General features: G+C 56.0%; 50 protein-coding genes and 1 riboswitch (2 of these 51 only partly in view). Of the genes, 20 read left to right on the top strand and 30 right to left on the bottom strand.

Translation table 11 applies throughout. The features are described from left to right. Positions 1-220, top strand: the end of a protein-coding gene (locus PU624_RS19230) for a LysR family transcriptional regulator (RefSeq protein WP_283546238.1). Its footprint begins 680 nt before the window's first position; 220 of the gene's 900 nt are visible here — the last part of the coding sequence; its start codon lies beyond the left edge, outside the window; its stop codon occupies positions 218-220. Positions 221-425: 205 nt separating this feature from the next. Here PU624_RS19230 and lpdA read toward each other — a convergent pair whose 3' ends face one another. From lpdA to pdhR, 4 genes are all read right to left on the bottom strand, one after another. After that, positions 426-1,850: a dihydrolipoyl dehydrogenase gene (gene lpdA, locus PU624_RS19235; RefSeq protein WP_010253950.1), complete on the bottom strand. Its 1,425-nt coding sequence runs from the start codon at positions 1,848-1,850 to the stop codon at positions 426-428. A gap of 160 nt (positions 1,851-2,010) precedes the next feature. Continuing rightward, positions 2,011-3,912, bottom strand: a complete 1,902-nt coding sequence (gene aceF / locus PU624_RS19240; protein WP_283546239.1) for a pyruvate dehydrogenase complex dihydrolipoyllysine-residue acetyltransferase — start codon at positions 3,910-3,912, stop codon at positions 2,011-2,013. 14 nt (positions 3,913-3,926) lie between these two features. Then, positions 3,927-6,593 (bottom strand): pyruvate dehydrogenase (acetyl-transferring), homodimeric type, encoded by a 2,667-nt coding sequence (gene aceE / locus PU624_RS19245; RefSeq protein WP_283546240.1) that lies wholly within the window; start codon positions 6,591-6,593, stop codon positions 3,927-3,929. A gap of 102 nt (positions 6,594-6,695) precedes the next feature. Next, entirely contained in the window at positions 6,696-7,460 is a 765-nt protein-coding gene (gene pdhR / locus PU624_RS19250; RefSeq protein WP_090964305.1) for a pyruvate dehydrogenase complex transcriptional repressor PdhR, read from the bottom strand. Positions 7,461-7,975: 515 nt separating this feature from the next. Between pdhR and aroP the strand changes: the two genes are divergently transcribed. From aroP to PU624_RS19270, 4 genes are all read left to right on the top strand, one after another. Further along, positions 7,976-9,331 carry an aromatic amino acid transporter AroP gene (gene aroP / locus PU624_RS19255; protein ID WP_090964303.1) on the top strand — a complete coding sequence of 452 codons (1,356 nt, stop codon included), beginning with the start codon at positions 7,976-7,978 and terminating at the stop codon, positions 9,329-9,331. A 113-nt stretch (positions 9,332-9,444) separates the two neighbouring features. Further along, positions 9,445-9,690: a hypothetical protein gene (locus tag PU624_RS19260; protein WP_283546241.1), complete on the top strand. Its 246-nt coding sequence runs from the start codon at positions 9,445-9,447 to the stop codon at positions 9,688-9,690. 172 nt (positions 9,691-9,862) lie between these two features. Beyond that, a complete protein-coding gene (locus PU624_RS19265; protein ID WP_283546242.1) occupies positions 9,863-11,275 on the top strand; it encodes a glycoside-pentoside-hexuronide (GPH):cation symporter in 1,413 nt (470 codons plus the stop codon). Then, a complete protein-coding gene (locus tag PU624_RS19270; protein WP_283546243.1) occupies positions 11,272-12,231 on the top strand; it encodes a glycoside hydrolase family 43 protein in 960 nt (319 codons plus the stop codon). The genes PU624_RS19265 and PU624_RS19270 overlap by 4 nt, the downstream gene beginning before the upstream one ends. Here PU624_RS19270 and ampE read toward each other — a convergent pair. Further along, positions 12,213-13,067: a beta-lactamase regulator AmpE gene (ampE, locus tag PU624_RS19275; RefSeq protein WP_283546244.1), complete on the bottom strand. Its 855-nt coding sequence runs from the start codon at positions 13,065-13,067 to the stop codon at positions 12,213-12,215. The genes PU624_RS19270 and ampE overlap by 19 nt on opposite strands. Positions 13,068-13,083: 16 nt before the next feature. Next, the gene (gene ampD / locus PU624_RS19280) at positions 13,084-13,635 is read right to left on the bottom strand and encodes a 1,6-anhydro-N-acetylmuramyl-L-alanine amidase AmpD (protein WP_283546245.1); all 552 of its coding nucleotides are present in this window, start codon (positions 13,633-13,635) and stop codon (positions 13,084-13,086) included. A gap of 197 nt (positions 13,636-13,832) precedes the next feature. Between ampD and nadC the strand changes: the two genes are divergently transcribed. The 4 genes from nadC (at position 13,833) to hofC (ending at position 17,924) form a co-directional block, all read left to right on the top strand. Then, entirely contained in the window at positions 13,833-14,729 is an 897-nt protein-coding gene (gene nadC / locus PU624_RS19285) for a carboxylating nicotinate-nucleotide diphosphorylase (RefSeq protein ID WP_283546246.1), read from the top strand. Between the two features lie 175 nt (positions 14,730-14,904). After that, positions 14,905-15,360 carry a prepilin peptidase-dependent pilin gene (gene ppdD, locus PU624_RS19290; RefSeq protein WP_283546247.1) on the top strand — a complete coding sequence of 152 codons (456 nt, stop codon included), beginning with the start codon at positions 14,905-14,907 and terminating at the stop codon, positions 15,358-15,360. Continuing rightward, a complete protein-coding gene (gene gspE, locus PU624_RS19295; protein ID WP_283546248.1) occupies positions 15,347-16,732 on the top strand; it encodes a type II secretion system protein GspE in 1,386 nt (461 codons plus the stop codon). Before ppdD ends, gspE begins: the two co-directional genes overlap by 14 nt. Next, positions 16,725-17,924: a protein transport protein HofC gene (gene hofC, locus PU624_RS19300; RefSeq protein WP_283546249.1), complete on the top strand. Its 1,200-nt coding sequence runs from the start codon at positions 16,725-16,727 to the stop codon at positions 17,922-17,924. The genes gspE and hofC overlap by 8 nt, the downstream gene beginning before the upstream one ends. A gap of 25 nt (positions 17,925-17,949) precedes the next feature. Here hofC and PU624_RS19305 read toward each other — a convergent pair whose 3' ends face one another. Next, positions 17,950-18,990, bottom strand: coding sequence for a GMP reductase (locus PU624_RS19305; protein WP_283546250.1), 1,041 nt, complete (start codon positions 18,988-18,990; stop codon positions 17,950-17,952). A 233-nt stretch (positions 18,991-19,223) separates the two neighbouring features. Between PU624_RS19305 and coaE the strand changes: the two genes are divergently transcribed. Genes coaE through yacG form a run of 3 tightly spaced genes read left to right on the top strand, consistent with a single transcriptional unit; the run spans position 19,224 to position 20,786 of the window. Next, on the top strand, positions 19,224-19,832 hold the full coding sequence (gene coaE / locus PU624_RS19310) for a dephospho-CoA kinase (protein ID WP_283546251.1): 609 nt from the start codon (positions 19,224-19,226) through the stop codon (positions 19,830-19,832). 4 nt (positions 19,833-19,836) lie between these two features. Continuing rightward, positions 19,837-20,580 carry a cell division protein ZapD gene (gene zapD / locus PU624_RS19315; protein ID WP_283546252.1) on the top strand — a complete coding sequence of 248 codons (744 nt, stop codon included), beginning with the start codon at positions 19,837-19,839 and terminating at the stop codon, positions 20,578-20,580. Between the two features lie 8 nt (positions 20,581-20,588). Further along, a complete protein-coding gene (gene yacG / locus PU624_RS19320) occupies positions 20,589-20,786 on the top strand; it encodes a DNA gyrase inhibitor YacG (RefSeq protein ID WP_283546253.1) in 198 nt (65 codons plus the stop codon). A gap of 30 nt (positions 20,787-20,816) precedes the next feature. Here the strand turns inward: yacG and mutT are convergent, their stop codons facing one another. From mutT to ilvI, 22 genes are all read right to left on the bottom strand, one after another. Continuing rightward, positions 20,817-21,212, bottom strand: coding sequence for an 8-oxo-dGTP diphosphatase MutT (mutT, locus tag PU624_RS19325; protein ID WP_283546254.1), 396 nt, complete (start codon positions 21,210-21,212; stop codon positions 20,817-20,819). Positions 21,213-21,366: 154 nt separating this feature from the next. Then, a complete protein-coding gene (secA, locus tag PU624_RS19330; RefSeq protein ID WP_283546255.1) occupies positions 21,367-24,072 on the bottom strand; it encodes a preprotein translocase subunit SecA in 2,706 nt (901 codons plus the stop codon). A 74-nt stretch (positions 24,073-24,146) separates the two neighbouring features. After that, on the bottom strand, positions 24,147-24,653 hold the full coding sequence (secM, locus tag PU624_RS19335; RefSeq protein ID WP_283546256.1) for a secA translation cis-regulator SecM: 507 nt from the start codon (positions 24,651-24,653) through the stop codon (positions 24,147-24,149). A gap of 305 nt (positions 24,654-24,958) precedes the next feature. Then, positions 24,959-25,876, bottom strand: a complete 918-nt coding sequence (gene lpxC / locus PU624_RS19340; protein ID WP_013356769.1) for a UDP-3-O-acyl-N-acetylglucosamine deacetylase — start codon at positions 25,874-25,876, stop codon at positions 24,959-24,961. A 101-nt stretch (positions 25,877-25,977) separates the two neighbouring features. After that, on the bottom strand, positions 25,978-27,132 hold the full coding sequence (ftsZ, locus tag PU624_RS19345) for a cell division protein FtsZ (RefSeq protein WP_003854738.1): 1,155 nt from the start codon (positions 27,130-27,132) through the stop codon (positions 25,978-25,980). Positions 27,133-27,203: 71 nt separating this feature from the next. Further along, positions 27,204-28,460 carry a cell division protein FtsA gene (ftsA, locus tag PU624_RS19350; protein WP_003854739.1) on the bottom strand — a complete coding sequence of 419 codons (1,257 nt, stop codon included), beginning with the start codon at positions 28,458-28,460 and terminating at the stop codon, positions 27,204-27,206. Continuing rightward, positions 28,457-29,296 carry a cell division protein FtsQ gene (ftsQ, locus tag PU624_RS19355; protein WP_283546257.1) on the bottom strand — a complete coding sequence of 280 codons (840 nt, stop codon included), beginning with the start codon at positions 29,294-29,296 and terminating at the stop codon, positions 28,457-28,459. Before ftsQ ends, ftsA begins: the two co-directional genes overlap by 4 nt. 1 nt (position 29,297) lies before the next feature. Then, entirely contained in the window at positions 29,298-30,218 is a 921-nt protein-coding gene (locus PU624_RS19360) for a D-alanine--D-alanine ligase (RefSeq protein ID WP_283546258.1), read from the bottom strand. Further along, on the bottom strand, positions 30,208-31,686 hold the full coding sequence (gene murC, locus PU624_RS19365; protein ID WP_283546259.1) for a UDP-N-acetylmuramate--L-alanine ligase: 1,479 nt from the start codon (positions 31,684-31,686) through the stop codon (positions 30,208-30,210). The genes PU624_RS19360 and murC overlap by 11 nt, the downstream gene beginning before the upstream one ends. 70 nt (positions 31,687-31,756) lie before the next feature. Continuing rightward, on the bottom strand, positions 31,757-32,815 hold the full coding sequence (murG, locus tag PU624_RS19370) for an undecaprenyldiphospho-muramoylpentapeptide beta-N-acetylglucosaminyltransferase (protein WP_283546260.1): 1,059 nt from the start codon (positions 32,813-32,815) through the stop codon (positions 31,757-31,759). Then, entirely contained in the window at positions 32,812-34,026 is a 1,215-nt protein-coding gene (gene ftsW / locus PU624_RS19375; RefSeq protein WP_222924564.1) for a cell division protein FtsW, read from the bottom strand. The genes murG and ftsW overlap by 4 nt, the downstream gene beginning before the upstream one ends. Then, a complete protein-coding gene (murD, locus tag PU624_RS19380; RefSeq protein ID WP_283546261.1) occupies positions 34,026-35,342 on the bottom strand; it encodes a UDP-N-acetylmuramoyl-L-alanine--D-glutamate ligase in 1,317 nt (438 codons plus the stop codon). Before murD ends, ftsW begins: the two co-directional genes overlap by 1 nt. Positions 35,343-35,344: 2 nt before the next feature. Continuing rightward, a complete protein-coding gene (gene mraY / locus PU624_RS19385; protein WP_003854755.1) occupies positions 35,345-36,427 on the bottom strand; it encodes a phospho-N-acetylmuramoyl-pentapeptide-transferase in 1,083 nt (360 codons plus the stop codon). Further along, positions 36,421-37,779: a UDP-N-acetylmuramoyl-tripeptide--D-alanyl-D-alanine ligase gene (murF, locus tag PU624_RS19390; protein ID WP_283546262.1), complete on the bottom strand. Its 1,359-nt coding sequence runs from the start codon at positions 37,777-37,779 to the stop codon at positions 36,421-36,423. Before murF ends, mraY begins: the two co-directional genes overlap by 7 nt. Then, positions 37,776-39,263 carry a UDP-N-acetylmuramoyl-L-alanyl-D-glutamate--2,6-diaminopimelate ligase gene (murE, locus tag PU624_RS19395; RefSeq protein ID WP_283546263.1) on the bottom strand — a complete coding sequence of 496 codons (1,488 nt, stop codon included), beginning with the start codon at positions 39,261-39,263 and terminating at the stop codon, positions 37,776-37,778. The genes murF and murE overlap by 4 nt, the downstream gene beginning before the upstream one ends. After that, entirely contained in the window at positions 39,250-41,019 is a 1,770-nt protein-coding gene (gene ftsI, locus PU624_RS19400; protein WP_283546264.1) for a peptidoglycan DD-transpeptidase PBP3, read from the bottom strand. The genes murE and ftsI overlap by 14 nt, the downstream gene beginning before the upstream one ends. Before the next feature lie 16 nt (positions 41,020-41,035). Beyond that, on the bottom strand, positions 41,036-41,356 hold the full coding sequence (gene ftsL, locus PU624_RS19405; protein WP_003854764.1) for a cell division protein FtsL: 321 nt from the start codon (positions 41,354-41,356) through the stop codon (positions 41,036-41,038). Continuing rightward, complete coding sequence (rsmH, locus tag PU624_RS19410; protein WP_090964246.1) at positions 41,353-42,294, bottom strand: 16S rRNA (cytosine(1402)-N(4))-methyltransferase RsmH; 942 nt, start codon at positions 42,292-42,294, stop codon at positions 41,353-41,355. The genes ftsL and rsmH overlap by 4 nt, the downstream gene beginning before the upstream one ends. A gap of 2 nt (positions 42,295-42,296) precedes the next feature. Further along, on the bottom strand, positions 42,297-42,755 hold the full coding sequence (mraZ, locus tag PU624_RS19415) for a division/cell wall cluster transcriptional repressor MraZ (RefSeq protein WP_009092149.1): 459 nt from the start codon (positions 42,753-42,755) through the stop codon (positions 42,297-42,299). Between the two features lie 494 nt (positions 42,756-43,249). After that, complete coding sequence (cra, locus tag PU624_RS19420; RefSeq protein WP_283546265.1) at positions 43,250-44,260, bottom strand: catabolite repressor/activator; 1,011 nt, start codon at positions 44,258-44,260, stop codon at positions 43,250-43,252. Positions 44,261-44,456: 196 nt separating this feature from the next. Then, the gene (gene ilvN, locus PU624_RS19425; RefSeq protein ID WP_003854770.1) at positions 44,457-44,948 is read right to left on the bottom strand and encodes an acetolactate synthase small subunit; all 492 of its coding nucleotides are present in this window, start codon (positions 44,946-44,948) and stop codon (positions 44,457-44,459) included. Between the two features lie 2 nt (positions 44,949-44,950). Further along, a complete protein-coding gene (ilvI, locus tag PU624_RS19430) occupies positions 44,951-46,672 on the bottom strand; it encodes an acetolactate synthase 3 large subunit (RefSeq protein ID WP_283546266.1) in 1,722 nt (573 codons plus the stop codon). A gap of 730 nt (positions 46,673-47,402) precedes the next feature. Here ilvI and leuL point away from each other — a divergent pair. From leuL to leuD, 5 genes are all read left to right on the top strand, one after another. Next, positions 47,403-47,486, top strand: coding sequence for a leu operon leader peptide (gene leuL / locus PU624_RS22330; RefSeq protein WP_099257765.1), 84 nt, complete (start codon positions 47,403-47,405; stop codon positions 47,484-47,486). Between the two features lie 89 nt (positions 47,487-47,575). After that, on the top strand, positions 47,576-49,138 hold the full coding sequence (gene leuA, locus PU624_RS19435; protein ID WP_136196401.1) for a 2-isopropylmalate synthase: 1,563 nt from the start codon (positions 47,576-47,578) through the stop codon (positions 49,136-49,138). Between the two features lie 2 nt (positions 49,139-49,140). Then, the gene (gene leuB, locus PU624_RS19440) at positions 49,141-50,232 is read left to right on the top strand and encodes a 3-isopropylmalate dehydrogenase (protein ID WP_003854775.1); all 1,092 of its coding nucleotides are present in this window, start codon (positions 49,141-49,143) and stop codon (positions 50,230-50,232) included. 4 nt (positions 50,233-50,236) lie between these two features. Continuing rightward, on the top strand, positions 50,237-51,643 hold the full coding sequence (leuC, locus tag PU624_RS19445) for a 3-isopropylmalate dehydratase large subunit (protein WP_283546267.1): 1,407 nt from the start codon (positions 50,237-50,239) through the stop codon (positions 51,641-51,643). Positions 51,644-51,646: 3 nt separating this feature from the next. Beyond that, complete coding sequence (leuD, locus tag PU624_RS19450) at positions 51,647-52,252, top strand: 3-isopropylmalate dehydratase small subunit (RefSeq protein WP_283546268.1); 606 nt, start codon at positions 51,647-51,649, stop codon at positions 52,250-52,252. Between the two features lie 271 nt (positions 52,253-52,523). On the opposite strand, the gene PU624_RS19455 is transcribed toward leuD, so the two are convergent. Next, positions 52,524-53,702, bottom strand: coding sequence for an MFS transporter (locus tag PU624_RS19455; RefSeq protein ID WP_283546269.1), 1,179 nt, complete (start codon positions 53,700-53,702; stop codon positions 52,524-52,526). A 253-nt stretch (positions 53,703-53,955) separates the two neighbouring features. Between PU624_RS19455 and sgrR the strand changes: the two genes are divergently transcribed. From sgrR to thiP, 3 genes are all read left to right on the top strand, one after another. After that, positions 53,956-55,617 (top strand): HTH-type transcriptional regulator SgrR, encoded by a 1,662-nt coding sequence (gene sgrR / locus PU624_RS19460; RefSeq protein WP_283546270.1) that lies wholly within the window; start codon positions 53,956-53,958, stop codon positions 55,615-55,617. A 35-nt stretch (positions 55,618-55,652) separates the two neighbouring features. Then, a riboswitch (TPP riboswitch) is annotated at positions 55,653-55,755 on the top strand. A 46-nt stretch (positions 55,756-55,801) separates the two neighbouring features. Continuing rightward, positions 55,802-56,788, top strand: coding sequence for a thiamine ABC transporter substrate binding subunit (gene thiB / locus PU624_RS19465; RefSeq protein ID WP_283546271.1), 987 nt, complete (start codon positions 55,802-55,804; stop codon positions 56,786-56,788). Continuing rightward, on the top strand, positions 56,764-57,671 hold the 5' portion of the coding sequence (gene thiP, locus PU624_RS19470) for a thiamine/thiamine pyrophosphate ABC transporter permease ThiP (protein ID WP_283546272.1). The gene runs 700 nt beyond the window's last position; the window shows 908 of its 1,608 coding nt (coding positions 1-908); it begins with the start codon at positions 56,764-56,766; the stop codon falls past the right edge of the window. Before thiB ends, thiP begins: the two co-directional genes overlap by 25 nt.

Below are 57,671 nucleotides of genomic sequence, written 5' to 3' on the forward strand. Positions count from 1 at the left end.
GGTCCAGCATCAGTTAGGTTATGGCTGGCTGCCGGAACAGAATATCGCCGCGCTGTTAGAGAGCGGTGAACTCCGCCCTCTTCCGCTGCTGCAGGGCCGCCGACGCAGTAGCTCGCTGGTGATGCATATGAATGAAGAGAGACTGCCCGGCAACCACGCCATTGCAGCACTGGCGCAGATGTTTATTGAGCGGGTGGCATCCTGGGAGGCGCGCGGATAAGCAAGAAATCGGAGTGGTTTATCCCCGCTCGCACGGGAAACACTCTAAAACTATCCGGCTGATTACCCGGCACTTTCTCACACTGAAAAAATCCACAAGATTTAACACCCTCGTTTACCCCAGATGAACACGTAATAACCGGCCCAAACACCAGGCGAAAAAAAAGCCCCCATAACGGGAGCTTTATTTTTACAGCGGCAGAAACTTACTTCTTCTTCGCTTTCGCGTTAGGCAGATCGGTGATGCTACCTTCGAAGATTTCTGCAGCCAGACCGACTGACTCATGCAGGGTCGGGTGAGCATGGATGGTCAGCGCGATATCTTCCGCATCACAACCCATCTCAATGGCCAGACCGATTTCGCCTAACAGCTCGCCGCCGTTAGTACCGACAATCGCGCCACCAATAATACGGTGCGTCTCTTTGTCGAAAATCAGTTTGGTCATGCCGTCTGCACAATCAGAAGCGATAGCACGGCCTGAAGCAGCCCACGGGAAGGTGGACGTCTCATAGCTGATGCCTTTCTCTTTCGCTTCTTTCTCGGTCAGACCGACCCAGGCAACTTCTGGCTCAGTATAGGCAATTGAAGGGATCACTTTCGGATCGAAGTAGTGCTTCAGACCGGAAATCACTTCTGCCGCAACGTGGCCTTCATGCACGCCTTTATGCGCCAGCATTGGCTGACCGACGATGTCGCCGATAGCATAGATGTGTGGCACGTTGGTGCGCATCTGCTTGTCGACGCGGATGAAACCGCGATCGTCCACTTCCACGCCCGCTTTACCGGCATCCAGACCTTTACCGTTCGGCACACGACCGATCGCCACCAGCACCGCGTCATAACGCTGCGCTTCGCCTGGTGCTTTTTTACCTTCCATTGAAACGTAAATGCCATCGTCTTTTGCTTCAACGGCGGTCACTTTGGTTTCCAGCATCAGGTTAAATTTCTTGCTGATTTTTTTGGTAAAGACTTTCACCACGTCTTTATCTGCAGCCGGGATAACCTGGTCGAACATCTCAACCACATCGATCTCTGAACCCAGCGCATGATAAACCGTCGCCATTTCCAGACCGATGATACCGCCGCCCATAACCAGCAGACGCTTCGGCACTTCTTTCAGTTCCAGCGCATCGGTAGAGTCCCAGACGCGTGGATCTTCATGTGGAATGAATGGCAGTTCGATTGGGCGTGAACCCGCAGCGATGATGGCGTTATCGAAGTTGATGGTGGTCGCGCCGCCTTCTCCTTCAACCACCAGGGTGTTAGCACCGGTGAATTTGCCGAGGCCATTCACCACGGTGACTTTACGACCTTTTGCCATACCTGACAGGCCGCCAGTCAACTGGTTGATAACCTTCTCTTTCCAGCTGCGAATCTTGTTGATATCAGTAGATGGCTGGCCAAACACAATGCCGTGCTCTTCAAGGGCTTTCGCCTCTTCAATCACTTTAGCAACGTGCAGCAGCGCTTTAGATGGGATACAACCGACGTTCAGACAAACACCACCGAGGGTGCTGTAACGCTCAACCAGTACGGTTTCCAGACCTAAATCCGCACAACGGAAGGCTGCAGAGTAACCTGCAGGACCTGCCCCAAGTACCACGACCTGGGTTTTAATCTCTGTACTCATCATGACCTCTTAATTGATATCCGGCGGGTCAGACTTTCTTATAATGCCCTTATTCCACCGGGACTTTCACCGCAAGAGTTTACAGAATTGTTAACAAACTGCCAACAGCGGCGCGACGAATCGTTAAAGGAAGGCCGGCATCCGCCGGCCTTCTTTACATTTACATAACTAAACGACGAATGTCAGACAACATATTGCCGATGATAGTAATGAATCTCGCACCATCAGCACCGTCGATAACGCGGTGGTCGAAGGAGAGAGAAATCGGCATCATCAGACGCGGAGTGAACTCTTTACCATTCCACACCGGCTCCATCGCCGATTTAGAGACACCCAGGATAGCCACTTCCGGCGCGTTAACGATCGGCGCGAAGTGTGTGGTGCCCAGGCCGCCCAGGCTGGATATCGTGAAACATCCGCCCTGCATGTCGCCCGCTGTCAGCTTACCGTCACGCGCTTTCTTCGAAATCGCCATCAGTTCACGCGACAGCTCGGTGATGCCTTTCTTGTTCACGTCTTTGAAGACCGGAACAACCAGGCCATTTGGCGTATCAACCGCCACACCGATGTTAATGTATTTCTTCAGCGTCAGTTTCTGTGCATCTTCAGACAGCGAACTGTTGAAGCGTGGCATCTGCTCAAGCGCCGCGGCGACCGCTTTCATGATGAACACCACCGGGGTGTACTTCACGTCCAGCTTACGCTTCTCTGCTTCAGCATTCTGCTGCTTACGGAAAGCTTCCAGATCGGTGATATCGGTTTTGTCGAAATGCGTAACGTGCGGGATCATCACCCAGTTACGGCTCAGATTCGCGCCAGAAATTTTCTGGATACGACCCAGTTCGACTTCTTCGATTTCACCAAACTTACTGAAATCCACTTTCGGCCATGGCAGCATGCCAGGCAGACCGCCGCCGCTTGCAGCAGCAGGTGCGGCTTCAGCGCGTTTCACGGCGTCTTTCACGTAAGTCTGCACGTCTTCTTTCAGAATGCGACCTTTACGGCCGGTGCCTTTGACTTTCGCCAGGTTAACACCGAACTCGCGTGCCAGGCGACGGATCACCGGGGTTGCGTGAACGTAAGCGTCGTTCTCTGCGAATTCACCTTTACTGTCGGCTTTGGCTGCGGCGGGTGCCGCGGCTTTCGCTTCAGATTTAGCAGCAGGCGCTGGTGCGGCTTCCTGTTTCGCTGCCGCAGGGGCAGCCGGAGCAGCACCTTCGACTTCAAACACCATGATCAGTGAGCCGGTGCTGACTTTATCGCCCGTCGCGACTTTCAGCGCTTTGACGGTGCCTGCAAACGGCGCAGGGACTTCCATCGAGGCTTTGTCGCCTTCCACCACGAGCAGTGACTGCTCAGCTTCAACTTTGTCGCCAACTTTAACGAGGATCTCGGTGACTTCAACTTCATCGCCGCCGATATCCGGAACGTTAACGTCTTTTGCGCCTGCAGCCGCGGCGGGTGCCGATGCCGCTTCTTCTTTCACTTCTGGCTTCGCATCAGAGGCCGGTGCTGCGCCTTCTGCTTCAAAGACCATGATGGCTGAACCGGTGCTGACTTTGTCGCCGGTCGCGATGGTGATCTCTTTGACCACACCCGCGAACGGAGCCGGGACTTCCATGGAGGCTTTATCACCTTCCACCACAATCAGAGACTGCTCGGCTTCGACTTTGTCGCCAACCCTGACCAGAATCTCAGTGACTTCAACTTCGTCACCGCCGATATCCGGAACAGCCACTTCTTTGCTGGCAGTGGCCGCAGCAGCGGCTGGCGCTGGCGCCGCGTCCGCTTTTTTCTCTTCGGCGGCGGCAGGGGCTGCTTCCGCAGCGCCTTCAGCATCAAACACCATGATTAGCGAGCCGGTCTCAATTTTGTCACCGGTAGAGATTTTAATCTCTTTTACTACGCCAGCCTGTGGTGACGGCACTTCCATTGAGGCTTTGTCGCCTTCCACGGTGATCAGCGACTGCTCGGCTTCCACCTTGTCGCCAACTTTCACCAGAATCTCGGTGACTTCGACTTCGTCAGACCCGATATCCGGTACCTTAATTTCGATAGCCATTACTCTATTACCTCTTAAGCCAGACGCGGGTTAACTTTATCGGCATCGATATTGAATTTAGTGATCGCATCGGCCACCACTTTCTTCTCGATCTCGCCGCGTTTAGCCAGCTCACCCAGCGCGGCAACCACCACATAAGATGCATCAACTTCGAAGTGATGACGCAGATTCTCACGGCTGTCAGAGCGACCAAAGCCATCGGTACCCAGTACGCGATAATCGCTGGCTGGGACATAGCTACGAACCTGCTCAGCGAACAGTTTCATGTAGTCGGTTGAAGCCACAGCGGGTGCGTCGTTCATCACCTGAGCGATGTAAGGTACGCGCGCTTCTTCTGTCGGATGCAGCATGTTCCAGCGCTCACAATCCTGGCCATCACGCGCCAGTTCGGTGAACGAGGTCACGCTGTAGACATCAGAGCCGATACCGTAATCTTTCGCCAGGATCTGCGCAGCTTCACGAACGTGACGCAGGATAGAACCCGAGCCCAGCAGCTGCACTTTACCTTTGCTGCCTTCTACCGTTTCCAGTTTGTAGATACCCTTACGGATACCTTCTTCTGCACCAGCGGGCATTGCTGGCATATGGTAGTTTTCGTTCAGCGTGGTGATGTAGTAGTAAACGTTCTCCTGCGCTTCGCCATACATACGCACCAGACCGTCATGCATGATGACTGCCACTTCATACGCGTAAGAAGGATCGTAAGAGATACAGTTCGGGATAGTCAGAGACTGAATATGGCTGTGACCATCTTCATGCTGCAGACCTTCGCCGTTCAGGGTAGTACGACCTGAGGTACCGCCGACCAGGAAGCCGCGCGCCTGCTGGTCGCCTGCCAGCCACATCAGATCACCGATACGCTGGAAGCCGAACATCGAGTAATAGATGTAGAACGGGATCATCGGCAGGTTGTTGGTGCTGTAAGAGGTCGCCGCAGCCAGCCAGGATGAACCTGCGCCCAGCTCGTTGATCCCTTCCTGCAGAATCTGGCCTTTCTCGTCTTCTTTATAGTAAGCAACCTGCTCGCGGTCCTGCGGGGTGTACTGCTGACCGTTCGGGCTGTAGATACCAATCTGACGGAACAGACCTTCCATACCAAAGGTACGCGCTTCATCGGCGAGGATCGGAACCAGACGATCTTTGATCGACTTGTTCTTCAGCATCACGTTCAGGGCACGCACAAAGGCGATGGTGGTCGAGATCTCTTTGTTCTGCTCATCCAGCAGCGCACTGAACTCTTCGAGCGCTGGCATTTCCAGCTTCTCAGTGAACTTCGGCTGACGCGTTGGCAGGTAACCGCCTAACTTCTCACGCTGACCGTGCAGATAAGCATGCTCTTCTGAGCCTTTTTCGAAGGTCACGTACGGCAGTGATTCGATTTTGTCATCAGCAACCGGCACGTTGAAGCGATCACGGATATAGCGCACGCCATCCATGTTCATCTTCTTCACCTGGTGGGCAATGTTTTTGCCTTCCGCGGTGTCGCCCATACCATAACCTTTAATGGTATGCGCCAGGATCAGGACTGGCTTGCCTTTGGTGTCCTGCGCTTTTTTCAGCGCCGCGTAGATTTTCTTCGGATCGTGGCCGCCACGGTTCAATGCCCAGATTTCATCATCGGACATATCTTTAACCAGTGCTGCGGTTTCCGGATATTTACCAAAGAAGTGCTCACGCACATAGGCACCATCACGGGATTTGAAGGTCTGGTAGTCACCGTCAACGGTTTCGTTCATCAGCTGAATCAGCTTGCCGCTGGTATCTTTGCGCAGCAGCTCATCCCAGCGTCCGCCCCAGATGACCTTGATCACTTCCCAGCCAGCACCGGCAAAGATGCCTTCCAGCTCGTTGATGATCTTGCCATTACCGGTTACCGGACCATCCAGACGCTGCAGGTTGCAGTTGATGATGAAGACCAGGTTATCCAGTTTTTCACGGGTGGCGATGGTGATCGCACCTTTAGATTCTGGCTCATCCATCTCGCCGTCACCCAGGAAGGCGTACACGGTCTGAGCGGAGGTGTCTTTCAGGCCACGGTGTTCCAGATACTTCAGGAACTTCGCCTGATAGATCGCCGACAGCGGACCCAGACCCATTGATACGGTCGGGAACTGCCAGAATTCCGGCATTAATTTCGGATGCGGATAAGAAGAGAGGCCTTTGCCGTCAACTTCCTGACGGAAGTTGTTCATCTGATCTTCGGTCAGACGACCTTCAAGGAACGCACGGGCATAGATGCCTGGAGAGATGTGGCCCTGGAAATAGACCAGATCGCCGCCATCTTTTTCGCTACGCGCGCGGAAGAAGTGGTTGAAGCACACTTCATAAATGGTCGCAGAAGACTGGAAGGAGGACATGTGGCCACCGAGTTCCAGATCTTTCTTCGATGCGCGCAGCACCGACATGATGGCGTTCCAGCGAATTGCGGAACGGATACGACGTTCAAGAGAGGTGTTGCCCGGATAGTCGGGTTCATCTTCAACGGCAATAGAGTTGATATAGTTGCTGATTGCAGAAGATCCTGCAGCCACTTTTACGCCGCCTTTGCGGGCTGCACCCAGTACCTGATCAATCAGATACTGTGCACGTTCAACACCTTCTTCACGGATGACCGATTCGATCGCCTGTAGCCAGTCACGAGTTTCAATCGGATCCACGTCATTGTGTAAACGTTCTGACATGGGTGTGTTCCTTATCTGTGTCTAATACGTTGAATAATCGGGAGCCTGTTAAAGCAGATGCAGGCAGGCTCGTCTTGATGTCCGTACGATCTTTGTCGCACGTTATTCCTTACGTTGCTGTAAACGACGCAGGGAGCGTTCTCGACGGCTCTGCTCCCGACTTCTGTCCAGCAAGATTTCCTCTATGAACGCCAGGTGACGGTGTGAAGCCTCGCGCGCTTTTTCTGGCTCACGGGCCACAATCGCCTCAAAGATTCTGGCGCGGTGACCGCTCACTTTTGCCAGCATTTCCCGGCGCGAGTAGAGCAATTCGAAATTCTGACGAACGTTTTGTTCCAGCATAGGGCCCATAGAGCGTAGCAAATGTAAAAGCACCACATTATGGGCCGCTTCTGTGACAGCGATCTGATACTGCATCACTGCGTCCGCTTCGGCGTCTAAATCGCCGCTGTCCTGTGCCTGCTGGATATTCACATGGCAGTCACGAATGCGCAGCAGGTCTTCCTCTGTGCCACGCAGTGCCGCGTAATAGGCAGCGATGCCTTCTAAGGCATGACGCGTTTCCAGCAGATCAAACTGTGATTCCGGATGGCCGGCGAGAAGCTCAACGAGTGGATCGCTTAAGCTTTGCCAGAGATTCTCCTGCACGAACGTTCCGCCACCCTGTCGGCGCAGCAATAATCCTTTGGCTTCTAAGCGCTGGATTGCTTCGCGGAGAGACGGACGTGAGACATCGAATTGTTTGGCGAGTTCGCGCTCAGGCAGCAGCTTCTCTCCCGGACGCAGCGTCCCTTCCATAATCAGGGATTCGAGCTGTTGCTCGATAGCGTCGGAGAGCTTAGGTTGGCGAATCTTACTGTAAGCCATCATCCCTTCTTATTAAGCCTTTCGTCCGGAGTAAATTGGTAATACCAATTGCAAAGAGGTGCCGGTAAAGTAACAAAGTATTCACCTTGTGTCTATATGGTGTCTGCGACATTCCCCCTGCCCCCAGGCCTGTGCTGGCGCTAACTCGCGGTTAAAAAAATGGAAAAAGCTCGTAAGTGCAAATGTTAAATAATTGCACTTTTACCAAACCTTACACCCGCTTAGCGCGGGAGCCGTGCGTCAGCCATAAGGGAAAGCTATTCGTCATTACCTGAATTTCATGGCAGAAGTTTCTGTGGACAGACGTGACCAGGACGGCGTTTTTTCAGTCAACTCCCAGCACGAAAGGCGAAAGCAGGTGCAAAGCGAATCGCTTATCACTATTCTTGTCGCCAGGGTAGCAAATGGCCGCATTCAGTACGCCAGATACCGTAAAATAATCAATACGTTATTGTAACTCCTTCATTACAGCGGATTGCGCTGCGAACGAAGAATTAAAACATCACGAGGTTTGTATGGAACAACAGCAAGGCGAAGCGCTGAAACGTGGTCTCAAGAACCGCCATATTCAGCTCATCGCGCTGGGTGGTGCAGTGGGAACCGGTCTGTTTCTGGGCAGCGCATCGGTTATCGAATCCGCCGGACCGGCCGTTATTCTGGGCTATGCGATTGCCGGTTTTATTGCCTTTTTAATCATGCGCCAGCTGGGCGAGATGGTCGTGGAAGAGCCGGTTGCCGGCAGCTTCAGCCACTTTGCCTATAAATACTGGGGCAACTTTGCGGGCTTCGCGTCGGGCTGGAACTACTGGGTGCTCTATGTGCTGGTTGCCATGGCGGAACTCACCGCCGTCGGCAAATATGTTCAGTTCTGGTGGCCAGACTTCCCGACCTGGGCGTCGGCTGCCATCTTCTTCGTGATGATCAACGCCATCAACCTGACCAACGTGAAAGTGTTCGGTGAGATGGAGTTCTGGTTCGCCATCATTAAAGTGGTTGCAGTGATAGGCATGATCCTGTTCGGCGGCTGGCTGCTGTTCAGCGGCCACGCGGGTCCGCAGGCGACGGTGCGCAACCTGTGGGAACAGGGTGGATTCTTCCCGCATGGTATTGGCGGTCTGGTTACCGTCATGGCGATTATCATGTTCTCGTTTGGGGGTCTGGAGCTGGTGGGTATCACCGCGGCTGAAGCGGATAACCCGGAAGTGAGCATTCCAAAGGCAACCAACCAGGTGCTGTGGCGCATCCTGATTTTCTACATTGGTTCGCTGGCAGTCCTGCTGTCACTGATGCCGTGGACCCGCGTCACCTCAGAAGTCAGCCCGTTTGTCTTTATCTTCCACGAGCTGGGCGATGCCATGGTGGCCAATGCGCTGAACGTGGTGATCCTGACAGCGGCCCTGTCGGTCTATAACAGCTGCGTATACTGCAACAGCCGCATGCTGTTTGGTCTGGCACAGCAGGGCAATGCGCCAAAAGCGCTGCTGAAAGTCGATCGTCGCGGTGTGCCGGTGTTAACGATTCTGGTCTCGGCTGTCGCCACTGCGCTGTGCGTGCTGATCAACTACCTGATGCCGGGCGAAGCATTTGGCCTTCTGATGTCGCTGGTCGTCTCCGCGCTGGTCATCAACTGGGCAATGATCAGCCTGGCGCACCTCAAGTTCCGCCGTAAGAAAGATCAGCAGGGCGTCACCACCCGCTTTAAAGCGCTGCTCTATCCGGCGGGCAACTGGATCTGCCTGATCTTCCTGGCAGGGATTCTGGTGCTGATGGCGACCACGCCGGGCATGGCGATCTCCGTCTGGCTGATCCCGGTCTGGCTGGTGATTCTGGGTATCGGTTACTTTATTAAGAACCAGACGCAGAAGGCCTGATGCTGTCCGGTGCGTGCAGTCTGGCGCACCGGTCACTTTAGCTGGATTACTATTTTTATTGCTGGCCTGAGATGCTAATTTTTTCCTGCTTTTCACTCACAAGGAAAATAATTATGCGTGAACTCACAGCAACAGAAGTTATGGCAGTAAGCGGCAGTGGCGTTATTCAGGATATGACCACTAACGTGGGTAAGCAGGTCGGTTTTCTCATTGGTAATACCCTCGGTTCCCTTATCCCCATCCCCGTTATTTCCGGCATTATCGCCTCCTATGCCAGCACGCTGTTTAGTGATATCGGTGGCTGGATCGGCGGTCTGCTGGGCGGGTTGATTGAAGGCCAGAACATCAGCGCCACTTAACACTGTTCAACAATCCCTCTGATTAAACAGATGTGAACCGGCACACATGGACGTGCCAGTTCACATTTTTTTGCGCCCACCTGTTTTGTCCATCTCTGTGACCAATTGCTGCTGCGCGACAGGCGGCTTCAGCCCTAATAATTACTGGCTTCACGATTTGCAGGAGAAGCTAATGAAGCCCGCCGCACTCTCATTTAAAGAAAAGCTCGGTTATGGCATGGGCGATGCCGGATGCAACATGATTGGCGGTGCCATCATGCTGTTCCTGAACTACTTCTATACCGATGTTTTTGGCCTTGCCCCGGCGCTGGTCGGCACCCTGTTGCTCTCGGTCAGGGTGCTGGATGCGGTTACCGATCCAATTATGGGCGCTGTCGCCGATCGCACCCAGAGTCGCTGGGGCCGTTTTCGTCCCTGGCTGCTGTGGGTCTCGGTGCCCTACGTGGTCTTCAGCGTCCTGATGTTTACGACGCCGGACTGGACCTACCATAACAAGGTGATCTGGGCCTTCGTCACCTACTTCCTGATGTCGCTGACTTATACCGCCATCAACATCCCTTACTGTTCTCTGGGCGGCGTGATTACCAACGATCCCGGTGAGCGGGTCTCCTGCCAGTCTTATCGTTTTGTCATGGTCGGCATCGCCACGCTGATTCTCTCTCTGTCACTGCTGCCGATGGCGGAGTGGTTTGGGGGCGCAGATAAAGCGCGCGGCTACCAGATGGCGATGGCGGTGCTGGCCACGATTGGGCTGGCGATGTTTCTGTTCTGCTTTGCCACGGTACGGGAACGTATCCGCCCTGCCGTACCCAGCAATGATGACCTGAAAAAAGATCTGCGTGACGTCTGGAAGAATGACCAGTGGGTGCGCATTCTGCTGCTCACCTTCTGTAACGTCTGCCCCGGCTTCATCCGCATGGCGGCCACCATGTATTACGTGACCTGGGTTATGGGTCAGTCAACGCACTTCGCCACGCTGTTTATCAGCCTGGGGGTGATTGGCATGATGTTCGGCAGCACGCTGGCGAAACTGCTTACCGACCGCTGGTGCAAACTCAAAGTCTTTTTCTGGACCAATATCGCGCTGGCGCTCTTCTCCAGCAGCTTCTACTGGATCGATCCTCACGCCACCGTGATGGTGGTGGTCGCCTACTTTGTACTGAATATCCTGCATCAGATTCCCTCTCCGCTGCACTGGTCACTGATGGCAGATGTGGATGACTACGGCGAGTGGAAAACCGGCAAGCGCATCACCGGCATCAGCTTCTCCGGCAACCTGTTCTTCCTCAAGGTGGGACTGGCGGTTGCCGGTGCAATGGTCGGCTTTCTGCTGTCGATTTATGGCTACAACGCGGGCGCTAAGCAGCAGTCTCCTGAGGCGATTAACGGCATCATGCTGCTGTTCACTATTATTCCTGGCGTCGGTTATCTGATTACCGCCGGTGTGGTGCGACTGATGAAGGTTGACCGCAAAATGATGATTACCATTCAGCAGGATCTCGCGCTGCGCCGCGAAAACTTCCATGAGTTACACACTGTTCGCCTGCGCGACGGTGTTGTCACGCCAACCGGAGATGTTAAATGACCGCAATCTTGCCGAATCCATTTATTGAGCAGCGCGCCGACCCCTTTATCCTGCGCCATGAACAGCACTACTACTTTGTAGCATCAGTGCCGGAGTATGACCGGCTGGAGATCCGCCGCGCCACAACGCTCGATGGCCTGCGCAGCGCCGAGCCGGTCGTGGTCTGGCGCAAACCCGGGAGCGGCGCCTGCAGCGAGTTAATCTGGGCACCGGAACTGCACTACATTGACGGCCAGTGGGTCATCTATTTCGCGGCAGCACCGACGCGGGAGATCAAAGAGGGACTTTTTCAGCACCGGATGTATGCGCTGGTGTGTGAGGCGGCCGATCCGCTACAGGGCGAATGGCAGCCGTGTCGCCGGGTCTTCAGCCAGTTCGACACCTTCTCTCTGGATGCTACCCACTTCGTGCATCAGGGCAAAAACTGGTATCTCTGGGCGCAGAAAGATCCATTGATTCCCGGCAACTCTAATCTCTACCTGTCCGAGTTGCTGAATCCCTGGACGCTGAAAGGCACGCCGGTAATGCTGAGCCGGCCAGAATATGAGTGGGAGTGTGCTGGGTTTAGCGTTAATGAAGGACCGGCGGTCATCCGACACGGCGATCGGCTGTTTGTAACCTACTCCGCCAGCGCCACGGATGAGAATTACTGTCTGGGTATCCTGTCGATTGCCGCTGATGCCGATCCGCTTGATGTCGCCGCCTGGCAGAAATCGGCGCGGCCGGTCTTTGTGTCCAGCTGGGACAACCACCAGTATGGGCCAGGCCACAACAGCTTTACTCAGGATGAGGCGGGACGCGACGTGCTGGTTTACCACGCGCGTAACTACACTGAAATTGAGGGCGATCCGTTGTGGGATCCGAACCGCCATACCCGACTGAAATATTTCAGCTGGCGGGAAGATGGCACGCCCGATTTCGGCGTGCCACCGGCCGATTACACCAGCGTGCCGTAAATCGTCAGCAACGCGACGGCAACGACCAGCACCAGTGACGTCCGTTTCGCTAACGCCACGGCAACCCGTGGCGTTTCGACTTTATCGGTATGCGGATCGCGCGACAGGGAGAACTGCGCCAGCGTCGTCAGCACCTGATACTGCGACCGGTGACGATCGGTCAGCGAGGCAAACCACGCGGGCAGCGCTTTTTCGCCATGACCCAGCAGCGCGTAAGCTACACCCGCCAGCCGCACCGGGATCCAGTCGAGAAGATGCAGAATGGCATCCACACCAGACTGCGAACGCACCATCGGGGTACCGTGTTTTGCCAGCCAGCCTTGCCAGGCACGGAGAAACGCGTAACCCACCAGCAGTACCGGCCCCCATGGGCCCCCCACCACCAGCCAGAACATCGGCGCAAGATAGAAACGGAAGTTTATCCAGATCAGCGCATTCTGCAGTTCACGCAGAAATTCGCGCTCGCTGCACTCCACCGGCACGCCATGAATCAGCGTCAGTTCAGCCGCCATCGCCTGATGCGCCGCGTCGTCATCATGACTGGCCGCTTTCAGATAGCTATGGTAGTGCTTACGCACTGAACCGGCACCGATACAGAGCAGTCCGGCAACGATCCAGAACAGGAGTTGCAGCACGCCAAACAGCAGGCCTTTCAGGCTCCAGACCACCAGCGCGGTCAGCGCCATCGCCAGCGCGGTCATCAGCAGGGTACGCATCATGGAGAAATGTCGGCGATGGCGGAAGATCGGCTCCAGCCGGTGTTCAAGTTGCCAGTGCTCGCCCAGTTTAAACAGGCGCTCCCAGCCTAAAACCAACAACAAGGTAAACAACGTCATACTGACTCCGCAAAAATCAGGATTTTTGCTGCGTTAACAGCTGTTTGTAGTAGTCCCAGTCAAAAGCAGGTCCGGGATCGGTTTTACGTAACGGTGCGATGTCGCTGTGCCCCGTGATACGTGAAGGCGTTACCGGATAGTGTTGCAGCAGCAACCGGGTTACCTGCTGCAGGGCCCGATACTGCGCCTCGCTATACGGCTCGCTGTCTGTCCCTTCCAGCTCGATACCAATGGAGAAGTCGTTGCAGTTTTCACGTCCTTCAAACTGCGAAATGCCTGCATGCCAGGCACGTTTATCAAAGGGGACATACTGCACGATCTCCCCGTCACGACGAATCAGGCAGTGTGCAGCCACTTTGAGCGCGGCGATATCCGCAAAATAGGGATGAGCATCCGGCGGTAGTGTGCCGGTGAACAGTTTGTCGATCCACGGCCCGCCAAATTCACCGGGTGGCAGGCTGATATTGTGAATCACCAGCAGTGAGGGTGCCTCATTATCAGGCCGCTCATTGCAATGCGTTGACGGCACGTGACGCACTCCGGTCAGCCAGCCCTGTTTGATTTTCATACCGGTTATCCTTGTTTCACCAGGCTGAGAATAGCATGAATAATAAAGGATTCTTGCCTCTTAGTGTGCCGATCGGGTGACATTAAATCGCCGCTTGTTAAGGATACTAAACAAAATGCATTCTGTTGCTGGAACCTGATGCCGGTTCAGGCTATTGTGACCGCCTCTGTCATTTCCGTTTCTGGAGTAAAACACCTATGTCATCTCGTGGTTATGATCCCGACAGCCGCCGTCAGGCATTGATTAAACGCATTGAAAGTGACATCCCGGATACCGTTGCGCTGGCGTTGAAAGAGGATCTTGGGGGTGAGATTGACGCTGACCGCGATATTACCGCGCAGCTGTTGCCCGCCGATACCCTGGCCCATGCGCAGGTCATCACCCGTGAAGCCGGTGTTTTCTGTGGTAAACGCTGGGTCGAAGAGGTGTTTATTCAGCTGGGCGCACACGCGACGCTGAACTGGCATGTTGAAGATGGCGATCAGATCGAGGCTGACCAGCTGCTGTTTGAAATCAGTGGTCCCGCTCGCCTGCTGCTGACCGCCGAGCGTACGGCACTGAATTTTGTGCAGACGCTCTCGGGCGTTGCCACCGAAGTCAGCCGCTATGTCGCGCTGCTGGCGGGAAGCCAGACGCAACTGCTGGACACCCGTAAAACCCTGCCCGGACTGCGGACTGCGCTGAAATATGCCGTGCTGTGCGGCGGTGGCAGTAACCATCGGCTGGGCCTCTCTGACGCTTATCTGATCAAAGAGAACCATATTATTGCCAGCGGATCGATTGCACAGGCTGTGGAAAGAGCGCAATGGCTGCAGCCCGATGTGCCGGTCGAAGTTGAGGTGGAATCGCTTGAGGAGTTGCGTCAGGCGCTGGAGGCTGAAGCCGACATCGTGATGCTGGATAACTTCAGCCTGGATGCGATGCGTGAAGCTGTCGAACTCAATCAGGGAAGGACGCTGCTGGAGGTTTCCGGCAACGTGACCGAAACCACCCTGCCGCAGATCGCCCTGACCGGCGTGGACTATGTATCGGTTGGCGCGCTGACCAAGCATGTGCGGGCGCTGGACCTCTCGATGCGTTTCAGACAAAAATAATCTGCATCGCCGTTACCTGACACGGCGATTTTGCGATCCCGCTTCCGGCGCAGTTTCGACTGCGCTGCAATTCTGAAATTTCTCCACATCACGCTTTCCAGCATGTCGATCTCTGTCTGTCTTTCAGTGCCCCCTATTTTTAACCTGTCGCCTTCTTAAATCAGGAGACGATGAGATGAATTATCAACGTGGATTTACGCTGGTTGAACTGATGATTGTCGTGGGCATTGTGGCGATCCTGAGTGCCATTGGCCTGCCCGCTTATCAAAATTATCTGCAGCGCGCTGCCCTCACCGACATGCTGCAAACGATGGTGCCCTACAAAACCGCGATAGAGCTCTGTGCCATGGAGCGTGGCGGCCCGGCCCAGTGTCAGGCCGGAGAAGCGGGAATTCCGGCAGCCAGAGGGTCGCGCTATGTCTCGGCACTGAGCGTGGCCAGTGGGGTAATTACGCTGACCGGGCAGGAGAGCCTCAATGGGCTGAGCGTTGAAATGCTGCCGATCTGGGACAGCACGGAGGGCGGCATCAGCTGGCAACGCAGCTGCACCAGCAGCAACAACAGCCTGCGCGACAATTGCCTGGAGCAGTTCCGCTTTGCGGACAAAGGAGCCAGCGATGAACAAGCCTGATGAGGCGATCGCAGCATTGTGTCAGCGCTATCGCGCCCTGGTTCTGCATCACGATGCCAGTCAGCTGCGTGTTGCCGTCGCGGAAAACGTGCCACCCGGACTGGCTGAAGCGCTCCATTTTGCCAGCCAGTGCCAGATTGAGATTGAATGCTGGCCTCAGGCCCGGCTCGACCAGCTTCAGCACGCTGACGCACCGCTGGTGGCCCGCGAAGAGGCACCTGCAGAGTCAGCGATTGAGGCGACACAGCTGATTCTACGTCAGGCGCTGGAGCGGCGTGCTTCCGATGTGCATATTGAACCCAGCCGGGATGGCCTGCGGGTCCGGCTGCGAATCGACGGCGTACTGCATCTCCTCTCTTCACTGCCTTCCACGCAGCCTGCAGCGCTGCTGGCACGGCTGAAGATCCTCGGCGGACTGGATATTGCCGAACGCCGGTTACCGCAGGATGGTCAGTTCAGCATGGAGATCGCCGGTAAACCGGCCTCATTTCGCCTGGCGACTTTACCCATCTATGGCGGCGAAAAAGCGGTGGTCCGGCTGTTACAGAGTGAAGGCGCGGCCCTGTCACTGGATAAGCTTGGCTTACCCGCTGCGCAGTTGCGCCTGTTCTGCGCTGCACTGGCACAGCCGCAGGGACTGATTCTGGTTACCGGCCCCACAGGCAGTGGCAAGACGTTTACGCTTTATAGCGGACTCAGCGCGCTGAATAAGCCAGAGAAAAATCTGTGCAGCGTGGAAGATCCGATTGAGATCCCGCTGCCCGGCATTAACCAGACGCAGATCCACACCAAAAACGGTCTCGATTTTAACCGCGTGCTGCGGGCGCTGCTCAGGCAGGATCCGGATGTGATCATGGTGGGCGAAATCCGCGATGCCGAAACGGCGGAGATTGCAGTTAAAGCAGCGCAGACCGGGCACCTGGTGCTGTCGACGCTGCACACCAACTCCACCGCCGAAACCCTGACCCGCCTGCGGCAGATGGGGATTCCGGGTTATCTGCTGGGATCGGCACTGAAACTCATCGTTGCTCAGCGCCTGGTCAGACGCCTCTGTCCCCATTGCCGTCAGCCCGCCCAGGCGGTGGCGCACTTTCCTGCTGAACTCTGGCCCGGGACCCTGCAAACCTGGCGGGCGCCTGGCTGTGACCACTGCTTTTCCGGCTATTTTGGGCGGCTGGCGCTGTTTGAACTGCTGCCGATCAATGCCAGACTGCAAAATGCGATCGCGGCCGAGATGCCGCTGGAAAACCTGCTCAGTCTGGCGAAACAGCAGGGATTGCGCACCCTGCTGGTTTCCGGCCTGGAGGCGGTAAGCCGGGGCGATACCTCGCTGGAAGAGATGCAACGGGTGATTGGGCTGGACGATGGCTAATGCAGCTTTATTCAGCTGGCAGGCAGTCGATAGTCAGGGCCAGTTATGCCGTGGTCAGCTACTGGCTGTCGACAGTGACAACCTGCTATTGATGCTGGCGCAGCGCGATCTTCTGCCGGTGAGCTGGAAGCGGGAAAAAGTCTGGCGTCAGGGGGACTGGAAATGGCAGCACAAAACTGACCTGATTCGCCAGCTGGCCACTCTGCTCAAAGCGGGCCTGCCGCTGGCAGAGAGTCTGGCTTTGCTGGCAGAGGGTCATCCGCATGCAGGCTGGCGTGCCCTGATGATCGCTCTGCATCATCGGGTACTGAGCGGTACCCCTTTTTCTCAGGCGTTGCGTGAGTGGCCGCAGATTTTTCCTGCACTCTATCCGTCCCTGATGGAGGTAGGTGAACTGACCGGTCAGCTAGACATCTGTTGCAGCGAACTGGCTCAGCAGCAGATCCGCCAGCAGCAGTTATGGCATCAGGTGGCGAAGGCGCTGCGCTATCCCCTGTTTATTCTGCTGGTGGCGATGGCTGTCACCTGCGGCATGCTGCTGTTCGTGCTGCCGGAGTTCGTCGCGGTTTATGACTCCTTTGATGCGCCCCTGCCCGCCTTTACGGCAGCGGTAATGCAGTTGTCTGCCGCGCTTCAGGAATGGGGAGGTGTGCTGGCCTGTGGTGTTTCGCTGATGCTGGCTGGATGGCATCAGCTGCGACGACGCTCTGCGGGCTGGCAACGTCGTGAGCAGGCCTTTTTCCTGCGCATCCCGCTGCTTTCCGGGTTGTGGCGCGGTACGCAACTCACACAGATCTATACCATTCTGAATCTCACGCAGCGCGCCGGATTAACCCTGTTACAGGGCCTGGCCGCCGCTGAAGTCACGCTCTCCTCATTACTCTGGCGGGAAGCGATGGCCGGACTGCAGCAGCATATTGCTCAGGGGCGTCCTCTGCATCAGGCGCTGATTAATCATCCGCTGTTCACCCCCTTATGTGGTCAGTTGATTCGGGTCGGTGAAGAGGCGGGCGCACTGGATCTGATGCTGGCCCGGCTGGCGGAATGGCATGAGGCAGAAACCCGCGAGCGCGCGGATACTCTGGCGGCGTCGCTGGAACCCATGATGATGGTGGTGATTGGCGGCATTGTCGGCACGCTGGTGATTGCGATGTATCTGCCGGTGTTCGGGCTGGGTGATGCGATGCATTAAGGGGCGCACGCTGCGCCCCGCATGACTAGCGGTTGAAAACGCGGTTCTCCTGCTCGTTAACCCGGATAAAGGTCGTGCGCTTGGTCAGCTCTTTCAGCCGCTCTGCTCCGACGTAAGTACAGGCAGAACGCAGCCCACCCAGAATATCGCGCGCGGTGTCAGCGACCGGACCCCGCAATGGCAGTTTTACCGTTTTACCTTCTGCAGCACGGTATTGCGCGACACCACCAACGTGACGCTTCATCGCCGACTCGGAGCTCATGCCGTAAAAGAGCATAAAGCTTTCGCCATTCTCTTCGACGACCTGCCCTTCACACTCATCATGCGCCGCCAGCATACCACCCAGCATCACGAAGTCCGCACCACCACCAAAGGCTTTGGCGATATCGCCCGGCACCGAACAGCCGCCATCACTGACAATCTGTCCGCTTAAACCATGCGCCGCATCGGCACATTCAATGACAGCAGAAAGCTGCGGATAGCCCACACCGGTTTTCACCCGGGTTGTGCAGACCGATCCCGGACCAATACCGACTTTCACGATATCTGCACCGGAGAGGATTAATTCTTCCACCATTTCGCCTGTGACCACGTTACCGGCACAGATGGTTTTAGCCGGGAAGGTTTCGCGCGCGCGCTGCAGAAAATCGACAAAATGCTGTGAGTAACCGTTGGCCACATCGATGCAGATAAACTGCAGATCGTCTGACAGCGCCATAATCGCGACCAGTTTACTGAGATCGGCCTCTGAGGTGCCGGTTGAAACCATCACATGTTTCAGAACTGACGCAGGTACGCGCTGAATAAACGCGCGCCAGTCATCTGCGCTGTAATGCTTGTGGACGGCAGTGAGGATATTGAAGCTGGCCAGCGCCTCGGCCATCGAAAATGTGCCAACGGTATCCATGTTGGCGGCGATGATCGGAACGCCGCTCCAGCTGAGGCCCGAATGTCTGAAGGTAAAGCTGCGTTCCAGCTCAACCTGTGAGCGACTTTGCAGCGTGGAGCGTTTGGGGCGGATTAAGACATCTTTAAAGCCCAGTTTCAGATCTTCTTCAATACGCATAAACAGTGTCCTGGTAAATGGCAACGAATCGTAGTTCACGAAGTAAGCACAGCTCCAGTGGCGTTATGATACGCGCCTCACGCTGCGCGACAAGACTGCGAATTTCACTTTATTTACGCTACAATCCGTTAAATTTAGTTGTGATTTATCGGTGTGATCTGACGCCCATTTTTGCGTTTTTTAGTCAGATCATTACCCTGAACCCATGTCGGAAAAGAAGTCAGGTGAGAAACATGCCCTATATCGTCGCGCTTACAGGGGGGATCGGCAGTGGGAAAAGTACGATTGCCCAGGCATTCGCCGCGTCTGGCGTGGAAATTATTGATGCTGACCTGATTGCCCGTGAAGTTGTTGAACCCGGCACGCCCGCTTTGCAGGCCATTGAAGCGCGCTATGGCGCGTCAATAGTGACGGAACAGGGCATGCTTGATCGTAAACGACTTCGCGACATTATTTTTCAGCAGCCGGAAGAGAAAAGCTGGTTAAACGCGCTGCTTCATCCGCTGATCAACGCCCGGACGCGACAGCTGATCGCCCAGGCCACCTCACCTTATGTGCTCTGGGTGGTGCCATTACTGGTGGAAAATCAGTTACAGCACCAGGCTGATCGGGTACTGGTAGTGGATGTTGATGAGGCAACGCAGTTAGCGCGGACTCAGCAGCGTGACCATCTTTCCGTCGAGCAGGCGAAACGTATTCTTGCCGCACAGGCCACGCGCCAGCAGCGCCTGGCCTGTGCCGATGACATTATTGATAACAGTGGCGAGCCCGCCGACGCCTTGCCACAGGTTGCCGGACTCCATCAGCGCTATCTCAGGCTGGCGGCAACGAAACAGGATTAATACCATGAGCACACCCGTTCTGTTTGAACACCCACTGAATGAAAAAATGCGAACCTGGTTACGGGTTGAGTTTTTGATTAATCAGTTAGATGAAACTACACCGCTGGATAAAACCGTTAATGCACTGACCTTTTTTCGCCTGATTGGCGAGTTGCTCGACATTTTCGAGCGCGGCGATATGCGGACTGAACTGTTGAAAGAGCTGGAGCGTCAGCAGCAAAAATTACGTGCCTGGGCTGACGTGCCCGGTGTCGATATGACGCTGGTGGATGCCCTGCGCGATAAACTTAAAATTCAGTCAACGCAGTTGATGAATGCCCCGCGTATGGGCCAGCAGCTCCGCGAGGATCGTCTGATTGCCCTGGTACGCCAGCGACTGAGCATCCCTGGCGGATGCTGTAGCTTTGATTTACCGGGCCTGCACATCTGGCTCCACCTGCCGCAGGAAACACGCGATGCGCAGGTCGAAGCCTGGATGCAGACGCTGGAGCCCCTGCATCATGCGCTGGCGATGGTACTGGATCTGATCCGCCAGTCCGGTGCGTTCCATATGCAGACCAGTCTCAATGGTTTTTATCAGGATAATGCCGAGGGTGCCGATCTGCTGCGACTGCAGTTGTCGCTGGACGATGCGCTCTATCCACAGGTGTCCGGACATAAAAGCCGCTACGCCATACGTTTTATGCCACTTGATAGTGAACGCGGTGAAGTTCCGGCCCGCCTTAACTTCCAGCTGGCCTGTTGTTAGAGGTAAACATGCAGCAAGAAATCATGACCGTTTCCTGCCCACAGTGCGGCAAAGATGTAATCTGGGATGAGCTCAGCCCGTGGCGTCCCTTTTGCAGCAAGCGCTGTCAGCTCATCGATTTAGGTGAGTGGGCCGCAGAAGAGAAACGCATTCCCAGCAGCGACGATATGAACGACAGTGACAACTGGAGTGAAGAAGATCGCTGATAACAGGATGGGGCACGCTGCCCCATCCAATCAGATTTCGCCGGCGATCAGACGCGCAATCAGCTGATGATTCGCGGCCGGAAACTCTTCTGCCACCAGCGCATGCTGATCCACCCAGCGCTGCGGCTGACCCTCTTTGCCCCACGGCTCACCTTTCCACCCTTCAACCAGAAAGAAATGCAGCGTCACCCGCAGATCGTCGTAGCTGTGGTCTGCATGACCAATCGGGCGAGCCTCGGTGACTTCAATGCCGGTCTCTTCCTGGAGTTCCCTTATCAGTCCCTGTTCGGCGCTTTCGCCCGCTTCAATCTTACCGCCAGGAAACTCCCACTTGTTTGCCATGTAGGAGGTCGCCGCGCGCTGGGCAAGGAAAATTTGTTTACTGGCATTGCGAATGATGCCAACTGCAACCTGCAGGTGCTTCATGGAGACTATCCGGTAGTAATAGGTGAATGAAGGCTGATTTTAGAGCATGCCGTCGCGGAAGTTAACCGCTTTAGCACAGCGATGGTGCACTCACTGCGCAGACAGCGACCATAAAAAAAGGAGCCAGCGGCTCCTTTTTTCTCACCATTCAGTCTCAGGCGATGCGGCCATGACACTGCTTAAACTTTTTACCGGAACCACATGGGCAGGGATCGTTGCGGCCAACTTTGCGTTCACCACTCTGCTCCGCCACAGGTTCGGATGCCAGCAGATCTTCTTCTACATGGCTCAGCTGCTGTTGCTGTGCCAGACGTTCAGCTTCTTCACGACGCTGTTGCTCCATCGCTTCCACTTCTTCTGGCATACGCACCTGCACTTTGCTCAGCGTACTAATCACTTCATATTTCAGCGATTCCAGCATCGCGGCGAACATGGCGAAGGATTCACGCTTGTACTCCTGCTTCGGATCTTTCTGCGCATAGCCGCGCAGATGGATGCCCTGACGCAGATAGTCCATCGCAGCCAGATGCTCTTTCCACAACGAATCCAGCGTCTGCAGCATCACGCCTTTTTCAAAGTTGCGCATCATTTCCGCGCCCACGATCTCTTCTTTCTCTGCGTAGCTTTCCATAGCATGGGTCATGATGCGCTCACGCAGCACTTCTTCATGCAGGTCAGGCTCTTTATCCAGCCACTCTGCAATCGGCAGGTTCAGATCGAAGTCAGCACGCAGACGCTCTTCCAGGCCTGGCACATCCCACATTTCTTCCAGCGACTGTGGTGGAATGTAAGTATCGATGGTGGCTTTGTAGACATCGTGGCGAATGCTGTTGATGGTTTCGCTAACGTCAGACACATCCAGCAGCTCATTACGCTGACTGTAGATCGCGCGACGCTGGTCATTGGCCACATCATCATATTCCAGCAGTTGCTTACGAATATCGAAGTTACGGCTTTCAACTTTACGCTGAGCATTGGCAATCGCTTTAGTCACCCACGGATGCTCAATGGCTTCGCCTGGCTTCATGCCCAGTTTACGCATCATATTTGAAACACGGTCTGAGGCGAAAATACGCATCAGCGCATCTTCCATCGACAGATAGAAGCGTGATGAACCGGCATCACCCTGACGACCGGCACGACCGCGCAGCTGGTTGTCGATACGACGCGATTCGTGACGCTCAGTACCGACAATATGTAAACCACCTGAAGCCAGAACTGCATCATGACGAATCTGCCATGCTGCCTTGATCTCTTCGATTTGCGCTTCAGTCGGGTCTTCCAGTTCGGCCACTTCAGCGTGCCAGCTACCACCCAGCATAATGTCCGTACCACGACCGGCCATGTTGGTCGCGATAGTGACCGCACCCGGCTGACCGGCCTGCGCCACGATATCCGCTTCGCGGGCATGGAATTTGGCGTTCAGGACGTTATGTTTGATACCGGCGCGGGTCAGTTCGTTTGAGACCACTTCTGATTTTTCAATCGAGATGGTACCCACCAGTACCGGCTGTCCATTAGCTGTGCGCTCACGGATATCTTCGATAATCGCATCGATCTTCTCTTTCTCGGTCATGTAGACCAGGTCAGCCAGATCTTTACGCACCATCGGACGGTTAGTCGGCACGACAATGGTGTCGAGCTTGTAAATAGAGCTGAATTCGAATGCTTCGGTATCAGCAGTACCGGTCATGCCGGCCAGCTTCTCGTAAATACGGAAGTAGTTCTGGAAGGTGATAGAGGCCAGCGTCTGGTTCTCGTTCTGGATCTCTACGCCTTCTTTCGCTTCAATTGCCTGATGCAGACCATCAGACCAGCGACGACCCTGCATGGTACGGCCGGTGTGTTCATCAACAATCACCACTTCACCCTCTTTCACGATGTAATCAACATCGCGGGTGAAGAGTGCATGGGCACGCAGTGCCGCAGTGACGTGGTGCATCAGCATGATGTTGGTCGGAGAGTAAAGTGACTCGCCCGCTTCCATGATGCCCTGGCTGACCAGCAGCTCTTCCACTCTCACCAGACCGCGTTCAGACATGTGAGCCTGACGCGCTTTCTCATCGACCCAGAAGTCGCCTTCGCCCTGATGGGTTTCGGTATCTTCTTTATCCTGGCGCACCAGATGAGGGATGATCTTGTTCACTTTGGTGTAGAGATCAGAACTGTCTTCAGCAGGACCCGAGATGATCAGCGGCGTACGCGCTTCATCGATCAGGATGGAGTCGACCTCATCCACCAGCGCATAGTGCAGTTTACGCTGTACGCGCTCTTCCGGGCTGAAAGCCATGTTGTCGCGCAGGTAGTCGAAGCCATATTCGTTGTTGGTGCCGTAGGTAATGTCAGCCGCGTACGCTTCGCGCTTCGCTACAGCCGGCAGGCCCGACATGTTGATACCAATGCTTAAACCCAGGAACTCAAACAGTGGACGGTTGTTTTCCGCATCACGCTGTGCCAGATAGTCGTTGACGGTCACCACGTGAACGCCTTTGCCAGACAGCGCATTCAGGTAGGCTGGCAGCGTTGCGGTCAGGGTTTTACCTTCACCGGTACGCATCTCAGCGATACAGCGGTCGTTCAGCACCATGCCGCCGATCAGCTGTACGTCGAAGTGACGCATTCCGAACACACGCTTACTCGCTTCACGCACGGTCGCGAACGCTTCCGGGATCAGGCTTTCCAGCGTTTCACCTTTTTTCAGGCGCTCGCGGAACAGGTCGGTTTTGGCTTTCAGTTCATCGTCAGAGAGCTTCTCAAAATCGGGCTCCATCTTATTGATGACGTCTACCACTTTGCGCATACGACGCAGCGTACGATCGTTACTGCTGCCAAAAACTTTGGTCAATATTTTGCTAAACATAATAAATATATTCTCAATTCAGCCGGAGCATTCCGGACTGCGAAATCTAAACAGAGTGAGTAAAACCAATACTATTAGCAGAACAATCGGGCGGGTCCGGCGCGAATGCCATGCACGCTGGCATGCCATTCTACCCATGAGCGGGTAACGGCCATGAAGAGAGGCGGTGTTGTCATCTCCTGCGGTGCAGTGTGCAGCGCAGAATGTGATGTCAGTAAACTATGCAGTGAGTCGATCAGCGCCAGCTTTTGGGCCGCCAGCGGTAACTGTTGTTGCTCCGCCTGCGCCTGGGGCGCCAGCGTGAAAGAGAGGTGACGAATAACGGTGCGGATGGCGTGCTGATGCCAGTAATCCACGCTGAAGCTCGGGCGTCGGGATGCTTCCTGAAGCCGGATTAAGTGATCAAAACGTGTGGCATTGCCGAGAAAGAGACTGCTGGCCGGAGATTCAGACGACGCGTTGAGTTCGGAGCTTTGCGCACAGGCTGGCAGGCCAAAGCTGGCCGCTACCATCCCTAACAGGAGATGGGGCCAGAAATAGCGTCTACCTAATTGTCGCCAGCGCTGAAGAATCCCGATCACAACCTTTCCATCGCGCACGCTCTGTTGCGCTCTTGTTTTCGTGTACCCGCCGCGCGAGCCGCAACGGATTTCGGCCTGTAAAAGCGCCACAGATAGTAACATTAATGTGGGGCATCCACACCTGGGTTTAAAGTAGCGACGTGAGAAAACGCGTGTGATTGTTCAGCAATTCAGCAGAACAGACAACGCTTTGCGAGCGAGGTCGCAGTCATCAGGCGTGTGTCAGGGAAGGCAATAAAAAAACGGCTGGCGCCGCTGACCGGAGAGGGTGTCAGCATAACCAGCCGTTTCACGTTCTGGGGTAGTTAAGCCAGAACCAGATTCGGTGCTTTGAATGCCACTGGCAGTTCAGCTTCGTCTTCGAAGGTTGCCCATTCCCAGGCTTCCTGCTTAGCCAGAACCGCTTGCAGCAACTTGTTGTTCAGCGCGTGGCCTGATTTGAACGCAGTGAATGCGCCAATGATGTTGTGACCACACATAAACAAGTCGCCAATCGCGTCCAGCATTTTGTGACGGACAAACTCGTCTTCAAAACGCAGGCCTTCTTCATTCAGTACGCGGAAATCATCCAGACCTATCGCACAATCTAAGCTACCGCCCAGGCACAGGCCTTTAGACTGCAGATATTCGATTTCACGCATAAAGCCAAATGTACGCGCCCGGCTTATTTGACGAACAAAGGCGTCAGCAGAGAAGTTCATCGCATAGCGCTGTGAGCTGGAATCGATAGCCGGGTGTTTAAAGTCGATGGTGAAATCGAGCGAGAAACCGTTATACGGTTTGATCTCGGCCCATTTGTCACCCTCTTCCACACGCACGGTCTGCTTAACACGCACAAATTTCTTCGCACTGTTGAGCTGCTCGATACCCGCATCCATCAGCAGATAGATAAACGGTGCTGCGCTGCCATCCATGATCGGGATTTCTGGCGCATCGACCTCAACAATAATGTTGTCGATACCCAGACCCGCCAGAGCGGCATTGAGGTGTTCAACCGTTGAAATACGCACGCCTTCATCATTCACCAGGCAGGTACTCAGCATGGTGTCGCGCACGTATTTTGCATCAGCCGGAAAATCTACCGGTGGATTCAAGTCGGTGCGACGATAGATGACCCCGGTATTAGCCGACGCAGGGCGTAATGTCAGTGTGACTTTTTTGCCGGTATGTAAACCGACACCAGTCGCCTGAACAATACGTTTTAATGTCCTTTGTTTGATCATCGTATTATCTCGCAATATCACCTTTCCGACCGCCAGTATACTTTACCAGCGGACAGACACTTTAGCACAAAGAGCGGAGAATCCCAATTATAGGGTTAATCCTAGTCGGCCTGCTTACGTAAAAAGGCCGGAATATCAAGATAGTCAGGCTCTTTGTTCGACTGCGCAGCCTGGTCGTTAACGACTTTGGCAGCAGGTTTCTGCTCCTGCGGCAGCGGTGACATACCGTGCTGCTGATAGCGATGATCCATCACTGGCTGACTGGCTGGCTTGTTGGTGACCAGCGTAATTTCCGGACGCTTGTCCATGCCGATACCGGTTGCCACCACGGTGACGCGCAGTTCGTCATTCATTTCCGGATCAAGTGAAGTACCGATTACCACGGTCGCGTTGTCAGAGGCGAAGGCGCGGATAGTGTTACCCACGGTTTCGAACTCATCCAGACGCAGGTCGAAGCCCGCAGTAATGTTGACCAGCACGCCACGCGCACCTGACAGGTCGATATCTTCCAGCAGTGGGCTGGAGATCGCCATTTCAGCCGCTTCTTCCGCACGATCTTCACCGCACGCAACGCCTGAACCCATCATCGCATAACCCATTTCGGACATGACGGTACGCACGTCAGCAAAGTCGACGTTCATCAGGCCCGGACGGGTGATCAGCTCGGCGATACCCTGGACTGCGCCTTTCAGCACGTCGTTGGCCGCACCAAATGCATCCAGCAGGGAGATACCGCGACCCAGCACTTTCAGCAGCTTGTCGTTTGGAATGGTGATCAGTGAATCGACATGCTTAGAAAGTTCAGCGATCCCCTGCTCAGCAAACGCCATGCGCTTTTTGCCTTCGAAGTTGAACGGCTTGGTGACAACAGCCACCGTCAGGATACCCAGATCCTTAGCCACTTCAGCGACCACAGGTGCTGCACCGGTACCGGTACCGCCGCCCATGCCTGCTGCGATGAAGACCATGTCTGCCCCTTCCAGCGCAGCCCGCAGTGCTTCGCGATCTTCTTCTGCAGAGTTACGGCCCACTTCCGGGTTCGCACCCGCACCCAGACCTTTGGTAATGTTATTACCGATCTGAATGGTCTGGCCGACAGCTGTTTTACGCAGCGCTTGCGCGTCGGTATTCACAGCAAAGAATTCCACACCTTCGATACGCTCGCGTACCATGTGCTCTACGGCGTTACCGCCGCCGCCACCGACGCCGATGACTTTAATCACCGCGTCGTTGGTTAATTCCATAGGTTCAAACATGATTTCTCTCCGTTATGTGCCTGTCGCCTGGAGATCACTAAAGAAAACAGCATGATCCCCTTTCACAAAAATTAAAACTCTTTTTTTAACCAACTGTTAATACGCTTGAACCAGTTACCTACTGAGACCCGTTTTTCGGTCTCTGCATCACCGTTCATGTGCGACTCTTTGCCGTAATGCAACAGTCCCACGGCAGTGGAGTAGTACGATTCCTGCGCATAGTCAGTCAGGCCGGTAATATTCAGCGGCTGTCCGATACGCACCTGCGTATGGAATACGCGTTGCGCACAGGCCGCCAGTCCTTCGATTTGCGCTGCACCACCGGTCAGGACAATGCCTGCGGCTAAGTGATGCTTCACGCCCTGCTGACGCAGTTGTTCCTGTAACTGCAGAATCTCGTCATTGACCAGATTCAAAAGTTCGGTATAACGCGGCTCAATCACTTCCGCCAGCGTCTGACGTTGCAGGCTGCGCGGTGGACGTCCACCCACGCTTGGCACTTCAACGTTCTCATCTTTGCCGACAATCGAGCCCAGCGCGCAACCATGGCGCACTTTGATCGCCTCAGCATCCGTTGGCGGTGTACCAAACGCATAGGCGATATCGCTGGTGACTACGTTGCCTGCATACGGAATCACCTTAGTGTGCCGTAAAGCGCCGCCGGTATATACGGCTATGTCCATTGTACCGCCACCAATATCGACAACACACACGCCCAGCTCACGTTCGTCTTCAGTCAGAACGGCAAAACTGGAGGCGAGACCGGCAAAAATCAGCTGATCCACTTTCAGTCCGCAGCGCTCAACGGCTTTAACGATGTTCTTCGCCATGTCGTTGTGGCAGGTGATCAGGTGCACTTTCGCCTGCATACGCACGCCGGAAAGCCCGACCGGATTCTTAATCCCTTCCTGATAGTCGATGGCGTATTCCTGAGGAATGACATGCAGGATGCGATGCTCGTCACGTACTCTCACCGATTTGGCGGTGTGTACGACGTTCTCTACATCATCCTGAGTCACTTCCTCTTCCGAAATCGGAACCATCCCGATTTCGTTCTGACAACTGATATGTTTGCCCGATAAAGCAAGGTAGACGGAGGAGATCTGGCAGTCTGCCATCAGCTCAGCCTGATCGATGGCGCGCTGAACGCATTTCACCACCGACTCAAGGTCGTTTACGCCACCTTTATCCATACCACGGGAAGGACAGCTGCCCACCCCAATAATGTTGACCATACCATCGGGCAGAATTTCCCCAACCAGGGCGGCAACCTTCGCAGTGCCGATTTCGAGTCCAACTACCAGTTTTCTGTCCGTTGCCTTGATCATTGTTGTTTAGCCTGTGCCTGGTTCTGTTGCTGATTACTGTCCTGTGGCTCCATCACGACCGGTGTCCAGCCAACAGAAGCGCCAGAGTCGTATCGCAAATCCACGTAGCTGATACGTTTGCTCTCGTTCTGACCTTGCTGCTGCAGCACCGGGTAGAGCTCAATAAAGCGATTCAGTCGTTTCATGGTGTCGCTGCGTCCCAGTTCGATACGTACATCATCGCTGGTGACCAGCTGCCATGAACGACGCGCCGTCATCGACGCCACCTTCAGGGTAAACTTCCGGGCTTTCAGCACATCATCCATGCTGTGATAGCCCGCCAGGACCTCTTTCTCACTCCCTTCCGGCCCATACAACATCGGCAGTGTCTCTTTGCCGACATGGCTGGCGGGTACGCTGAAGGCGTTTCCATCAGCGTCCACCATATGCAAATCGTTCCAGCGCGCCACCGGCGTGTACTCCACCAGATGGATCTTCAGTTCGTCCGGCCACTGCTTACGCACGCTGACCTGTTTAATCCACGGCAGTCGCTCAATCTGCTGCTGCAGGATGTCCACGTTCTGAGACATAAAAGTCCCGGGCGGACCCAGCGACAAAATCGCCTGACGAATATCGTCGTGGGTGGTGTAGTGCGTCTGTCCTGTCACCACCAGCTTTGACAACGGCAGCCGTGATGCATCGTTCATCCACTTCAGCACCACCAGCCCGCCAGCAACCATAATCCCGATGACGATCAGCAGGAAAAAAATGCCGAACAGTCGGGCTCCGTTACTGCGCCCGGTGCGAATACGCTCCTGCGGTTCACGGTTTCGAACTCTCATCGCCGCCTGTGACATATCAGTCGGCCAGCTCCAGAATATGGGCAACCAGATGCGGGAAACGCATGCCCGCCTGTTTCGCTGCCATAGGAACCAGGCTGTGGCTGGTCATGCCCGGCGAGGTATTGGCTTCCAGTAACTGAAAGCGCCCTTCCCCGTCGGTCATCACATCAACCCGTCCCCAGCCGCGACATCCCAGCGCACGCCAGGCCGCCAGCACCAGCTGCTGCAATTCAGCTTCACGTTCAGCGCTTAAGTCGGCCGGACAGACGTACTGAGTATCGTCAGAAATGTATTTAGCTTCATAGTCATAGAACTCACTGGCGCTCTTTATTTCAATTGAGGGCAGAATGCGATCGCCCACAATGGCGACGGTGTACTCCGCGCCGCTAAGAAATGCCTCGACAAGCACGTCATTGTCGTACTTAAACGCCATCTCCAGTGCCGCTGGCAGCGCGCTCAGATCGTTAACCCGACTGATTCCCACGCTGGAGCCTTCACAGGCTGGCTTCACAAACAATGGCAGGCCAAGCGCTGCAATCGCCGCGTTGCTCTCCACATCCAGCCCGGCATCAAACTGCTGACGCGTCAGCCAGACAAACTTTCCTGACGGTAAACCGCGACCCTGCCACAGCAGTTTGGTACGCAGCTTATCCATGGTCACGGCCGATGCCATTACGCCGCTGCCGGTGTAAGGCAGTTGCAGGAACTCCAGCACCGCCTGCATTGTGCCATCTTCACCGCCCCGGCCATGCAGCGCGATAAAGGCTTTGGTGAATCCCTGCTCTTTCAGCGTCAGTACGGAGACATCACGGGTATCGATGCCATGCGCATCAATCCCCATTTCCCGCAATCCGGCAATCACTGCCTGACCCGAGTTGAGTGAAACCTCGCGCTCTGCCGAGGTGCCGCCCATTAAGACTGCAACTTTATCCGCCATGACGATCCTCCGCTTTGCGTTCCGGCTGGAGCTTAGTGTCCGCCAGCTTGCGGGCAACTTTGCCGACGTTACCGGCACCCTGCACCAGAATCAGGTCATTGCCTGACAGCAGCGGCGCCAGCATCTCCGGCAGCGCGTCATGTTCCGGCACCAGAATCGGATCAACCTTACCCCGGTTACGAATGGCACGGCACAGCGAACGGCTGTCAGCGCCTGGAATCGCCGTCTCGCCGGCGGAGTAAACATCCAGCATCAGCAACACATCGACATGCGACAGCACGTTAGCGAAATCATCAAACAGATCGCGCGTACGGCTGTAACGGTGCGGCTGAAACACCATCACCAGTTTTTTATCCGGCCAGCCCGCGCGCGCGGCTTTGATCGTCGCGTCAACTTCGGTTGGGTGATGACCGTAATCATCCACCAGCATCGCGGTGCCCGGCTGTCCGTTAACCGGCTCTGTCGGGAATTCACCCAGCAGATCAAAGCGACGGCCGGTGCCCTGGAAACTCTCCAGCGCAGCCAGGATGGCATTGTCTTCAATGCCCTCTTCCGTGGCGACGGCGACAGCGGCTGCCGCGTTCAGGGCGTTATGGCGACCCGGCGCGTTCAGCGTAATCTGCAGCGGCGCTTTGTCCTGACGGATCAGGGTGAAATGCCCCTGCGCGCCGCTCTGCTCGTAGTTTTCAATGCGCAGATCCGCATCGTCACTGAAACCGTATGTGGTGATATGACGACCCACGCGCGGGATCAGGTCACGGATAACCGCATCATCCACACACATCACCGCACGACCGTAAAACGGCAGGTTGTGCAGGAAATTAATAAACGTCTGCTTCAGGTTCTCAAAATCGCCCTGATAGGTGTCCATATGGTCAGCTTCGATGTTGGTCACAATCGCCACCATCGGCTGCAGATGCAGGAACGACGCATCGCTCTCATCCGCTTCAGCAATCAGATACCGGCTGTGACCCAGACGGGCATGGGTACCTGCTGCTTTAACCAGTCCACCGTTAACGAAGGTCGGATCGAGCCCCGCTTCCGCATAAATACTCGACACCATCGCCGTGGTCGTCGTTTTGCCATGCGTACCCGCGACGGCGATGCCGTGACGGAAACGCATCAGCTCAGCCAGCATCTCCGCGCGACGGATCACCGGGATACGCTGTTCGCGTGCCGCTAACAGTTCCGGGTTGTCCTGCGAAACGGCGCTGGAAACAACCACCACGCTTGCATCGGTCACGTTTTCGGGGCGATGGTTAAAATAAATGGTGGCACCCAGCGCAATCAGGTTCTGCGTCACCGGGTTAGGGGCCAGATCTGAACCGCTGATATGGTAGCCTTCATTTGCTAACACTTCGGCAATACCGCCCATGCCAGCACCGCCGATGCCGACAAAATGGATGTGCCGGACGCGACGCATCTCGGGCACGATAGAACGCAGTTTTGCCAATTGTTGTGTATTCATCGCTCTCTGTTACCTGCTATTTCAGTTTGTACCCAATCCGGGTACAGGTCAGACGCGCTGACCGGAATGATTACTTTGCGGCGCGAGCCACTTCCTGAGCGACCCGTTCAGTCGCATCGGGAATCGCCACCTGACGGGCCTGCTCAGCCATCGTCAGCAGTGTTGCGCGATCCCAGTGGCGTAGCAGATCCGCTACAGCCTCCGCAGTAAACTGCGGCTGCTCATAAATTCTGGCGGCGCCCGCTTTCTCCAGCGGCAGCGCGTTCCAGTACTGCTGGCGATCTTTATGCTGAAACGGCACGAAAATCGCCGGTAAACCGGCGGCAGCGACTTCGCTCACGGTTAACGCGCCGGAGCGGCACACCACTACATCAGCCCAGGCATAAGCAGCGGCCATATCATCAATAAACTCGGTCACCTTGTGTTGCGTCTGACCGACCTGCTGATACGCTTTCTCTGCTTCGGACAATGCCCCTTTACCGGTCTGATGCCACAGGGTGATCTCATCACCCACCAGCGCCGCAACCTGCGGCAGCGTCTGGTTCAGTATCCGAGCGCCCTGGCTTCCGCCAATCACCAGCACCCGAATCGGGCCATGACGATCCGCCAGACGTTGCGCGGGTAAAGGCAGAGCCAGAACATCAGTACGAACCGGATTCCCCACCACATCGGCGGCAGGAAACGCGCCCGGAAACGCCTGCAAAACTTTGGTGGCGATTTTCGCCAGCCATTTATTGGTCAGGCCGGCAATACCGTTCTGCTCATGCAGCACCACCGGAATACCGCAGCTCCAGGCCGCTAAGCCGCCGGGGCCGGAAACATAGCCGCCCATGCCCAGCACCACATCCGGCTGCCAGGCTTTCATGATGCGACGCGCCTGACGCCATGCGTTGAAGATGCGCAGCGGCGCCAGCAGCAATGCTTTCATGCCTTTCCCGCGAAGTCCGCTGATGCGGATGAAGTCGATGTCGATGCCATGCTTTGGCACCAGATCGGCTTCCATACGGTCGGCGGTGCCTAACCAGCGAACCTGCCAGCCCTGTTCCATCAGATGATGGGCGACAGCCAGACCGGGAAAAACATGTCCGCCGGTTCCGCCTGCCATCACCATCAATCGCTTACCGCTCATCGACCACCTCGGGTAAACGCCTGCGCTTTCGCCAGGCGCGTTTCATAATCTATGCGTAATAAAAAGACGATGGCGGTCGACATAATGATCAGACTCGACCCACCGTAACTGATCAGCGGTAAGGTCAGACCTTTGGTCGGTAACATACCGGCGGCAGCCCCGACGTTAACCAGCGCCTGGAAGCTGAACCAGACACCGATTGAACAGGCTAAAAAGCCGGAAAAACGCTGATCCAGTTCCAGAGCACGACGGCCAATCGACATCGCACGAAAAGCGACGAAGAATACCATTAAAAGTGCCATTACCACACCGACGTAGCCGAGTTCTTCCCCGATGATGGCGAAAATAAAGTCGGTATGCGCTTCCGGCAGATATTCCAGCTTTTGCACGGAGTTACCGAGTCCCTGCCCCCAGAATTCACCGCGGCCAAATGCCATCAGTGACTGGGTTAACTGGTAGCCGCTACCAAAGGGATCTTCCCACGGATTCCAGAACGACGTCACACGACGCATACGGTAAGGTTCTGCAATGATCAGCAGAATTACCGCAAAGATGCCGGAGCCGATGATGGCCATGAACTGCCACAGCTTGGCACCCGCCAGGAACAGCATCGCCAGCGTAGTCACAAACAGCACCACCACCGTACCGAGGTCCGGCTGCGCCAGCAGTAATACCGCCAGCACAACCATCACGCCCATCGGCTTACAGAAGCCCCAGAAGTTGTTACGCACCTCTTCCACTTTGCGCACCAGGTAGCTGGCGAGATAGCAGAACAGGGAGAGCTTCGACAGCTCAGCAGGCTGGATACGCAGTGGACCCAGTGCGATCCAGCGCGATGCACCGTTGACCGAGCTACCGACCACCAGAACAATCAGCAGCATCGCCACCGTGACCATCAGCATCACGTTGCTGTACCGCTGCCAGAAATCCATCGGCACCCGCAGTGTGACCAGCGCCATACCCAACGCCAGCACGATGTAGAAAGCATCACGCTTGGCGAAGTAAAAGAGATCGTCATTCAGACGCTGACCCACCGGCATTGATGCCGACGTCACCATCACAAATCCAATCACTGCCAGGCCCAGCGTCAGCCATAGCAGTGTGCGGTCATAGAGCACCAGCGAAGAGTCATCACTTTCGCGTGCGCCCATGACCCAGTCTTTCAGGCGTCCTGAGAAATAGCCCGCCAGTCCGGCGCCAGGAATACGCATCAGCTCAGCTCCTTCGCCAGTTGCGCGAACTGCTCACCGCGCTGTTCAAAGTTACGGAACTGGTCAAGGCTGGCGCAGGCTGGAGAAAGCAGAACCATATCGCCTGCTTTAACCTGCGGTGCGATCTGCTCCATCGCCTGTCGCAGGGTTTCAGTACGCACGGCAATCTCAGGACGCAGCGCGGCCAGCTCATCGCCGTCACGGCCAAAGCAATACAGACGCACATTGTCGCCCTGCAGCCACGGAATCAGCGGCGTAAAATCGGCTGACTTACCGTCACCGCCCATCAGCAGCCACAGCGTTCCCTTTACCTGCAGGCCATTCAGCGCCGCTTCGGTGCTGCCGACGTTGGTCGCTTTGGAGTCATTGATCCAGCGTACGCCCTGATGCTCATGAACCAGCTGAAAGCGATGCGCCAGGCCGTTAAAGTGCGTTAAGGCCGCCAGGCTTGACGCGCGTGGCAGACCGACCGCATCGGCCAGCGCCAGTGCCGCCAGTGCGTTGGTATAGTTGTGCTGTCCCACCATCTTCATCTCAGCGGTGTTCAGGACTTTCTCGCCTTTCACCCGCAGCCAGATACTGCCCTGCTGCTTGTTGAGGTGGTAGTCACCGAAGTCGACACCAAAGCTGACGCAGCGGGTATCCGCGCCGCGGACCGGCATTGTCAGCGCATCATCGGCGTTAACGATGCAGATCCGGGCGTTCTCATAGATGCGCAGCTTGGCGGCGCGATACTGCTGCATGCCCAGCGGATAGCGATCCATATGGTCTTCGCTGACGTTGAGTACCGTTGCCGCAGCCGCTTTCAGACTGTAAGTGGTCTCAAGCTGGAAGCTGGAGAGTTCCAGCACATAGAGTTGCGCCGGTGATTGCAGCAGACTCAGCGCGGGCAGACCAATATTGCCGCCGACGCCCACCTGCCAGCCTGCGGCTTTCGCCATTTCGCCCACCAGGGTGGTGACGGTGCTTTTACCGTTGGAGCCGGTGATGGCCACTATAGGTGCCGTTGCTTCGCGGCAGAACAGCTCAATGTCACCCACGATTTCGATTCCGGCTTCGACGGCTTCGCTCAGAATCGGATGCGCCAGCGCGACGCCAGGGCTGGCAACAATCAGATCGGCCGCCAGCAGCCAGTCACCGTTGATGCCGCCCAGGTGACGTTCAACCTGCCCGGGCAATTTTTCCAGCCCCGGCGGCGAGACACGGGTGTCCATCACGCGAGGCGTTACGCCCTGCGCTAAAAAGAAATCAACACAGGAGAGCCCGGTAAGGCCCAGCCCGATGATGACCACTTTTCTACCCCGATAGTCAGCCATGATTAACGCACCTTCAGCGTGGCCAGGCCAATCAGCACCAGCATTAGCGAAATAATCCAGAAGCGCACAATGACGCGCGGTTCCGGCCAGCCCTTAAGTTCATAGTGGTGATGGATCGGCGCCATGCGGAAAATACGCTGGCCGCGCAACTTAAACGATCCCACCTGCAGGATCACCGACAGCGTTTCAACTACAAACACGCCGCCCATGATCACCAGTAAAAATTCCTGACGCAGTAACACCGCGATGGTGCCCAGCGCGCCGCCTAACGCCAGCGAGCCGACATCGCCCATAAAGACCTGAGCCGGGTAGGTGTTGAACCACAGGAAGCCCAGCCCTGCCCCGACGATGGCGGTACAGACAATCACCAGTTCACCGGCGTGCCGCAGATAGGGAATGTGAAGATATTCAGCAAACTTCACGTTACCGGTTGCCCAGGCAACCAGCGCAAAGCCCGCGGCAACAAAGACGGTTGGCATAATCGCCAGGCCATCCAGACCATCGGTCAGATTGACCGCGTTACCGGTGCCGACAATCACAAAGTAGGCCAGCAGCACATAAAACAGCCCTAACTGCGGCATGATGTCTTTGAAAAATGGCACGACAAGTTGGGTTGCGGGGGTATCTTTGCCCGCCGCATAAAGCCCGAACGCAACGCCCAGTGAAATCACCGACATCCAGAAATATTTCCAGCGGGCGATCAGGCCTTTAGTGTCTTTGCGCACCACTTTGCGGTAGTCATCGACAAAGCCGATGATGCCAAAGCCAATTAACACGAACAGCACGCACCAGACATAGGGATTCGACGGATACGCCCACATCAGCACCGAAATGGTGATGGAGGTCAGAATCATGATGCCGCCCATCGTAGGCGTGCCGCGCTTACTGAAATGCGATTCCGGGCCATCGTTACGGACAACCTGGCCAATCTGTAATTTCTGCAGCCACGCAATCAGACGCGGCCCCATCCAGAGAGAGATAAATAGTGCAGTCAGCAGGCTGACAATGGCGCGAAACGTCAGATAGGAAAAGACGTTGAAGCCTGAATAAAAAGCGACCAGATGCTCGGCCAGCCAAACTAACATGTTCCTTTCTCCTTTAAGCTCTGTACTACCTGCTCCATGGCGGCACTACGTGAGCCTTTAATCAGGACGGTAATTTCTGAGTGTTCGGACAACAACTGACGTAAACGTTCAGTCAGCGCGGTCTTATCGCTGAAATGTTCACCAACTTCGCTGCTTTCACTGATGAAATGGCTGAATTTTCCGCAAGTCAACACGCGATTAATGCCTGCGTCGCGTGCCGCTTCACCGATTTCGCGGTGACATTTTTCGGTCTCGTCACCCAGTTCCGCCATATCACCTGCGACCAGCACCTGGTAGCCCGGCATCTCTGACAGAACCTGGACGGCAGCGGTCATCGATCCGACGTTAGCGTTATAGCTGTCATCCAGCAGCAGCTGATGCGCAGAAAGGCGCACCGGGAACAGGCGACCCGGCACCGACTGCAGGTTTTTCAGCCCCTGCTGAACGGCGCTCAACGGGGCATCCACGGACAGGGCCAGAGCCGCCGCAGCCAGTGCGTTGGCGATGTTATGACGACCCGGCAATGGCAGCACGATCTCAGCCTCGCCACGCGGTGTCTTCATTACAAAATGGGTGCCGTCCTGCGCAATGCGGATATCACGGGCGGAGAAATCACACTCTGCCGCCTGGGGCGAGAAGCGCCACACGGTTTTGTCCTGCAGCGTGGTCTGCCAGTTTGGCCAGTCGTTGCTCTCCTCGTTGAGAATCGCAATACCGTGAGCCGGTAAGCCCTGGAAGATCTCACCTTTAGCTTTAGCGACACCCGCCAGCGAACCAAAGCCTTCCAGATGGGCCGCTGCCAGGTTATTCACCAGCGCGCTTTCCGGTTTAACCAGGTTGGTGGTATAGGCGATTTCGCCCTGATGATTAGCGCCTAGCTCGATAACCGCATACTGATGTTCTGCGGTCAGACGTAGCAGCGTCATCGGCACGCCATAATCGTTGTTGAGATTGCCTGCGGTGTAGAGCGTTTCACCGCACTCACGCAGAATCGCCGCCGTCATCTCTTTAACCGAGGTTTTGCCGGAGGAGCCGGTCAGCGCCACGACGCGGGCGGTCGACTGCTGACGAACCCAGGCGCCCAGTTGGCCAAAGGCGATACGGGTATCTGCAACTACTACCTGAGGCACAGCGACAGGTAAGTGCTTACTGACCAGTAGCGCCTGTGCACCACTGGCAATCGCCTCTTCAGCGAAGTCATGGGCATCAAAACGTTCACCCACCAGCGCGACAAACAGGCTGCCCGCCGTCACTTTGCGGGTATCGGTGGTCACGTCACTCAGGGTTAAATCGCTGCCGTGCAACGTACCGCCGGTAATCTCCGCCAGAGTCTTTAATGAAACCGGAATCATGCTGCGCCTCCCAGCAGTGCCGCAACCGTGGCACGATCGGAATAGTCGAGACGGCGGTTGCCAATGATCTGATAATCTTCGTGGCCTTTACCGGCCACCAGCACGATATCGTCGGGCTGTGCCTGCATGATGGTGTTAGTGACCGCTTGCGCGCGACCCGACACCACGCGGGCGCGGCCTGGATCCAGTAAGCCGGTCAGAATATCTTTTACAATCGCCTGCGGATCTTCGCTGCGCGGATTGTCGTCGGTAATCACCACCACATCCGCATATTGCTCAGCGATCGCACCCATTAACGGGCGTTTGCCTTTGTCACGGTCGCCGCCGCAGCCAAACAGGCACCACAGTTTGCCTTTGCAGTGCAGGCGTGCCGCTTCCAGCGCTTTTTCCAGCGCATCCGGCGTGTGGGCATAATCCACCACAACCGTCGGTTTTCCTGCGGCGCTGAACACTTCCATACGTCCGTTAACCGGCTGCAACTGCGGTGCAACGCTGATGAGCGTCGCCAGCGGATAATCCAGTGACAGCAACGTTGCCAGCGCCAGCATCAGATTGCTGACGTTAAACGCGCCCATCAGCGGACTGTTGATCTCGCCGTTGCCCCAGCTGGAGCTGAAACGGATATGCGCGCCATTATCGTGGTACTCGACCGCATCGGCTTTCAGCCAGCGACCATGACAGCCCGGCTGGAGATTATTCTCCATGGTAACGGCAACCGCATCCGGTAAGCGCGCCAGCCAGCGACGGCCAGCTTCGTCATCGGCGTTAAGAATCGCCTGCCCGACCTGATGTTCAGAAAACAGCAGCCATTTGGCTGACTCATAGCTCTGCATATCACCGTGGTAATCGAGGTGATCGCGGCTGAGATTGGTGAAGACCGCCGCGGCAAACGGCAGCGCCGCAACGCGATGCTGAACCAGCCCGTGTGACGAGACTTCCATTGCGGTCAGGGTCGCCCCTTTCTCTGCCAGATCGTGCAGCAGATGCTGAACATCTACCGCTGAACCGGTGGTATTTTCTGCGGCGGATAAGTGCCCCACCAGCCCATTGCCGACGGTGCCCATTACCGCGCTGGTTTCACCCAGCAGATTCGCCCACTGCGCCAGCAGTTGGGTAGTGGTGGTTTTACCGTTGGTGCCGGTGACGCCAATCAGCGTCTGCTTCTCGCCCGGCTGCTGATAAAAACGGCCTGCCAGGGCAGAAAGACGCTGATTTAACTGCGTCAGATAGATAACCGGTACGCCGTGCATTTCACGGATTTCGCCGTCGGCCGCTTCGCCTTCAGCTTCAGCTACCACGGCAGCGACGCCCTGCGCAATCGCCTGCGGAATGAAACGGCGCCCATCGACCTGATGGCCTGCAACAGCGACAAACAGATCGCCAGAAGCCGCAAGGCGGCTATCCAGGGTCATGTCGCGCAGTGGGCGCGCCGGCGCGCCTGGCACCCAGGGGCCGAGTAAGTCGCGCAGGTTACGATCTGTCACTTGTTTCCTCACTTCTGTTAGTCACCAACTCATTCTTGTCATTAGTTGTCGGTAATGCGTCGGGCTCAATGTTCATGGTGCGCAGTACGCCGCCCATGATGGCACCAAACACCGGTGCAGAAACCGCACCGCCGTAGTACTTGCCGGCCTGGGGATCGTTGATTACCACCACCAGCGCGAATCGGGGATGACTGGCAGGCGCAACGCCTGCGGTATAGGCAATGTATTTATTGACGTAGCGTCCGTCCGGCCCGACCTTCTTGGCGGTACCGGTTTTAATCGCAATGCGATAACCCTTGATTGCCGCTTTGACACCGCCGCCACCCGGCAGCGCCACGCTTTCCATCATGTGCATCACGGTTTTCACCAGTGACTCATCGAAAACGCGTTGTCCCGCGACGGGCGGATCCACTTTGGTGATCGACAGCGGGCGGTTAATGCCATAGCTGCCAATCGTTGCGTAGACTCGCGCTAACTGTAACGGCGTTACCATTAGCCCGTAGCCGAAAGAGAAGGTGGCCCTCTCTATGTCAGACCACCGTTGTTTTTTAGGGTATAAGCCACTGCTTTCCCCGACCAGCCCCAAATTGGTCGGTTTGCCCAGTCCAAAGCGCGCGTAAGTTTCTACCAGCGCTGAGGAAGGCATCGCTAACGCCAGACGTGAAACACCGACGTTACTCGACTTCTGTAAAACCCCTGTCAGGGTCAATTCGTTGTAGCGCGCCACATCTTTGATCTCATGACCATTAACGCGGTACGGCACGGTATTCAGGACGCTGTTCTCTCGGACCACGCCGCGCTGCAGCGCTGTCATGACCACCATCGGCTTCACAGTCGAGCCCGGCTCGAAAATGTCAGTGATGGCGCGGTTACGCATCAGATCTTTCGGTGTATTGCCGAGATTATTCGGGTTGTAAGCCGGGCTATTGGCCATCGCCAGCACTTCACCGGTATTCACATCCACCAGTACCGCTGTGCCCGATTCCGCTTTGTTGAAGGCTACGGCGTTATTCAGTTCACGGTAGACCAGCGCCTGTAAGCGCTCATCAATGCTCAGGGTCAGGTTATGGGCGGCGCGGCTGTCCACAGACGAGATATCTTCGATGACGCGACCATAACGGTCTTTACGCACCGTGCGCTCGCCCGGCGCACCGGTCAGCCACTTATCAAAGCTCTTTTCGATACCTTCAATGCCCTGCCCGTCGATATTGGTAAAGCCAATCAGATGGGAAGTCACCTGCCCGGCAGGATAATACCGGCGCGACTCTTCGCGCAGATGGATACCGGGGAGTTTGAGTTTTTTGACGTATTCGCCGATGGCCGGATTGACCTGGCGCGCCAGATAGACAAAGCGGCCTTTGGGATTAGCATTGACGCGGGCGGCCAGCTGATCAAGGGGAATGGAGAGCGCATCGGACAAGGCTTTCCAGCGGCTGTCCAGCGTGACGCCGCCTCCGGCGTGCAGCTCTTTAGGATCGGCCCAGATGGCATTAACCGGGACACTGACGGCCAGCGGGCGTCCAGCGCGATCGCTGATCATCCCGCGTGAAGTCGGCACCGCCTGAACACGCAGCGAGCGCAGATCGCCCTCTTTAACCAGCTTGCCTGGATTGATCACCTGCAGCCAGGCCACACGTGACAGCAATCCACCCAGCGCCAGTAAAATGCAGCCGCACAGCAACGCAAAACGCCAGCTTACAAAGCTGGCCTTATCTTCCGGTTTCTTCAACTTCAGCGTTCTGCCTGTACCGCTCATTCGCTATCTGAGGTCCTTATTTCTGCACCACGATATTTTCTTGTGAAGGATCTACGTGCTGCAGTTGCAGCTTCTCGGTGGCGATGCGTTCAACACGGCTGTGGTCGCCCAGCGCATTCTCTTCCAGAATCAGGTTACGCCACTCGATATCCAGCGCGTCACGCTCCAGCACCAGCTGTTCGCGCTGCGCGGTTAACAGTCGTGTTTTATGGGTGGTGGTGACCACCAGCACGGCAGACACCACCACAGCGATCAGCAACAGCACCGGAATCTTGCCTTTTCTCAGCAGATCCCCGCCGATGACGGCGGGCAGGCTGTGACGCTCATTACCGATCATTCGTCGGTTTTCTCCGCGATACGTAATACCGAGCTACGCGCACGTGGGTTCTCAGAGACTTCAGCGTCACCCGGCGACATTTTGCCGAGCAACTTCAGTTCACGACCGCCCAGGGCACGCAGCTGATGTTCAGTCATAGGAATCCCAGGCGGCACCTGTGGCCCGCGACTCTGATCGCGCATAAAGCGCTTCACCAGCCGATCTTCCAGTGAATGGAAGCTGATAACAGAGAGGCGACCCTGCGGTGCCAGTACTTCAACAGCGCCTTTCAGTGCAATATCGATCTCTTCCAGTTCGCTGTTAATCCAGATACGAATCGCCTGGAAGCTGCGTGTGGCCGGATGCTTAAACTTATCTTTCACCGGCATAGCGACAGAGATAACTTCAGCCAGCTCACGGGTGCGAGTCATCGGCTGCTCGCGATTGCGCTCGACAATGGCCCGGGCAATACGTTTGGCGAACCGCTCTTCACCGTAGGTCTTCAGGACGAAAGCGATATCCGCTTCTTCCGCGTGCAACAACCATTCCGCGGCGGAGTGGCCCCGCGACGGGTCCATTCGCATATCCAGCGGTCCGTCCCGCATAAAGGAGAAGCCGCGTTCGGCATCATCCAGCTGCGGCGATGAAACGCCCAGATCGAGCAAAATGCCGTCAATTTTTCCGACTAATTCCCGTTCAGAGACATACTCTGCCAGCGCGGAAAAAGGACCATGAATAATTGAAAAACGCGGGTCGGTGATCTCTGCGGCAGCGGCGATAGCTTGCGGATCACGATCGATGGCGATCAGCTTTCCCTTCTCTCCCAGTTGCGAAAGAATCAGGCGTGAATGGCCACCACGACCAAATGTGCCGTCGATGTAAATACCGTCTTCCCTGATATTGAGGCCGTTAACCGCCTCATCCAACAGCACGGTGGTATGTTTAAAATTTTCCTGCATAGCTATAGCGACAAGTCCTGCAACCGCTCAGATAAAGGCTCCTGAGCCGACTGTTCTGCGTCAATATCGTCCCTGACTTGTTGATACCAGGTCTGTTCATCCCACAGCTCAAACTTATTGAACTGTCCAACCAGCATCACTTCTTTGGTTAATTTTGCGTGCTGCCGGAGCGTATTCGCCAGCAGCAGGCGGCCTGCATTGTCCATCTGACATTCACTGGCATGCCCCAGCAGCAAACGCTGCACGCGGCGCTCAAGTGGATTCATGCTGGAAAGGCGTGCCAGCTTTTTTTCAATGATTTCCCATTCGGGCAGGGTGTAAAGCAACAGGCATGGCTGGTGGAGGTCGATGGTACAGACCATCTGCCCCTGAGACTCCCCAATCAGTAAATCGCGATATCGCGTGGGTACGGCAAGCCGCCCTTTACTGTCGAGATTGACTAACGTTGCTCCGCGGAACATGCCAGTCTCTTCTCCTCATCACCCATTTACGCCACTTTATCCCACTTTTTACCACGAAACGAGTTTAAGGATCCCATGAAATCCTTGTCAAGCCGGAGCGGCAGTTGAATATCACTCTTTACAAGGCGCAGAATTAAAGTCTGGCGACGATATAATCGGATAAAAAGGTAAAATAAAAATTAAGCCAATGAATACCTGAATAAAAAAATTGGCCCGGGGAAAAACGACTAAAAATGAAACAATGTAAAGGGCTAAATATTTATCGTAGTTTCTGAGACAGCGGCGGCATTTTAGGGGATTTCCGAAAGGAAGCCCAGCAGCTTCAGGCCAGGCGGGAAAGGAAGTTTGTTGAAGTTGTAAGCAGATAATAAAAATAAGCCTTTCTGCTTTGTTAGATTTGATGAGCAGAATTTACGCTTTTTTACGTCGACCTGTTTATTTAATCAGTTAAATCGCGAAATAAAATCGGCGGGCAGTCTAATACTGCCCGTTAATCATTTAACTCTTCGGCTTAATTGTCCGCGACGGTATAAATTACGGCGGATGCGGGTTAAACCCGGTTTCGGTTTTCTGGGTTCGTCCAGCGAGGCTAAAACTAATTCCAGTACGCGCTCTGCCACGTCGCGATGACGCTGACCGACCGCCAGTACCGGGCACTCAAGAAAGTCCAGTAATTCGTGGTCGCCAAAGGTGGCAATCGCCAGCTCGGTCGGCAGGCGGCCGTCTCGTTTCAGCGTCACATCCATCACCCCCTGCAGCAGACCAAATGAAGTAGTAAACAGCGCCTCAGGCATCGGGTGATCTTCAAGGTATTTTTCAAACAATGCCGCCGCAGCTGTGCGTTCGAAGCTGTTGCAGTAGATATAGTCAATCGGACGGGGATCGTCTTTCCAGGCATCGCGGAATCCCATCTCGCGCAGGAAACTCACTGACAGCTCAGGTAACGCGCCGAGGAACAGCACATTTTTGACGTCCAGCTGACGCAGTTCAGCGCCCAGCGTCTGGGCATCGTCCTGATCGGCACCGACGACGCTGGTGAAATGTTCACGATCCAGCGCGCGGTCTAACGCGATAATCGGCAGCGGATCGTTAATCCAGCGCTGATAAAAGGGGTGCTCTGGCGGTAACGAGGTGGAAACGATGATGGCATCGACCTGGCGCTGCAACAGATGTTCAATGCAGCGCATCTCGTTATCGGGCTGATCTTCAGAACAGGCGATCAACAGCTGATAGCCGCGCTGTCGTGCCTGGCGTTCAAGATAGTTCGCAATACGGGTATAACTGGTATTTTCCAGATCCGGAATCACTAACCCAATCGAGCGCGTACGCCCGGCGCGCAGCCCGGCAGCCACCGCATTCGGGTGATAATTATGCTCACGTACCACAGCCATGACCTTCTCAACGGTTTTGTCGCTGACACGATACTGCCGCGCCTTGCCGTTGATCACATAACTGGCCGTGGTGCGCGATACGCCTGCCAGACGCGCAATTTCATCCAGTTTCACGATAACCCCACCATCAAATCCGCTTTTACGGCAGAAATAGCCGCAGTTAAGCTATGGATAACTCATGTCTATCATCTAACAGCAGAAAAGTGCGCGGAGCAACCGCTTTTCTGAATGTAACCCGCCTTGCGCATAAAAAATAAAAAAACCCGGCATTTCGCCGGGTTAGGTGAGGATCGATGATGACGCAGCGTGATTAACGCATGATGCGATCGCCGCGTGAAACACCCACGATACCGGAACGCGCCACTTCAACAATTTCGGCGACGTCGCGGACGGTACTCAGGAAGGCGTCCAGTTTGTCACTGGTGCCTGCCAGCTGAACCGTGTACAGCGTCGGGGTCACGTCGATGATCTGACCACGGAAGATCTCGGCGTTACGCTTCACCTCTTCGCGGCCATAACCGCTGGCCTGAATCTTCACCAGCATGATTTCGCGTTCAACGTAAGCGCCCTGCCCCAGCTCGGTGACGCGCAGTACGTCCACCAGCTTGTGCAGCTGCTTTTCAATCTGCTCCAGTACTTTCTGATCGCCTACCGTCTGAATGGTCATCCGCGACAGTGTCGGATCGTCAGTCGGTGCCACAGTCAGGCTCTCAATGTTATAACCACGCTGTGAAAACAGGCCGACGACACGGGATAATGCGCCGGATTCGTTCTCCAGCAGAACTGATAAAATACGACGCATAATTATGTCCTCTCCGTTTTGCTCAACCACATCTCATCCATGCTGCCACCGCGAATCTGCATCGGGTAAACATGCTCGCTACCGTCAACGGTGACATCCACAAATACCAGACGCCCCTTCGCCAGGGTTTCCAGCGCCAGCGCCAGCTTCTCCTCCAGCTCTGCCGGATGCTCAATCGCGATCCCAACGTGACCATAGGCTTCAGCCAGACGTACGAAGTCAGGCAGCGACTCCATATAAGACTGGGAGTGACGGCCGGAGTAGATCATATCCTGCCACTGCTTCACCATGCCCAGCACCCGGTTATTCAGGTTCAGCACCAGCACCGGCAGATCGTACTGCAGCGCGGTAGACAGCTCCTGAATGTTCATCTGGATACTGCCATCGCCGGTTACGCAGATCACGGTCTCTTCCGGCAGCGCCATCTTCACGCCCAGCGCAGCAGGCAGACCAAAGCCCATGGTGCCCAGACCGCCGGAGTTGATCCAGCGGCGCGGTTTATCGAAGGGATAATAGAGCGCAGCAAACATCTGATGCTGGCCTACATCCGACGTAACATACGCGTCACCTTTGGTCAGACGGCTGATGGTTTCAATCACGGCCTGCGGCTTAATCTTGTCGCTGGTGCGATCGAATTCCAGGCAGTGACGACTGCGCCAGCCTTCGATCTCCTGCCACCAGTCGTGCAGGCTTTCAGCGCGCTGGCTTTCGCTTTGCGCCAGCAACTCCAGCATCTGCTGCAGTACCTGCTTCGCATCGCCCACGATCGGGATATCCGCCGCGACCGTCTTCGAGATTGAGGTAGGGTCGATATCGATGTGCATCACCGTGGCGTTGGGACAATATTTCGCCAGATTGTTGGTGGTGCGGTCATCAAACCGCACGCCGATACCGAAAATCAGGTCGGTGTTGTGCATCGTCATGTTGGCTTCATAGGTGCCGTGCATACCGAGCATGCCGACGCACTGACGGTGTGTGCCAGGGAATGCGCCCAGCCCCATCAGTGATGTCGTCACCGGAATATTCAGGCTTTCAGCCAGCTGTAACAGTTCCGCTTCGCAGCCTGCGGTAATGGCACCGCCACCGGCGTAGATCACCGGCTTCTTCGCAGCGAGCAGGGTTGTCAGCGCACGTTTAATCTGCCCTTTATGCCCCTGAATGGTCGGATTGTAAGAGCGCATGCTCACCGACTCCGGCCAGTGATAAGGCAGTTTGTTAGCCGGATTCAGAATATCTTTTGGCAGGTCGATCACCACCGGTCCCGGACGGCCGGTTGAAGCCAGCCAGAACGCCTTTTTCAACACGGTGGGGATCTCTTCGGTGCTTTTCACCAGGAAGCTGTGCTTCACCACCGGACGAGAGATGCCGACCATGTCGCACTCCTGAAAGGCATCATAGCCAATCAGCGACGAAGGAACCTGACCCGACAGAATCACCAGCGGAATTGAGTCCATATAGGCGGTGGCGATACCGGTAATCGCATTGGTTGCACCGGGGCCTGAGGTGACCAGCACCACGCCGACTTCGCCGGTAGCACGCGCCAGGCCATCAGCCATGTGCACCGCGCCCTGCTCATGGCGCACCAGAATGTGATCGATACCCCCGACGGTTTGCAGCGCATCATAGATATCTAAGACCGCGCCACCCGGATAACCGAATACCTGCTTAACGCCCTGATCGATTAACGAACGGACGACCATTTCGGCTCCTGACAACATCTCCATCTTCTGCCTCCAGGCTTGAGGACCCGGCTCTGTTAATCCGCCCGTTTGTGCGTACCACATTGCCCTGGTGCCTGCTTTGCCAATCAAAATCTTATGTTTATGCACGACAGCGGAAACATCTGCCGCTGTCCGGTTACAGAGAAATCTGTTGAGTTTATTTTTCTGAGAGTAGGTCGATTACCATAACCGCAGTTAACCGGGCAGGCAAACCGCAAACCCGCGTAAATTAAAAGGCAGGGACGTAAAGGCTCTGCCCGATAAGAATTGGCTGCGCGGATTAAACTAATTACGCGGCAGAACCGCAGAGGAAAATGCTGGGTACGAAATTATTTTCAGCGTGATCTAAGAAATAACGAAAACTTATTATCGGCTGCAATAGCCCACAATCGCCTGACACTTTTCTTTTCTGGCGTAATTAACCAGTGAATCACTTAAACGCATTGGATTATGCTAACCAGCAGGTGATAAATGCTGCGCCGTCGCAGAGCACCAGACAAATAAATCCTTTTAATTTCAATAATATAAAATCGAAAACTGACAACAAAACCCCGCATTCCGCCGCTGATTGTCTCTGATGCGACTGAGGCGCTGTTCATTACGCTGCCTGACCGGTAAATAACAGAATATCTTCCTCTGGCGCCCCGGAGAATACCCCTGCATTGAAGGTTGACATCCCTGAATGATTCCAGTACCAATATGTACAGCACAACATTCTATAAGGTTTGAATCCATGTTTCGTTCTGTCCGCCTTCTCGGTCTACTACTAAACGCACTCAGCTTGCGCGGTAGACTTGTGGGCGGAATCAAACACTGATTCAAACCTGCTGAAAGTTAAAAACCCGCGCCTGTCGCGGGTTTTTTTATGCTCGTTGCCAGGCCAGAAAACGCATAAGGATGAATACGATGAGCCAGCAAGTCATTATTTTCGATACCACTCTGCGCGACGGTGAGCAGGCATTACAGGCCAGCCTGAGTGTGAAAGAAAAATTGCAGATTGCGTTAGCGCTGGAGCGCATGGGCGTGGATGTGATGGAAGTCGGTTTCCCGGTCTCCTCACCGGGTGACTTTGAGTCTGTACAGACCATTGCGCGCACCATTAAAAACAGCCGGGTCTGCGGACTGGCGCGCTGTGTGGAAAAAGATATCGACGCAGCATACGAATCACTGCGCGTTGCCGAAGCCTTCCGTATTCATACCTTCATCGCCACCTCCCCGATGCACATCGCGACCAAACTGCGCAGCACATTGCCGGAAGTGATTGAGCGTGCGGTGCATATGGTAAAGCGTGCGCGTAACTACACCAGTGACGTTGAGTTCTCCTGCGAAGATGGCGGCCGTACCCCAATTGATGACCTGTGCCGGATGGTCGAAGCGACGATTAACGCCGGTGCGACTACCATCAACATCCCGGATACCGTTGGCTACACCCTGCCAGGCGAATATGCCCACATCATCAGTGAACTGATGAACCGCGTTCCCAACATCGATAAAGCGATTATCTCTGTGCATACCCATGATGACCTGGGCATGGCAACCGGTAATGCCCTGGCTGCCGTTCAGGCAGGCGCGCGTCAGGTTGAAGGCACGATGAATGGCCTGGGTGAGCGTGCCGGTAACTGTGCGCTGGAAGAGGTGATCATGGCGATTAAAACCCGTCAGCAGATCATGAACGTGCACACCAATATCAATCATCAGGAAATCTACCGCACCAGCCAGATGGTCAGCCAGATCTGCAACATGCCGATTCCGGCTAACAAGGCCGTGGTCGGCTCCAACGCCTTCGCCCACTCCTCCGGTATTCATCAGGATGGCGTGCTGAAGAACCGCGAGAACTATGAAATCCTGACGCCGGAATCGATTGGCTTACACAAAATCCAGCTGAACCTGACCTCACGTTCAGGCCGTGCGGCGGTCAAACATCGCATGGAAGAGATGGGCTATGCGGAGCAGGATTACAATCTGGATACGCTGTATGACGCCTTCCTGAAGCTGGCCGACAAAAAAGGTCAGGTTTTCGATTACGACCTGGAAGCGCTGGCCTTCATCAACAAACAGAATGAAGAGCCGGAGCATTTCCAGCTGCACGAATTTAACGTCCAGACCGGTTCCAGCATGACTGCCACCGCCTCTGTTAATCTGGGCTGCGGCGACGTCGCTAAATCTGATGCTGCTACCGGCAACGGTCCGGTTGACGCGGTTTATCAGGCGATTAACCGCATCACCCAGTTTGATGCTGAGCTGGTTAACTACAAACTGACCGCTAAAGGTCACGGCGAGAACGCGCTGGGTCAGGTCGATATCGTCGTAAGCTACAACGGCCGCAAATTCCACGGCATTGGTCTGGCGACCGATATCGTCGAGTCCTCCGCTAAAGCGATGGTCAACGCCCTGAACAATATCTGGCGTGCCCGTCAGGTTGAACAAGAATTGCAGCGCAAATTTAAAGATCAGAAGGAAACCGTATAACCATGTCCAGCTCATCTCATATCGCAGTTTTACCCGGTGACGGTATCGGCCCGGAAGTCATGGCACAGGCGATGAAAGTGCTGGATGCCATTCGTCAGCGCTTTGATATGCAGATCACCACCCAGGAATATGCGGTCGGCGGCATTGCTATCGATCAGCATGGCGAACCTCTGCCACCGGCGACGGTTGCAGGCTGCGAGCAGGCGGACGCGATCCTGTTTGGTTCTGTTGGCGGCCCGAAGTGGGAACATTTACCGCCAGCATCACAACCGGAACGCGGTGCGCTGCTGCCGCTGCGCAAACATTTTAAGCTGTTCAGTAACCTGCGTCCGGCGGCGCTTTACAGCGGACTGGAAGCATTCTGCCCGCTGCGCGCCGACATCGCTGCCAAAGGCTTCGACATTCTGTGCGTGCGTGAACTGACCGGCGGCATCTATTTTGGTCAGCCGAAAGGACGCGAAGGCAGCGGTCCGGAAGAGCGTGCTTTTGATACCGAGGTCTATCACCGTTTCGAAATCGAGCGCATTGCCCGCATCGCGTTTGAATCGGCGCGCAAACGTCGCAACAAAGTCACCTCGGTGGATAAAGCCAACGTGCTGCAGACCTCGGTGATGTGGCGTGAAATCGTCAATGAAGTGGCAAAAGAGTATCCGGACGTCCAGCTGAGCCACATCTATATCGACAACGCCACCATGCAGCTGATTAAAGACCCGTCGCAGTTTGACGTGCTGCTCTGCTCTAACCTGTTTGGTGACATTCTCTCTGATGAGTGCGCCATGATCACCGGCTCGATGGGTATGCTGCCGTCCGCCAGCCTGAATGAAGCGGGTTTTGGCCTGTTCGAACCGGCGGGGGGTTCAGCGCCGGATATCGCCGGTCAGAATATTGCTAACCCGGTCGCCCAGATTCTGTCACTGTCATTGCTGCTGCGTTACAGCCTCAATGCCGATGCGGCAGCCGACAGTATCGAACGCGCCATCAGTCGTGCGCTGGAACAGGGCTACCGCACCAAAGATTTAGCCGGTGATGGCCCAGCGGTCAGCACAGATGAGATGGGCAGCATCATTGCCCGCTTTATCGCCGAGGAAAAATAAAAAAATGAAAACCTTATACCAGAAGTTATTTGATGCACATGTCGTCCACGAAACGCCAGAAGAAACCCCGTTACTCTACATCGATCGCCATCTGATCCATGAAGTGACCTCACCACAGGCCTTTGATGGTCTGCGTGCGCACGGACGTAAAGTCCGTCAGCCGGGCAAAACCTTTGCCACCATGGATCACAACGTTTCTACCCAAACCAAAGATATCAATGCGTCGGGCGAGATGGCGCGTATTCAGATGCAGGAGCTGATGAAGAACTGCGCGGAGTTTGGCGTCCAGCTGTATGACCTGAATCACCCGTTCCAGGGCATTGTGCACGTTATCGGCCCTGAGCAGGGCATGACGCTGCCGGGCATGACGATTGTCTGCGGCGACTCGCATACCGCGACGCACGGCGCCTTTGGCTCACTGGCCTTTGGTATCGGCACCTCCGAAGTGGAACATGTGTTTGCGACTCAGACGCTGAAACAGGGTCGGGCGAAAACCATGAAGATTGAAGTGCTGGGCCAGGCATCAACCGGCATTACAGCAAAAGATATCGTGCTGGCAATCATCGGTAAAACCGGCAGCGCAGGCGGCACCGGCTATGTCGTTGAGTTCTGCGGACCGGCCATCCAGGCGCTGAGCATGGAAGGTCGTATGACCCTGTGCAACATGGCGATTGAGATGGGTGCGAAAGCGGGCCTGGTGGCACCGGATGAAACCACCTTCAACTATCTGAAAGGTCGTCAGTTCTCGCCACAGGGTGAGAAATGGGAGCAGGCCGTCGATTACTGGCGCACCCTGAAGTCTGACGAAGGCGCGAAATATGATGCCGTGGTGACATTGCATGCTGAAGATATCGCACCGCAGGTTACGTGGGGCACCAACCCAGGCCAGGTCATTGCCGTTGATCAGGTGATCCCGAATCCGGCCTCGTTCGCCGATCCGGTTGAGCGCGCCTCAGCGGAAAAAGCGCTGGCCTACATGAATCTGCAGCCAGGCATCAAACTGACCGATGTCGCGATCGATAAAGTGTTTATCGGCTCCTGCACCAACTCACGCATTGAAGATCTGCGTGCCGCCGCCGCGATCGCTAAAGGCCGCAAAGTCGCGCCTGGTGTGGTTGCCATGGTAGTGCCAGGTTCCGGCCCGGTAAAAGCGCAGGCTGAAGCGGAAGGTCTGGATAAAATCTTCCTGGAAGCGGGCTTCGAATGGCGTCTGCCAGGCTGCTCAATGTGTCTGGCGATGAACAATGACCGTCTGAATCCGGGCGAGCGCTGCGCATCTACCAGCAACCGTAACTTTGAAGGCCGTCAGGGCCGCGGTGGACGTACCCATCTGGTCAGCCCGGCGATGGCCGCGGCGGCTGCCGTGACCGGCCACTTTGCCGACATCCGTGAACTGACGACAGGAGCTTAAGTCATGGCGAATAAATTTACTCAGCACACCGGCATTGTTGCGCCGCTGGATGCCGCGAACGTCGATACGGACGCCATCATTCCCAAGCAGTTTTTGCAGAAGGTGACCCGCACCGGTTTCGGTCAGCACCTGTTCCACGACTGGCGCTTTGAAGATGACGCCGGTACGGTGCCGACACCCGGTTTTGTGCTGAACAAGCCGGAGTTCAAAGGCACCAGCATCCTGCTGGCGCGCGAGAACTTTGGCTGCGGATCTTCACGTGAGCATGCCCCCTGGGCACTGACCGATTTCGGTTTTCACGTGGTGATTGCGCCGAGCTTCGCCGATATCTTTTACGGCAACAGCTTCAACAATCAGCTGCTGCCGGTGAGATTAAGCGAAGAGGAAGTCGATGAGCTGTTCAGACTGGTTGCTGCCCAGCCAGGCATCAGCTTCACGGTCGATCTGGAAGCGCAGACGGTGACCGCAGGCGATAAAGTTTATTCGTTTGAGCTCGACAGCTTCCGCCGCCACTGCATGATTAACGGCCTCGACAGCATTGGCCTGACGCTGCAGCACGAAGCGTCGATTTCGCAGTATGAGCAGAATCAGCCCGCTTTCCTGCGCTGATTGAGTTAAAGCAGGGCGACATCCGGCCGCCCTCAGACTGCTGACAAACCCAAATCAGGGTGAATCTGACAGCAATAAAAAAACCTGACGCGCTGGGAACACGGTCAGAAGAGGAAAGCGTCCCGCGCCAGGGACGGCGAGGGCCGAGCGGCCAGGGATTGGCTTAAGCGACTTTCCGATCTGACCGTGTTCCCTTCGCCAGCTCGGTCTTACCGCCACCGAGCCGGACGTTATCAGCCCTCTGAGGGCGACATCCGGTCGCCCTTCTCTTTTATACGTCGCGCACCCGTGCCGACATCACCAGCGCCACAATCGCCAGCCCGAATGCCAGCCAGTAAACCGCCTCATGCCCCAGTCGCTCACTCAGCGTTCCCTGAATCACCCCAGCCAGAATCATGCCGGTCGAAATCGAGTTGGTGAACATGGTGGTCGCCGCGCCGGGCCGCCCTGGCATCAGATCCTGGAACCACAGCATCCCTATGCCAGCAATAATCCCGACGAAAACCGCGTTAAACAGCTGCAATACCATGAGCGAGGTGCGGGAATTAAACAGCACCAGCCCCAGATAAAACAGGACGCCCGCCGCCACCGCGATCAGCATTAAACGCCGCTTGCCGATGCGGCGCGCGTAATGGCCCGCCAGCAGCATCACCGGGATCTCCAGCCCGGCCGCCGTTCCCATCAGCAGACCGGCCAGCTTCTCCGGCAGACCCAGCGTGGTGCTGATATAGAGCGGCATATCGATGATATACATCGTGTTGCAGGTCCACATCGCCACCGAGGCGAGGAACAGCAAACGCACATCACGATCGCGCCAGCCACTCAACGGCAGCCCGCCGCTTTGCATCAGCGGCTGCGAGCGCGGCACCGACGGCAGGGTAAACCAGACCAGCAGGATACAGAGCAGAAACAGCACCGCAGCCACCATAAACAGCGTCACAAAGCCGTAGTTCAGCGCCAGCGCGAACGATAACGGCGGCCCGATCACCCACGCCAGCGACAGCTGCGCACGCATCACCGAACTGAACATCACCGCTTCACGCGCCGACTGATCGGCATATTCCCGTGCCAGCGCAAACAGCTGCGGCATAGAGACGCTGGCCAGCGCCGACAGCAGCACACCCAGCGTCAGCAGGGTCAGATAGTCGCGGGTAAAGGCAAACAGCAGCGCATTGATCAGCGCCATCAGGCAGCAGAAGAGAATGATATGACGACGATCGCCGACGCTGTCTGAGCGCTTTGCTACCAGCATGCTCACCACGATACCGGCCACCGCGTTGATGGTGAAAAACAGCCCGACCCAGAAAGGCCGCGCCTGCACCTCGCGTGTCAGAAACAGGCTGAGCGTCGGCGCCTGCAGTGCGCCCGCGATGCCCAGCATGAACGAGGCGACCATGAAAGCGAGGTAAACCGGATTGATGCGGCGCTGCCGCGTTAACAGCGATTTCATACCGAAATCCCTTACAGAACAAACAGAGGGGAAAAAGAAGGGTAGACGATACCGCGCAACATGAAAAAAGCCAGCAGAGATCATCTGCTGGCGGTGTAAATGCACCCTACTCAGAAAAGCACCGCGCTGAACAGCGAAGTGAGGGTCGAACGCCATTCAGTGCTGAATGCCTCCCGCTCTTCCCATAGCGCAAAGTTTGCTCTTAAAATAGGGCAGGAAAAACAGAGCGCTTTTCACAGGGAGTTCCCCTTTTATGTCCTCATCACGTCTGAAGCAGCAGTTCATCCGCCTGTGGCAGAGCTGTCAGGGACAAACGCAGGAGATTACGCTCAGCGAGCTGGCCGATCTGCTGCACTGCTCGCGCCGCCATATGCGAAATCTGCTCAACCGGATGCAGGCCGCAGGCTGGCTGATCTGGCAGGCGGAAGCCGGACGCGGCAAGCGATCGCAGCTTACTTTCTGCTACACCGGCCTGGCCCTGCAGCAGCAGCGTGCCGAGGATTTGCTGGAGCAGGATCGCATCGATCAGCTGGTCCAGCTGGTTGGGGATAAAAACCAGGTGCGGCAGATGATCAGCGCGCACCTGGGACGCAGTTTCCGGCAGGGCAAGCATATCCTGCGGGTGCTCTACTATCGTCCGCTGCTCAACCTGCTGCCCGGCTCGCCGCTGCGTCGCTCTGAAACCCAAATTGCCCGACAGATCTTCAACGGCCTGACGCGGATAAATGAGGAAAACGGGGAAATCGAGCCCGACATTGCGCACCACTGGCAGCAGACGTCCCCGCTTCACTGGCGCTTCTTCCTGCGTCCGGCGATTCGCTTCCATCACGGCAGAGAACTGGAGATGGAGGATGTGCTGGCCACGCTGGAGCGTCAGCGCCTGCATCCCCTCTTCTCCCATATCGCGCAGATCGACTCGCCTGCCCCCTGGACGCTGGATATCCGCTTAAGCCAGCCCGACGAGGGATTGCCCTGGCTGCTGGGCAGCGTCAGTGCGATGATCCTGCCGCGCGAATGGCCGACGCTGCACGACTTTGCCCGCCAGCCGGTTGGCACCGGTCCGTACCGGGTGATCCGCAATCAGGAGAGCCAGCTGAAAATCGAAGCGTTTGATGACTACTTCGGTTTTCGCGCGCTGATTGATGATGTCTCTATCTGGGTCCTGCCCGACATCAGCGATGAGCTGGTCTATGCCGGTGTGCGTCTGCAGGGCGACAGCGCCGATGAAGTTCAGGAGGAGAGCCGCCTGGAAGAAGGCTGCTACTATCTGCTCTTCGACCAGCGCTCGGAACCGGGCCGCAGCGAGGCGGTGCGCCGCTGGGTCAGCTACCTGTTTAACCCTATCGCCCTGCTCAATCACGCCGGTGTCGGCTATCAGCGCTACTGGTTCCCGGCGTATGGTCTGCTGCCGCGCTGGCACCACCGGCGCGACCTGACGCCCGTGGAAAAACCGCCCGGCTTAACGCATCTGACGCTGACCTGGTACAGCCAGCACGTGGAGCACGAAGGCATCGCTAATGCGCTGCGTCCGCTGCTGGCAGAGCATGGCGTCACGCTGGAGACCCGTGAGATAAGCTACGAAAGCTGGTATCAGGGCGAGGCGGAAAGTGACATCTGGCTGGGCAGCGTGAACTTTACCCTGCCGCTGAATTACTCGCTGTTCGCACAGCTTTATGAGATCCCACTGCTGCATCACTGCCTGCCAATCGACTGGCACGGCGATGCGGCCCGCTGGCGCGAGAAAACGCTGCCGCTGGCCGAATGGAGCAAACAGCTGGTCGAAGAAGCCGGTCTGCATCCGCTGTTTCATCACTGGCTGCTGCTCGAAGGACAGCGCAGCATGCGCGGCGTGCGGATGAATACCCTGGGCTGGTTTGATTTTAAATCGGCCTGGTTCGCGCCACCGGCGTTGTGACGCTTTCGCCCCGGCGCTGAAATGACTAGAATGTGACGTTCTCAACGGGGTGCGGCCTGCCACAAGCAAGCCGCTGAGAGAGACCCGTCGAACCTGATTCGGTTAATACCGACGTAGGGATTTGAGAGGCCTCTGTGCTCAGATCCTTTGCGACTCATCCCCTATTCTCCTGAAGGAGCGCAAAGTGTTAAAAAAAGTTCTGCCGGTGCTGCTGTTACTCTCCGCCCCCGTTCTGGCGGCTAAGCCGGTTCTCACGGTCTACACCTACGACTCCTTCTCCGCTGACTGGGGCCCTGGCCCGGCGGTCAAAAAAGCCTTTGAAGCCCAGTGCAACTGCGAGCTGAAATTCGTCACGCTGGAAGATGGTGTTTCGCTGCTGAATCGCGTGCGTATGGAAGGCAAAAACAGTAAAGCCGATGTGGTGCTGGGACTGGATAACAATCTGGTTCAGGCGGCGCAGAAAACCGGCTTGTTTGCTGAAAGTCAGGTCGACACCTCGACATTGAAACTGCCTGATGGCTGGCACAACACCACCTTCGTGCCGTTCGATTATGGCTACTTCGCCTTTGTCTATGACAAAACCCGGCTGAAGAATCCGCCAAAAAGTCTGAAAGAGCTGGTCGACAGCCCGGAGAAGTGGCGCGTAATCTACGAAGATCCCCGCACCAGCACGCCCGGCTTAGGTCTGCTGCTGTGGATGCAGAAGGTCTATGGCGATCAGGCTCCGCAGGCGTGGCAAAAGCTGGCGCAGAAAACCGTGACGGTCACCAAAGGCTGGAGTGAAGCCTATGGCCTGTTCCTCAAGGGCGAAGGCGATCTGGTGCTGAGCTACACCACCTCTCCGGCGTACCACATCATCGAAGAGAAAAAAGAGAACTACGCCGCCGCGTCATTTGCAGAGGGTCACTATCTGCAGGTCGAAGTTGCCGCCCAGTTAGCCAGCAGCAAACAGCCGGCTCTGGCGCAGCAGTTCATGAAGTTTATGGTCTCGCCTGACTTCCAGCGCACCATCCCAACCGGCAACTGGATGTACCCGGTGATCGACACGCCGCTGCCTGCCGGTTTCGCGGCGCTCAGCGTGCCTTCCACTGCTCTGCAGTTCTCGCCGGAGGAGGTTGCCAGCCAGCGTTCGGGCTGGATTAGCCAGTGGCAACGCGCCGTCAGCCGCTGATGCCGCGCTGGCTGATTCCCGGTTCCCTCGCCACGGTGTTGTTGACCATCGTGGCGTTTCTGGCCTTTGGCGCACTCTGGAGCGCCGCGCCGGACACGGACCTGCGCGGCGTGCTGCAGGATGATTATCTGCATCACGTTATCGCGTTCTCTTTCGGTCAGGCGCTGCTCTCTGCCCTGCTGTCGCTGCTGCCTGCGGTGCCGCTGGCGCGGGCGCTCTATCGACGCCGTTTTCCCGGGCGTCTGCTGCTGTTACGCCTGTGCGCCATGACGCTGGTGCTGCCGGTGCTGGTCGCGGTGTTCGGCCTGCTGACTGTCTATGGTCGCGTCGGCTGGCTGGCGCAGTTGTGCCAGCTGGCAGGGCTGGATTATCACTTCTCCCCCTATGGTCTGCCAGGCATCTTGCTGGCGCACGTCTTCTTTAACCTGCCGCTGGCAACCCGCCTGATGCTACAGGCGCTGGAGAGCATCCCGGCGGAACAGCGCATGCTGGCGGCGCAGCTTGACCTGCGCGGCTGGCACCATTTCCGGCTGCTGGAGTGGCCGTGGCTGCGGCGTCAGCTGCTGCCAACCGGTGCGCTGATCTTTATGCTCTGTTTCGCCAGCTTTGCCACCGTGCTGTCGCTGGGCGGCGGTCCGCAGGCCACCACCATTGAGCTGGCGATATTCCAGGCGCTGAGTTATGACTACGATCCCGGACGTGCTGCGCTGCTGGCGCTGATCCAGCTCGGCTGCTGTCTGACGCTGGTGCTGCTCAGCCAGCGCTTCAGCAAGGCGATTCCCGCCGGAGCCAGCCAGCTCAACGGCTGGCGTGACCCGCAGGATTCGCGCGGCGCACAACTGGTCGATACGCTGATGATCCTGCTGGCGCTGATCCTGCTGCT

Source organism: Pantoea sp. Lij88, assembly GCF_030062155.1.
GTDB lineage: Bacteria > Pseudomonadota > Gammaproteobacteria > Enterobacterales > Enterobacteriaceae > Pantoea.

Coding starts and splice junctions, on each gene's coding strand:
- ftsW (WP_222924564.1), bottom strand. CDS start 34,026: ATGCGTATTCCTGGCGCCGGACTGGCGGGCTATTTCTCAGGACGCCTG.
- nadC (WP_283546246.1), top strand. CDS start 13,833: ATGTCATCTCGTGGTTATGATCCCGACAGCCGCCGTCAGGCATTGATT.
- sgrR (WP_283546270.1), top strand. CDS start 53,956: ATGTCCTCATCACGTCTGAAGCAGCAGTTCATCCGCCTGTGGCAGAGC.
- mutT (WP_283546254.1), bottom strand. CDS start 21,212: ATGAAGCACCTGCAGGTTGCAGTTGGCATCATTCGCAATGCCAGTAAA.
- lpxC (WP_013356769.1), bottom strand. CDS start 25,876: ATGATCAAACAAAGGACATTAAAACGTATTGTTCAGGCGACTGGTGTC.
- ppdD (WP_283546247.1), top strand. CDS start 14,905: ATGAATTATCAACGTGGATTTACGCTGGTTGAACTGATGATTGTCGTG.
- murG (WP_283546260.1), bottom strand. CDS start 32,815: ATGAGCGGTAAGCGATTGATGGTGATGGCAGGCGGAACCGGCGGACAT.
- ftsI (WP_283546264.1), bottom strand. CDS start 41,019: ATGAGCGGTACAGGCAGAACGCTGAAGTTGAAGAAACCGGAAGATAAG.
- ilvI (WP_283546266.1), bottom strand. CDS start 46,672: ATGGAGATGTTGTCAGGAGCCGAAATGGTCGTCCGTTCGTTAATCGAT.
- murC (WP_283546259.1), bottom strand. CDS start 31,686: ATGAATACACAACAATTGGCAAAACTGCGTTCTATCGTGCCCGAGATG.
- leuB (WP_003854775.1), top strand. CDS start 49,141: ATGTCCAGCTCATCTCATATCGCAGTTTTACCCGGTGACGGTATCGGC.
- lpdA (WP_010253950.1), bottom strand. CDS start 1,850: ATGAGTACAGAGATTAAAACCCAGGTCGTGGTACTTGGGGCAGGTCCT.
- ilvN (WP_003854770.1), bottom strand. CDS start 44,948: ATGCGTCGTATTTTATCAGTTCTGCTGGAGAACGAATCCGGCGCATTA.
- aroP (WP_090964303.1), top strand. CDS start 7,976: ATGGAACAACAGCAAGGCGAAGCGCTGAAACGTGGTCTCAAGAACCGC.
- PU624_RS19260 (WP_283546241.1), top strand. CDS start 9,445: ATGCGTGAACTCACAGCAACAGAAGTTATGGCAGTAAGCGGCAGTGGC.
- ftsZ (WP_003854738.1), bottom strand. CDS start 27,132: ATGTTTGAACCTATGGAATTAACCAACGACGCGGTGATTAAAGTCATC.
- zapD (WP_283546252.1), top strand. CDS start 19,837: ATGAGCACACCCGTTCTGTTTGAACACCCACTGAATGAAAAAATGCGA.
- PU624_RS19265 (WP_283546242.1), top strand. CDS start 9,863: ATGAAGCCCGCCGCACTCTCATTTAAAGAAAAGCTCGGTTATGGCATG.
- leuC (WP_283546267.1), top strand. CDS start 50,237: ATGAAAACCTTATACCAGAAGTTATTTGATGCACATGTCGTCCACGAA.
- murF (WP_283546262.1), bottom strand. CDS start 37,779: ATGATTCCGGTTTCATTAAAGACTCTGGCGGAGATTACCGGCGGTACG.
- PU624_RS19305 (WP_283546250.1), bottom strand. CDS start 18,990: ATGCGTATTGAAGAAGATCTGAAACTGGGCTTTAAAGATGTCTTAATC.
- leuL (WP_099257765.1), top strand. CDS start 47,403: ATGTTTCGTTCTGTCCGCCTTCTCGGTCTACTACTAAACGCACTCAGC.
- PU624_RS19360 (WP_283546258.1), bottom strand. CDS start 30,218: ATGGCGGATAAAGTTGCAGTCTTAATGGGCGGCACCTCGGCAGAGCGC.
- rsmH (WP_090964246.1), bottom strand. CDS start 42,294: ATGCAGGAAAATTTTAAACATACCACCGTGCTGTTGGATGAGGCGGTT.
- coaE (WP_283546251.1), top strand. CDS start 19,224: ATGCCCTATATCGTCGCGCTTACAGGGGGGATCGGCAGTGGGAAAAGT.
- leuD (WP_283546268.1), top strand. CDS start 51,647: ATGGCGAATAAATTTACTCAGCACACCGGCATTGTTGCGCCGCTGGAT.
- aceE (WP_283546240.1), bottom strand. CDS start 6,593: ATGTCAGAACGTTTACACAATGACGTGGATCCGATTGAAACTCGTGAC.
- yacG (WP_283546253.1), top strand. CDS start 20,589: ATGCAGCAAGAAATCATGACCGTTTCCTGCCCACAGTGCGGCAAAGAT.
- PU624_RS19270 (WP_283546243.1), top strand. CDS start 11,272: ATGACCGCAATCTTGCCGAATCCATTTATTGAGCAGCGCGCCGACCCC.
- ftsA (WP_003854739.1), bottom strand. CDS start 28,460: ATGATCAAGGCAACGGACAGAAAACTGGTAGTTGGACTCGAAATCGGC.
- ampE (WP_283546244.1), bottom strand. CDS start 13,067: ATGACGTTGTTTACCTTGTTGTTGGTTTTAGGCTGGGAGCGCCTGTTT.
- ftsL (WP_003854764.1), bottom strand. CDS start 41,356: ATGATCGGTAATGAGCGTCACAGCCTGCCCGCCGTCATCGGCGGGGAT.
- mraY (WP_003854755.1), bottom strand. CDS start 36,427: ATGTTAGTTTGGCTGGCCGAGCATCTGGTCGCTTTTTATTCAGGCTTC.
- mraZ (WP_009092149.1), bottom strand. CDS start 42,755: ATGTTCCGCGGAGCAACGTTAGTCAATCTCGACAGTAAAGGGCGGCTT.
- pdhR (WP_090964305.1), bottom strand. CDS start 7,460: ATGGCTTACAGTAAGATTCGCCAACCTAAGCTCTCCGACGCTATCGAG.
- secA (WP_283546255.1), bottom strand. CDS start 24,072: ATGTTTAGCAAAATATTGACCAAAGTTTTTGGCAGCAGTAACGATCGT.
- ampD (WP_283546245.1), bottom strand. CDS start 13,635: ATGAAAATCAAACAGGGCTGGCTGACCGGAGTGCGTCACGTGCCGTCA.
- murD (WP_283546261.1), bottom strand. CDS start 35,342: ATGGCTGACTATCGGGGTAGAAAAGTGGTCATCATCGGGCTGGGCCTT.
- hofC (WP_283546249.1), top strand. CDS start 16,725: ATGGCTAATGCAGCTTTATTCAGCTGGCAGGCAGTCGATAGTCAGGGC.
- PU624_RS19455 (WP_283546269.1), bottom strand. CDS start 53,702: ATGAAATCGCTGTTAACGCGGCAGCGCCGCATCAATCCGGTTTACCTC.
- ftsQ (WP_283546257.1), bottom strand. CDS start 29,296: ATGTCACAGGCGGCGATGAGAGTTCGAAACCGTGAACCGCAGGAGCGT.
- gspE (WP_283546248.1), top strand. CDS start 15,347: ATGAACAAGCCTGATGAGGCGATCGCAGCATTGTGTCAGCGCTATCGC.
- leuA (WP_136196401.1), top strand. CDS start 47,576: ATGAGCCAGCAAGTCATTATTTTCGATACCACTCTGCGCGACGGTGAG.
- aceF (WP_283546239.1), bottom strand. CDS start 3,912: ATGGCTATCGAAATTAAGGTACCGGATATCGGGTCTGACGAAGTCGAA.